This is a genomic window from Paracoccus wurundjeri, from assembly GCF_030678915.1.
Taxonomy (GTDB): Bacteria; Pseudomonadota; Alphaproteobacteria; order Rhodobacterales; family Rhodobacteraceae; genus Paracoccus; species Paracoccus onubensis_A.
In genome coordinates, this window is the sequence record NZ_JAUUTZ010000004.1 from 173015 (window position 1) to 228935 (window position 55921).

The following is a 55921-nucleotide window of genomic DNA, read 5'->3' on the forward strand; positions in this document are numbered from 1 at the left end:
GACCAACGGCACCGCGCGTATCCTGCTTCAGGCGCTGCTGGCGGCGAATGACATCTCTGAAGATCAGGTCGAAGTGCTGGTCATGGGGGCTGACATGTCGCCGTTATTGACCGGGCAGGCCGATGTCGTGACCGGCTGGAAGACGAATACCAGCGCCCTGTCGGTACTGGGCGAGGACCGGGTGGATATGACCTTATGGGATGCCGGGATCCAGCTTTATGCTAATCCCTACTACGTCACGGACAGTTCGCTTGAGCAGCATCCCGAGCAGGTGCGTGGCATGCTGCGGGCCATCGCCCGTGGCTGGGGCTGGGTTCATGACAATCCGGAAGCGGCGGTGGATATTCTTGTCGGGCGCTATCCCAATCTCGACCGCGAAAGCGAACTGGCGGCGGTCGGCGCGGTGATAGATTTCAGCTTCGGCGATGCGACGGTCGCCAGCGGGTGGGGGGCCATGACCCGCGAAAACTGGCAAGCGCAGATCGACATCTACGATCGCCTTGGGCAGTTCGAGAACGGCGCTCCTGCTGTGGACGACGTCATGACCCTGTCGGTGCTGGAGGATATTTCCCCGGCGCGGCCAACCTACGGGTGAAAGAAATGATGGAAACGAAAGAGTCATTGACCGGAGCCCCCGTGACCGTTCCTCATGGCGGGTCTGCCGCTACTTTGAAGGCTGCGTCGGTCTGTTTCGGCAGCTTCACCGCCATCGACAAGCTGGATCTTGAGATTGAGGCAGGTTCTTTCTACACGATCCTCGGTCCGTCCGGTTGCGGCAAATCCACCATGCTGCGGCTGGTATCCGATCTGATTCCCGCCGCCGCAGGCGAGGTGTCTATCTTCGGGAAGACAACAGAAGAAGCCCGGTTGGCCCGTGAATTCGCCTTTGTTTTTCAGGACGCGGCGCTGCTACCCTGGCGTTCTGCTTTGAAGAATGTTGAATTGCCGCTGGAAATCGGCCGCAAACGCAATATCGATATCCCGACGGGGCCCCGCAACCCGCGGGAATTGCTGGAACTCGTAGGCCTCAAAGGCCGCGAGAATGCATTGCCGCACGAACTGTCGGGCGGAATGCGGCAGCGTGTCGCCATTGCGCGGGCGCTGGTCTGCCAGCCGAAGCTGCTGCTGATGGATGAGCCCTTTGGCGCTTTGGATGAGATGACCCGGGACCGTCTGAATCTTCAGTTGCTGGACATCTGGCGCGAGACGGGCACCACGATCCTGTTCGTCACCCATTCGATTTCCGAGGCGGTGTTCCTTGGCCAGAAGGTCGTGATGTTGCGCGCGAATCCGGGCCGGCTGCGCCAGATCGTCGATATAGAACTGCCTGAGCCACGCGAAACCAAACTGCGCGATACACCGGAATTCACCCGTTACTGCGGATATCTGCGCGATTTGCTGGAGACCTGTTGATGGCTGTTGTCGAAACCGTATCCGTTCCTGATCCTGTTGCCGATGCCCGCGCGGCGGCGCGGCGGGAAAAAACCATGACCGCCGCCGTGCCGATCGCGACTGCCGCCGCGCTGATCCTGTTGTGGGAAGTCGGCGTAAGGGGGTTCGGTGTGCCGACCTATATCGCCCCGGCGCCATCGGCGGTGGCAGCGACCTTCGTGGACAAGTTTCCAGTGCTGATGCAGAATTTCTGGCCGACTTTCGTGGAAAGCGTGGCCGGTTTCGCTGTGGGTAATCTGGCCGCAATTCTGATCGCCGTCACTTTCGTGCATTCGCGGCATATGGAACGCGCTTTCTTTCCCATCGCCGTGTTTGTCAATACGATCCCGATCCTGGCGATTGCGCCTGTGCTTGTGCTGATCCTCGGGCCGGGCATAACCGCGAAAGTGGTGATCGCCGCGTTGATCTGTTTCTTCCCGACGCTGGTCAACATGGTGCGGGGCCTGCAATCGGTCAGTCCGCAAACGCTCGAACTGGCGCGGATCCTTTCGGCCTCGAAATCCGAGATTTTCTGGAAGATGCGCCTTCCATCCTCGCTGCCATTCCTGTTCTCGGCGTTGAAAATTTCGGCGACAACCTCGGTCATTGGCGCGATCGTCGGTGAATGGGTGGGCGCGGATCTGGGCTTGGGAGCATTGATCATCGACGCGACCTTCAATTTCAACTCGCCGCTGCTTTACGCGACCGTGTTCATGTCTTCCGGCCTGTCGGTGCTGATGTTCGCACTGGTGACATTGGCCGAGCGCCGGATCGTGCGCTGGTAGCCTAAGAGATTCATTTTCAGGAAAACGGCGCCCGGTGCCGATATCGCCGTGGCGCGACAGGAGGAGTTTGTCCAAATGACCGACCGTATCAAGGATTTCGTCATGTCCGGCGCGAGCCAGGTGCCGGTGGTTTCCGACACGGATGTTCTGGTGATCGGTGCGGGTCCGGCGGGATTATCCGCCGCCGTCTCGGCCGCCCGCAACGGAGTTCGGGTGACGCTGGTGGAACGCTATCACCATCTGGGCGGCATGGCGTCCGGGGGGATGGTGCTGGTGCTGGATGACATGGTGAATGACGGCAGCGAGATCGTCACCACCGGCATCGTCAGCGAATTCGTCGAGCGGATGCAGCGGCAGGATGCCGCGATCTTTCCGCCACCTGAAGACTGCCTGACCAATTGGGAGATGTGGCAGAAATGGTCCCGCTGGGGCTGCATCGATTTCCACAAACAGGGCATGCCGCAACCGATCATCCATGCAGTGGCCTTTGATCCCGATGCATGGAAGCGTGTCAGCCTCGATCTGGTGCAGGAGGCGGGGGTCGAGCTGCGCACGCATAGCTGGTTTTCCGAAGCTCTGGTCGAGGACAGCCGGGTGACGGGGGTAATCGTTCAGACCAAGCTAGGCAGGCAGGCGATCCGGGCGAAAATGCTGGTGGATGCTTCGGGCGATCTGGATGTGGCCTCGTCTGCCGGAGCATCCTTTGCGACCGGGCAGTTCATCGTCACAACGGTTTTCCGGCTGATGGATGTCGACACCGGGAAGGCCGAAGCCTTCGAATACGAAAACCCAGAAGAATACAAGAAACTCGACCGGCAGGCCCGGCGGATCATCGGCGGGGCCTGGGGGATGTGGTGGCTGAAGACGCCGCTGCCCGGTGTGGTCTGGTGCAACTGTCCGCATATGCCCGGTTTCGACGGTCTGTCGCCCGAACATATGGTCGAGGCCGAGTATGAAGGCCGCCGCCGCATGATGGCCTTGCTGGAATTTGCCCGTGAAAACCTGCCCGGTTTCGAGAACGCCAGAATGCTGGGCGCGGCCGAGCAGATGGGCATCCGGCAGACACGACTTTTGCAGGGCGAATATGTCGTCACCAAGGACGATGTGAAGAAACGCCGTCACTTCGCCGACAGCGTTTGTCGCGGCAGGGATTATTACACGCCGTATCGCGCGTTGCTTCCCAAGGGGATCGACAATCTGATCGTCGCGGGTCGGCATTATTCCGTGGAAAGCGAGGCGCAAAAGCAGTCCCGCGAAATTCCGCCCTGCATGGCTCAGGGCGAGGCGGCAGGCATCGCCGTCACCAAGGCGCTGGAGGCGGGATGCGCGCTGCGCGATGTCGATGTGACCGCAATCCAGAAGCAGATGCGCGCGCAGGGTGCTGATCCGGGGGACGTGCCCTCGGTCAATGCGCTGATTGACGAACGAGTGGACGCGTGAAGGAGGATAAGATGACAGAGCAGCAATTTCCGCTTGAGGGCATCCGTGTCCTTGATTTCACCCAAGTGATGATGGGACCATGCGCAACGCAGATGCTGGCCGATTTCGGTGCCGATGTCATCAAGATCGAACGACCCGGCGCGGGTGATCTGTCGCGCAACTTCTTTGGCGACACCTCGGAAGTGGCGATGAACAATGCCGTTTTTGCCTCGCTTAACCGTAACAAGAGATCGGTTGAGATCGACACCAAATCCGAGGCGGGCCGGCAGATGGTTTATGATCTTGTGACACAATCCGATGTCGTGGTGGATAACTTTCGTGCCGGGGTCATGAAGCGGCTGGGCTTCGACTACGATACCCTTCGCAAGATCAACCCGGCGATCATCTGTGCTTCGGGCACCGGATTCGGCGAGGTCGGGCCTTATGCGCATAAGGGCGGGCAGGATGTCCTGGCTCAGGCGATGACCGGGGTCATGGAAAAAACGCAGGACCCGGTGGTACCGAAATCGATCTATCCCACGACGCTTTGTGATTATACGGCGGGAATGCATCTGGTTCAGGGCATCCTGGCGGCATTGCTGGCGCGGGAGAAATCCGGGTTTGGCCAGAGGGTCGGCGTGTCGCTTTACGACTCGATGCTGGCCATGCAGATGCAGGAGGCGGCGCAATGGTCGAAGCATGGCGAGGTGCTGAACTGGGCCGCCATGCCCTTGACGGGAGTATTCGACACCTCCGACGGTGCGGTGGTTGTTGTCGGGGCGTTCAAGCAGAATCCCTTGCGCGATATCTGCACCGCGCTTGGAATAGAGGATCTGTCCCCCGAATATCCCGATCTGGCAGCGCAGCGCGCCCATAAACCATATCTCCAGGGGCGTTTCCGCGAGGCTTTCGCCACCAATACCACGGAATACTGGATGGAGAGGCTGGAGGCACAGGATCTACTTTCCGCACCTGTCCGTTCGCTTGGCGAGGCCCTGGACGATCCTCAGACCGAAGCGAACGGAATGCTTGTCGATCTTGATCATCCGATCCTTGGGCAGATCACGCTTGTCGGCTCTCCGGTACATCTGAGCGACGCGCCGGTGATCATCCGTCACACACCGCCGCGCCTTGGCGAACATACGGGGGAGGTCATCCGCGAATTCGGCCTGCGCGCAGTGGCACGGAGGGAAGCCGTATGACCGTCCTGTTCGCAGTTTCCGGGCATGTTGCGCGGGTGACGATCGACCGCCCCGAGCGCATGAATGCGGTAGATGTCGCGACCGAGACGGAACTGGAGCGTGTCTGGTGCGAGATCGAAACACGTGACGATATTCGTTGCGTGGTGATGACAGGCTCGGGTGACCGCGCCTTCAGTGCAGGGGCGGATCTGAAAGCCGGTGGTGAGTCCAGCGGCCTTGATTATTGGGCGGCGGCCAATCCCAATGGTTTCGGCGGTATCGCGCTAAGGCATACGCTGACCGTGCCGGTGATCGCCCGGGTGAACGGACTGGCCTTGGGCGGCGGATTCGAGATGGTTCTGGGTGCCGATATCGTCATCGCCTCGCAGACCGCAAAATTCGGTCTGCCCGAAGCCAAGGTCGGGCGGTTGCCGCTGGATGGCGGCATGGTCGCATTGCAGCGGCTGATCCCGCGCAATATTGCTGCGGGTCTTATGATGACCGGCAGGATGCTGGACGCCGCAGAGGCAGAACGCTACGGGCTGGTCAATGCGGTGGTTCCGCCAGAGGATCTGGATACTGAAACCGATGCATGGGTGACGGATATTCTCTCTTGTGCGCCGCTTTCGGTCGCCGCGATCAAGGACACGATCCGCGCCACTGCGCATCTCAGCCCTGTAGAAGCGCGCGATCTGCGCCGTCCTGCCCTGATTGCCGCCCTCAAATCCGAGGATTCCGACGAGGGTGTCCGCGCATTTCGGGAAAAACGCGTGCCGGTCTGGCGCGGCAGGTAAGCCGGAAAAAAGGTTATGGCGCTTGTGATCCAAAGTCAGTGCATCGACGTCAAGGATGGCATCTGCACCACTTCCTGCCCGGTCGATTGCATCTACGAGGGAGAGCGGATGTTTTACATCCATCCCACGGAATGCATCGAATGCGGCATGTGCGAAAGCATTTGTCCGGTCGATGCGATCCGTTATGACGACGAACTGGATGCCGAGAATGCCGTTTTCGCCAGGATCAACCGGGAGGTCTTTCTGAACGCCGAAGGCGAACTTGACGAGCCTGGAGGCTGGTTTCGCGGAACGAGTCCACGCGCCGATCATCCGGAACTGGCGGGTTATGCTTTCAGGGAATCGATATCGCATGAAGCGTGAGGGGGCGGGTTACAGTAACCAGAACCCGTCGCGGCTGAATCGGAAACGCAGGTTACTTGCGTCCCGCGATGGGGGGGGGGGGGCCCCCGGCACCCCCGAGGTATTTGGACAAAGAAGAAGGGGAGGCAGCGAAACCGGGCAGGTGCGACAGGCTCTAAGTCATCGCTTATCCTGCAATCGGATCCAGCCCCCTGACCAGCGGTCCCTGTTTCGTCTGGATCCGTGAGGATGATCGGATCATTTCTCCCTTGCCAGCACGGCCGCCAGATCCGGCGGAAAGAAATCCGGCCCTTTCAGGACTTTGCCGTCCTTGCGCAGAACCGGGCGGCCATCGGTGCCGAGTTTCGACATATTGGAGGCATGCACCTCCGCCATCGCCGCCGCTTTCAGCGGATGCAGGCCGAATTCGAGGAAGGTACCATCAAGGACATATTGGATGTCGCAAAGCGCGTCGAGTACTTCGACCATGTCGCGTGCCTCCACGGCCTGTCGCAGTTCGGCCACTTCCTCTTCGAGGATGGCGAGCCGCATCGGGGCGCGGGTTTCCGGGATCGATGGGGTTTCCACGACCGGCACGTCGAAAGCCTCGTGCCATTCCCTCACGATCGAAAGCGTGTCTGTTGCAGCCTTGTCCGCCATCAGAAATCCCAATCCTCATCCTCGGTCGCCATCGTTTTGCCGATCACGTAAGACGATCCGGAGCCCGAGAAGAAATCGTGGTTCTCGTCCGCATTGGGGCTGAGCGCGGCCATGATCGCCGGGTTCACACGGCATAGCTCATCGGGGAAGAGCGACTCGAAGCCCAGATTTTGCAGCGCCTTGTTGGCATTGTAGTGCAGAAAGGCCTTCACGTCCTCTGTCAGGCCAAGCGGGTCATAAAGCGTCTCGGTATAGCGGCACTCGATCTCGTAGAGATCGAAGATCAGTGCGAAAGCGAAATCCTTGATGTTCTGCCGTTCGGACTCGGCCAGCCGCTCCAATCCGCGCTGGAACTTGTAGCCGATATAATAACCATGCACCGCCTCGTCGCGGATGATGAGCCGGATGAGGTCGGCGGTGTTGGTCAGCCGCGCGCGGCTTGACCAGTGCATCGGCAGGTAGAAGCCGGAATAGAACAGGAAGCTTTCGAGGAAGACGCTCGCCACCTTCTTGCGCAGCGGATTCGCCGTCGCGCCGTATTCCTTCAGGATCAGGCGTGATTTTTCCTGAAGCTGCGCGTTTTCCTCGGACCAGCGGAAGGCTTCGTCTACCTCGGCGGTCGAGCACAAGGTCGAGAAGATCGAGGAATAGGATCGCGCATGGACGGCTTCCATGAAGGCGATATTAGTCAGTACCGCCTCTTCATGCGGGGTGATGGCGTCGGGCATGAGCGAGGGCGCGCCCACGCTGTTCTGGATCGTGTCCAGAAGGGTCAGCCCGGTGAAGACGCGGATCGTCAGCCGCTGCTCGTCCTCGGTCAGTTGCGACCAGCTTTGAATGTCGTTCGACAGCGGAACTTTCTCGGGTAGCCAGAAATTCACCGTCAGCCGGTTCCAGATTTCCAGATCCTTGTCGTCCTGCAGCCGGTTCCAGTTGATCGCAGGCGGGACGGGGCGGGTAGGGGGCAGGTCTTTCATGGCTTTTCTCACAGCGAACAGGACACGCAGCCCTGCACCTCGGTCCCTTCCAGGGCCATTTGGCGCAGGCGGATATAGTAGATGGTCTTGATGCCTTTCTTCCAGGCATGGATCTGGGCGCGATTGATATCGCGCGTCGTGGCTGTGTCCTTGAAGAACAGCGTCAGCGACAGACCCTGATCGACATGCTGGGTCGCCGCGGCATAGGTGTCGATGATCGCCTCGGCGCCGATTTCGTAGGCATCCCGATAATATTCGAGATTGTCATTAGTCATGTAGGGGGCCGGATAATAGACACGGCCGATCTTGCCTTCCTTACGGATTTCGATCTTCGACGTGATCGGATGGATCGAAGAGGTGGCGTTGTTGATATAAGAGATCGAGCCTGTCGGCGGCACCGCCTGAAGGTTGCGATTGTAAAGCCCGTGCTTCATCACCGATTCTTTCAGCGCGCCCCATTCCTTGCGGCTGGGCGCGGCGATGGCGAAGCGCTTGAACAGGGCCTTCACCGTATCGGTTTCGGGCAACCAGTCCTGTTCGACATATTTGTTGAAGAAGGAACCGTCGGCATATTTCGACGCCTCGAAGCCCGCAAAGCTTTTGCCGCGCTCTTTTGCCAGCGCGTTCGAGGCGCGCAGGCAGTGAAAGAGAATTGTGGCGAAATAGACATTGGTGAAGTCGATTCCCTCGGGCGAGCCGTAATGGATATGTTCGCGGGCAAGGAAACCGTGCAGGTTCATCTGGCCAAGCCCGATGGCATGGCTTTCGTCATTTCCGCGGCGGATCGAAGGCACCGAGTCGATGGCAGACATCTCGCTTACCGCGTTAAGCGCGAGCACCGCGGTTTCCACCGTCTCGCCCAGATCGCCACCATCCATTGCACGCGCGATATTGAGCGAGCCGAGATTGCAGGAAATATCGGTTCCCAGATGCTTGTAGCTGAGGTCGTCGTTGAATTCTGACGCCTCGTTCACCTGCAGGATTTCGGAACAAAGGTTCGACATGGTGATCCTGCCCGCCACCGGGTTGGCCTTGTTCACCGTGTCTTCGAACATGATATAGGGATAGCCGGATTCGAACTGGATTTCGGCGAGTGTCTGGAAGAACTGCCGCGCGTTGATCTTTTTCTTGCGGATCTTTGCGTTGGTCACCATCTCGCGGTATTTTTCGGTGACGGAAATTTCCGAGAAGGGCACGCCATAGACCTTTTCCACGTCATAGGGCGAGAAAAGATACATGTCCTCGTTCTTCTTTGCGAGTTCAAAGGTGATATCTGGGATCACCACGCCCAGAGAAAGCGTCTTGATCCGGATCTTCTCATCGGCATTCTCGCGCTTGGTATCGAGAAAGCGCAGGATGTCCGGATGATGCGCGTTCAGATAGACCGCCCCCGCCCCCTGCCGCGCGCCAAGCTGATTGGCATAGCTGAAGGAATCCTCTAGCAGCTTCATCACCGGGATGACCCCGGAGGACTGGTTCTCGATGCCTTTGATCGCGGCGCCATGTTCGCGGATATTGGTGAGCATCAGCGCGACGCCGCCCCCCCGCTTGGAGAGCTGGAGCGACGAGTTGATCGCCCGCCCGATGCTTTCCATATTATCCTCGATCCGAAGCAGGAAGCAGGAAATCAGCTCTCCCCGTTGCGCCTTGCCGGCATTAAGAAAGGTCGGCGTGGCAGGCTGAAAGCGGCCATTCAGCACTTCCTGCATCAGTCGCATGGCCAGTGTTTCGTCGCCACGCGCAAGGGTCAGGGCAACCATCACCACGCGATCCTCGAACCGTTCGAGATAGCGTTTCCCGTCACGGGTCTTCAGCGTGTAGCTGGTGTAATATTTGAACGCCCCCAGAAAGGTCGGGAAACGGAACTTCAGCTTGAAGGCCGCATCCCAGATCCGCGTGATGAAGGCGTCATCATATTGCGCCAGCGCCTGCGCCTCGTAATAACCCTCATCGACCAGATAACGCAGCTTTTCTTCCAGCGAGTGAAAGAACACGGTGTTCTGGTTCACATGCTGAAGGAAATATTGCCGCGCCGCCATGCGGTCGGCGTCGAAGCGGATGCGCCCCTTTTCGTCATAAAGGTTCAGCATCGCGTTCAGTGCATGATAGTCGAACCCCTGCCATTCGGCGGGCACCGCCTTGGCGGGTGCGGCATCGTTCAGATCGCGGTCGAGAAGTGCGTTTTCCAAAACCTGTCCAGTCCTTCGCTGACCCGGACGATATCGGTCTCTGTTCCGGCCAGTTCGAACCGGTAGAGAACGGGGACACAGCATTTCTGCGCCACCACATCGCCCGCCAGGGCAAATGTCGCCCCGAAATTGCGGTTGCCCGAGGCGATGACGCCGCGGAGATGATGCCTTGTGTCCGGATCGTTCAGGAACCGGATCACCTGTCTGTGGATCGCCCCCCGGCCCAGCCCGTCGGAATAGGTCGGCGTGATCAGGACGAAGGGCGTGCGCGGGGCGGGCATCGGCTCTTCCGGCGGGATCGGGATGCGGCTCGCCATCCGCCCCAGACGGGTGACAAAGCGGGCTGTGTTTCCTGATCGCGAAGAGAAGTAGACGATGCCGCCCATCCGACTATCAGCTGAGTGCGCTGATCTTGTCGGGGCGGAATCCGGCCCAGTGGTCATCGGCGGTCATCACGACAGGCGCCTGCCGATAGCCGAGTTCGGTGACCCGGGCCATCGCCTCGTCATCCTTGGTCAGATCGATCAGATCGAATGCAATGCCCCTGGCCGAAAGCGCGCGAGTCGTGGCGGTGCATTGTACACAGGCGGGTTTGGAATAAACGGTGATGCTCATCTGCTGTCCCTTTTTTCTGCCTTGTTATGATCGAGAGGCATAAGGGACGCGGACACATGCGGCGGACCGCATTGCACAACGTCTCCGGGCCCTCCGACCGGTTCGTTTCTGTCGTCCTGGCAGGTCTCCTGACTTGCGGTTCAGTCGCTTCGGCCCTCCTTCCCGGCGATCTTTGCCAGTGGAATAACGGGCCTGGGCTTACCGCTCACAGTTGCGGGGGCAGCGCCGGTTTCTCACCGGCTTCCCTTTTCACCCGAGATGAGTCGCGGGCACCAAGACATACCCTATGTAGACACTCGCAATGCTTTGCTGTCAATATGCGGTATCATCTTAATTATTTTCGAGTCGCGGTACTGAGGAAGTCCGCATGCTGTGAGAGCGAACAGGCATGGGTTATGCGTAAGAGTATCTTACATGAATAATTAAAATTACTCGTTTTTTGTTAGCTCATCTGCCGCTTACATCTGTAACAAGGAAAGCCAACAGGTGTGCTGTGAGCGACAGGTCAAAATTGCTGGAGGTATCCGTCTGGCGCGGGATGGGTGATGAGGGTGCCTATGAGACATTTCAGGTGCCCGCGCGGGATAACCAGACGGTCCTGGATGTGGTCAGCTGGATCCAGCAATCCGCCGATCCGTCGCTGACCTATCGCTATGCCTGCCGGGTGGGCATGTGCGGGTCATGTGCGATGATGGTGAACGGGGTGCCGCGCTGGACCTGCCGCACCCATGTCAAGCGGGTGCTGCGCGATGGCGCCTTGCAGATCGGGCCGCTGCGCAATCTGCCGGTGATCAAGGATCTGGCCGCTGACATGGATCCTTTTTTCGACAAATGGATCAGGGCGGGCGGCGTGCATCGCCCCTCGCGCAGCCGGGACGATCCGATCCAGCAGGTGCCCCCTGACGATCCGGGCCGTGTGGAGGCGAACAAGGGGATCGAGTGTATCAACTGTTCGGTCTGCTATGCCGCCTGCGATACGGTTGCCGGCAATCCCGACTATCTGGGTCCGGCGGCGCTGCAACGGGCATGGACGCTGTATAATGACGCGAAGGTCGAGGACCGGCAGGCGGTTCTGGACAGCGTGTCGGGCGCGGGCGGATGCCACAACTGCCACTCGCAGGGCAGTTGCACGCGCTTCTGCCCCAATGAACTGGATCCGCTAAGCGCGATTGCAGGGCTGAAACGCGCCAGCGCGCGGTCATTCTTCAGGCGCGGGGAATAGGGCAATGCTGAATATCGGACTGTATATGGCGCAACGGCTGAGCGCGATGGTCATGGCACCTCTGGTGCTGGGACATATCGCGGTGATGATCTATGCTGTGCAGGGCGGGCTTTCGACCGCCGAAATTCTCGACCGCACGCAGGGCAGCGTCTGGTGGTTCCTGTTCTACGGCAGTTTCGTCCTTGCGGTTGCGGCCCATGCGGCCATCGGGCTGCGGGTGATCCTGCATGAGATGACCGGGCTGCGCGGGCGGTGGCTGGAGGTCGTTACCTGCGGCATTGGGATGTTGCTGCTGATCATGGGGGGGCGTGCCGTTCTGGCCGTGACATTCGCATGATGCTGAAAGCGCACAGGAATCATCCGCTTTGGCTTGCATATATGCTGCATCGGCTGTCAGGGCTGGCGCTGGCGCTGTTCCTGCCGGTGCATTTCCATGTGCTGTCATTGGCGCTCACGCGGCCCGAAAGCCTTGACCGCTTTCTTGGCCTTGCCGATAATCCGGCGGTGAAACTGGCCGAGTTCGGGCTGGTCTTCCTGCTGGCGGTGCATTTCTTCGGCGGGCTGCGCCTTCTGGCACTGGAGTTTCTGCCGTGGTCGGCGCGGCAGAAAACACTGGCGGCGGCCTCGATTGCCGGGGCGTTCCTGATCTCGGGCACATTCCTTTTGCAGGCGGTGTGAATATGACGTCAATACGCGATATCGAACGCGAAGACACCGACATCCTGATCCTTGGGTCAGGCGGGGCGGGGTTGTTCGCCGCGCTGCACGCCCAGCAGACCGCGCCCGAGGGCACGCGGATCACGATGGCCGTCAAGGGGCTGATCGGCAAATGCGGCTGCACGCGGATGGTGCAGGGGGGCTATAACGTTGCGCTTGGCGGCGGTGACACGGTCGAGCGGCATTTCATGGATACCATACAGGGCGGCAAATGGCTGCCCAATCAGGACATGGCGTGGCGGTTATGTGAACAGGCCGTTATCCGTATCCGCGAGCTGGAAAATGAAATCGGCTGTTTCTTCGACCGCAATCCCGACGGGTCGCTGCATCAGAAGGCTTTTGCCGGTCAGACCGCTGACCGCACCGTTCACAAGGGCGATCTGACCGGTATCGAGATCATCAGCCGGCTGATGGAGCATGTTCTGGCCCGCCCGATCCGCAAGCTGCAAGAGCATCGCGCCATCGGGCTGATCCCGACGCGCGACGGCTCTGCTTTGGCCGCGGTGTTGTTTATCGACATGCGCACGGGCCGTTTCCGCCTCGTGCGGGCCAAATGCGTGATGATGGGCACGGGCGGCGGGCCGACCATGTATAAATATCACACGCCATCGGGTGACAAGACGATGGACGGTCTGGCGATGGCGCTGCGCATCGGGCTTCCCCTGCGCGACATGGAGATGGTGCAGTTCCACCCGACGGGCCTGTTGGCGGGCGATGACACCCGCATGACCGGCACCGTGCTGGAAGAGGGGCTGCGTGGCGCGGGCGGGCAATTGCTGAACGCGCGGGGCGATCGCTTCATGTTCGACTATGACCGGCAGGGCGAACGGGCGACGCGGGATGTGGTCAGCCGTGGCATCTATGCCGAGATGCGCAAGAACAACGATCCCGATCAGGTCGGCATGTTCATCTCGATGAGTCATCTGGGTCCCGAGAATGTGCGCCGCAAATTCGCCGGGATGGTGAAACGCTGCGCCGATTCCGGTTTCGATCTGGCGGGCGGCAAGGTCGAGGTGGTGCCGACCGCGCATTATTTCATGGGCGGCGTTGTCGTCGATCCCGACACGCGCACCGCGATCGAGGGATTGTATGTCGCCGGCGAAGATGCGGGCGGCGCGCATGGCTCGAACCGGCTGGGCGGCAATGGCGTGGCGAATTCGACCGTTTATGGCGGGATCGCGGGCGATGTCATGGGCATGGATATGCGCAGCATGGGCGCGTTGCGCGATCCTGACGAACAGGTGCTGGCGGCCGAGATCGAACGCGCCTGCCATCCGCTTCGGCGCAAGCCGGGCCATATCCAGAGCCTGCGCCACAAGCTGCAAGAGGCAATGTGGGAGGATGTGGGCGTCATGCGCACCGGCCCGGGTCTGCAACGTGGACAGCGGCGGGTCGCGGAAATTCGGGGCGAACTGATGGAAACCGGGGTGGATCCGTCGAATCTGGCCTTCAACCTGACATGGCATGACTGGCTGAACATGGCGTCCCTGACCGAGATTTCCGCCGTCATCGCGCGGGCGGGCGAATTGCGCGAGAATTCTCGCGGAGCGCATTACCGCGAGGATTTCCCCGAGCCGGGTGAGATGGAGACATCCTATTTCACCGTGGCCCGCCAGAAGGGCGATGAACTGGAGCTGGAACGCGAGGATGTGCGCTTCACCATCGTCCGGCCCGGCGAAACCATCCTGCCCGAAGGCGAGCCGGAAACGCTGGTTGCCGCGCAATAGCCGACCGAGGAGGAAGCGAACATGATTCCGATCAATGTTATTGAAGCCACCGCCGGAACCCTGATGGCCAAGGCCGCCATCGAGATCCCCGAGGATTACCTGAATGGGCTGAAGGCTGCCGCACGAACCGAGGACGGCGACCTGAGTTCCTTCGTGTTGCAGGCGATGCTGGAAAACTATGAGGCCGCGAAACAGGACCGGCGCGCGATGTGCGGTGATACCGGGACCCCGCGCTGGTATGTGAAGATGGGCAACGATACCCGGATCGAGGGCGGCCCCATCGCGCTGGAGGCCGCATTGCGCCGCGCGACCGCCGATGCCACGCGCTCAGTTCCGTTGCGGCCGAACCGGGTGCATCCTCTGTGGCGCACCGATCATGACAACAATGTCGGTATTGGCGCGCCCGAGATCGAATATGGCTATGAACCGGGCGGCGAATGGATCGACCTGATCACCGTTCACAAGGGCGGGCTGTTCGGGACCGATTACCGGATGCTGTTCCCCTCGGACGGGATCGAGGGGATCAAGCGTTTCTATCTGGACAGTCTGGTGGCCTTCGGCAAGCGGGGTCTGGCCTGCCAGCCTGCGATCATCGGCATCGGTCTGGGCGGCTGCAAGGACAGCTGCATGGTGCTGGGCAAACGTGCTGCATGTCTGCGCACCGTGGGCGACCGCAACAGCGATCCCCGCATCGCTACGCTGGAAGAGGAACTGAAAGAGCTTGGCAATTCCATCGGCATGGGCGCGATGGGTTTCGTTGGCAAGAACATGGTGATCGATGCCCATATCGAGGTCGGCTATTGTCACACCGGGGGCATGCAGATGTCGGTTCACGCATTCTGCCTGTCCTCGCGCCGGGCGGTGGCGCGGATCTTTCCCGATGGACGGGTCGAGCATCGCACCGATCCTGACTGGTTCACTCCCTATCAGCGGCGCGAAGGCGTCGACTGGAACATGGCGCTGGAGGCTGCCGGATGAAACTGCGTGAAGTGATCCTGTCCACCACCCCCACGCATGACGATATCGCCGCGTTGCGGCTGGGCGATGTCGTTTATCTGCAGGGGCTGATGTATACTGCGCGAGAGGGCGTTTATATGAGGGCGTTGGAAGGGCGGGCCAATATTCCGATGGAATTGCCTTCGCAAAGCGCGGCGAATTTTCATTGCTCGCCCGCGGCCTCGATCCGCGAGGACGGCACATTCGACATGGGCGCGGTGACCGCGACCGCCAGTTTCCGTTTCGCCAAATGGCTGCCCGAATGGATGGCCAGGACCGGAGCACGGCTGATCGTCGGCAAGGGCGGCATGTCCTCGAAGGATTACAAGGAATATTTCGTCCCGAATGGTGCGGTCTATCTGTCCACCGTCGGCTATGGCACCGGCGCGTTGCTGGGGCGCGGGGTCGAGAATGTCGAGGCCGTCCACTGGCACGAGGAACTGGGGTTGGCACAGGCGATGTGGGTGCTGAAATGCAATCGTATGGGGCCGTTCCTCGTCGCTTCGGATCTGGAGGGAAACTGCCTCTTCGAACGCGAGAACGCCAAGATCGCCGAGAATCTTGAGCGGGTTTACGAAGGCACGAGACCGGCCACGCTGAAGCGATTTGGCGAGACGGATGATCGCCGGGACGAGCTGATCGGCTGATCCCCGACCGTCAGAACAATTCGCGCAGCGCCAGCAGCAGGCCCGAGGCGAACATCAGCCCGATCAGCAGTCGCCGGAAGGCCAGATCGTCCAGCCGGTGGAACAGGGTGATGCCCAGTTGTGCGCCGATCATGGTGGCGGGCAGCGATAGCCCGATCAGCAGCAGCGTTTCGCGGGTATATTGCCCTTGCCATGCCAGAAACAGCATCGTCAGCGCGAGAACTGAAACATTATAGGGTTGCAGCACGGCGCGGGTGTCGCCTTTGGTCCAGGGCCGCATGGCACACCACATCGTCGGCAGCGCGCCCGACAGCGAGGCTGCCCCACCAAGGATGCCGCCCAGAAAGCCGATAGTGGAATCCGCGACCGGCGTCGGGCGGTCAAATCGGGGCAGAGACCGGCGCAACGTGAAGAACCCGCCATAGACGATCATGAAAGCGGCGATGGTCATCTTCAGCGTGAAAGTGCCGATCACCGACAGCAATGTGACCCCCAGCGGAACGCCGATGATCGCGGGAAGCAGAAACCGGGCCAGCCTGCGCGGATTGTCGCGGATATTGTTGCGCACGATCCAGACCCCCTGCAAACCGCTGGCCACCGACATCACCACCGCGATCGCGACGGCTTGCGGTGGCGGCATGATCTGCAACCAGACGCCAAGCGCCAGCAGCGCGGTGCCGAACCCCGCAAGCCCGTTGATGAAGCCCCCTGCAAGGGCGCCCGCCATCAGGGCAGCTACGAATCCTGCCGTCACGTCACGATGCTCCGGTAATCGTATCGGGAGAGAATTTGCCGATCGCGACCGCCCGCTGCATGGCACCGACCAGTTCTTCGATGGCGCGGCTTTTGCTTGTATCGCGGATATGGATCAGGCCAAGCTCGCGTATCGGCGGATCCGTCGCGGCCAGCGAGAACTGGCGCAGCGGCAGCGGGTTCAGCACCTGTACGCAGGGACGCGGAATGATCGATACGCCCAGATCCGCCATCACAAGGCTGGATATCGCATCGAGTCCGACCATCTCCATGCTGTCATGGACATGGATGTCATGGGCCTGCATCCAGCCCTCGATGATGGTGCCGACGACGGCATCGCGTGAAAAGCGGATGAAGGGATGAGTGCGCAGAATCTCGGCCGGGTCGTCGCTGTCGACGCGCTGAGATGTGATCAGCACCAGTTCCTCGCTGGCGATCTGATGCCAGACCAGATCGCGGGGCAGGATGGGCGGTTTCGACACCAGTGCCGCATCAAGGCTGTTCCGTTCGACCTGATGGATCAGATAGGTGGTCAGACCCGGAAACAGCGCCACATGCAGATCGCGATAACGCGCCTGAAGGATGGATGTCGCCAGCGGCACCAGCCCGGTCAGTGCCGTGGGCGCCGATCCCAGTGCAAAGCGGCCGCTGAGCCCGTCATTTCCGATCACAGAGGGCAGGATGTCGTCATAGGCACGCACCACCTCGCGCGCTTTGGCGACGATATCGCGGCCGACCGGGGTCAGTTCGGGTGTCCGGGTTGAGCGGTTGAAGATCGCCACCTGCCATTCCTCTTCCAGCGCGCGCATCTGCTGGCTGACAGCGGCATGGGTGACGAATACCGCATCCGCCGCCGCGCTGAAGGTGCCGCGATCTGCGATGGCGATCAGTGTCCGGAGCATTCTGATGGACATGGGTGCCGTCTTTCCTGTGCAGCTATGGGCCGGATGCCTCATCCCTTATCGTTACATCCCAAGAGAATCATTTACACGAGTTTCACGCTAATCCCGGGATTGTTCAGTTCTGCCTAAGCGAACCCCGCCGGACGGACCGGCGAGGCAGGGATGCCGCCGCTTGCCTGTCAGCTGCCATCCGTATCGTGGACGGTCTCGAAGAAGATATCGCGCCAGTCTTCGGTCGAGACCGTGATCAGGCCCGAACGCGACATGTATTCGACATAGGGCAGGATGCCCTCCGGCGTGGTGGTCCAGTTCACCCGCTCATCCGTGATCAGTTCGACGATTTCCTCGTGGCTGAGATTGGTTGCCTCGGCTTCGGCCCAGATTCGCGCGGCTTCGTTGGGGTTCTCATTGATGAAGGCGATGCTCTCCTCAAGCGCGCCCATCAGCGCGGCGGTCACCTGGGGATTATTCTCGATGAAGTCGTTCTTGGCCCAGATCAGGTTGAAGGTGTGCGGGCCGCCCAGCACCTCGAAGCTGTCCAGAACCTTATGCGCGCCTTCATCCTTCAGTTCCTGCTGCTGGAAGGGCGGAGCGCCGAAATGGGCGTTGATCTCGGACTGACCACCCATCATGGCAAGCTGCGCATCGGGATGGCCCATCGAGACGGTAAAGGCGTCCAGCGCACCGTGCTGACCCTCGCCCAGAAATTTTTCGGCCCCCATCTGCAGCGTGATTGCCTGAATCGAGGTCTTGACCGCAGGCAATGCGATCTTGTGAGAACTGTTGAAATCGGCCAGCGACTGCACCTCTGGATCGGTCGTCACCAGATAGAGCGGCATCGATTCCAGCGCCGCAATCCCCTTGATCTGCATGTTGTTCTGTGTGCGTGCCCAGATCGTCAGCAGTGGTCCGACACCGCCCGACGCGATGTCGAGATTATCCGACAACAGCGCCTCATTCATGCCCGAACCACCGGTAAAGCGCAGCCATTCGGTGCTTAGCTCAAGCCCGGCCTCCTGCGCGTGCTTTTCCAGCAAACCCTGTTCCTCGATCAGGGTCAGCGGCAGATAGCCGATGCCGAACTGCTTGGCGAGCCGCACGGTCGTTACCTCGGTCAGTGCGGGCATGGCGGTCATGACCAGACCCAGAGTCAGCGCGGTTAGTTTGAAATGTTTCATCTTATCCTCCCTGATGCCGGCCATGTGCCGGCTTGTGATGGCTGGCCCCCCGCGTTGTGGCAGGGGCCGGCTGTCCTGTCAGTGCTGCACGCCCCAGCGCTCGATCGTGAGCCGTTCGATGGTGCGGAAGATCAGGTTCTCGACGACAAGGCCGATGATGATGACGGTCAGCAACCCGGCAAAGACCTTGGGGATGTCCAGCATGTTCTTGTTTTCGAAGATCAGCCATCCAAGCCCCCCCGAACCCGAACTGACGCCGAAGACCAGTTCCGCCGCGATCAGCGTGCGCCATGCGAAGGCCCAGCCGATCTTGAGACCGGTCAATATGCTTGGAAAGGCGGCGGGGATCAGGATTTTGGCGATGAAGCGCGGTCCGCGCAGGCCATAGTTACGCCCGACCATTTTCATCGTCTGGCTGACATTGAGAAAGCCCGAATGGGTATTCAGCGCGATGGCCCATGTCACCGAGTGGACAAGCACGAAAATCAGGCTGGCATTGCCCAGACCGAACCAGATCAGCGCCAGTGGCAACAGCGCGATGGCCGGCAACGGGTTGAACATCGAGGTCATGGTTTCCAGAAAATCGGTGCCGATCCGCGACGCCATGGCCAGCGCCGTCAACGTTGCCGCCAATGCGATGCCAAGACCGTAACCCATCAACAGCACCTTGCCCGAGGACCAGGCGGCAGCGGGCAGCGAGCCATCCATCACCGCCCGGAAAAACGCCGCCATCGTCGCCGAGAAGGTGGGAAACAGCAGGTCGTTGTTCAGCGAGCGGCCATAGATTTCCCAAATCACCGCCAGAGCGATCAGGATCAACAATTTGCGTAGCCAGGCCTCGCGATAGAGGATTTCGAACAGGGACAGGCGTTGTTCGACGACGCTCAGATCGTCGCCGTCGATCTCGTCGTGAAAGATCTCGGGACGGGGCTCGTCCGGTTCGGGGCGGATAGAGCGCAATTGTGCAACCGCTTCAGACATGCTCGGCCTCCTCGGGTTCGTGGGCGAACAACATTTGATGGATATACTGTTCCAGTTCCGTGGCGCGGGCCGGGTCGGTAGTGCTGTTCAGTTCAGCCTTGACCCGGCCGGGATGGGGCGACAGCAGCAGGATGCGGTTGCCGATCTTGATTGCCTCGGCGATGGAATGGGTGACGAAAAGAACCGTGAAGCGGGTTTCGTCCCACAATTTCAGCAACTCGTCCTGCATCCTGCGCCGGGTCAGGGCGTCCAGGGCGGCAAAGGGCTCATCCATCAGCAGGATATCCGGTTCCATCGCCATGCCGCGGGCGATGGCAACACGCTGTTTCATCCCGCCCGACAGCATATGCGGATGGCTGTCGGCGAAGCTTTCCAGACCCACCTTGACGACATATTCCATTGCCTTTTCCTCGGCTTCGCGCTTGTTCATCCGCCCCGATGCCTGCAGTGCGAAGGTCACGTTCTGCTTGACGGTCTTCCATGGCAGAAGCTGGTCGAATTCCTGAAAGACCATCATCCGGTCAGGCCCGGGCTGGGTGATCCTGCGTCCCTTCAGGCGCATTTCGCCTTCGGTCGGGGTGATATAGCCGCCCACTGCCTTTTGCAGCGTGGACTTGCCGCAGCCCGACGGGCCAAGCAGGATGAAACGATCGCCCTGCATGACGTCGAAGCTGACCCTATAGGTCGCCGTGATCAGATGATGGGGCGTTTTGTATTGCAAGGTGACACCCTGCACGGTCAGCAACGGATCCTTGTGTTGCATGTCTCCTCCCTGGACTGGTCTGGCTTGAACCACGTCTCCCAACGCGGCCCGTCGATGCTGGCGGTGTTCCCCGACTGTGGCAGGGAAGTCAGAAGGTGAAAGCCGGCGGATTTGGGCGAAACCGAAAAAATCCCTCCCTGAATTCAGGTCTTGCCCGAACAGACTGCATCGTGCCCTGTGCTGAACCTTGTTCCGGCAGAATCAATGTATTTGAAATCTCCGCTGCCAAAAACGGATTAATTCTTATATGAACTGTAAGTTTTTTTTACACTACCTGTCAAAAGACACAGACCCGGATAAGTGAATGGGTCATGGCAACAGGACAAGCTTGGGCGAGGCGATACGATTGCCGAGAATATCGGCAAAAGCTGCCGGGCCGTCACCAAGGGTGCGCGTTTCGGTCCAGTTGCAGGGGCCAAGGCGGCCATCAAAGATCGCCTGCGCACAATCGTGGAAATCCTGCTGCGTATAGGTATAGGTGCCGATGAAAGTGATTTCCTGCAGGGTCATGCGCCGGATGTTCAGCCCGTCACTGGCCTGACCCAGACCGATATGCAGGATAACCCCGCCGGGACGGACCAGATCCGAGGCATTTTGCCGTGTTACGGCAAAGCCCACCGCGTCGATGACCAGATCCGGGGCGATATCTGCGGGCGGTTGTTCCAGAATCTTAAAGCTGTCGGTCCCGGCAAGTTTTTCCCGGCGTAACGGATTCGGTTCGATAATAGTGATGCTGTGGCAGCCAAGGGCGCGGGCGCACAGGGCCGCGCCGAAACCAATGGCTCCGCCACCAAGGATCAGAACCCGGTCCGCGCTGCCCTCAAGCGATTGCAAGCCTTGCTTGACCGCGTGCCAACCGCAGGCCAGCGGTTCTGTCAGACAGGCGACGGTTGCGGGCACATGGCCGGGCAGCGGCACAAGGTTGCGCTCGGGCGAACGGATCAGTTCCGCAAATCCACCCTCGCGTCCCGGCATCGAGATGATATGGCGATCAGGGCAAAGATTGTCGCGCCCTGACAGGCAGGCGGGGCAGGCGCCGCATGTCGCCAGCGGATTCACGGTCACGCGCTGGCCTTTGCGGGGGCCACTGGCGATGGTGCCGGCGACCTCGTGACCAAGGATCAGGGGCGGGGGGCGGCGTTCGTCATGGCCCAGAAAGGCATGTATGTCCGAGCCGCAGATGCCGACCGCCTCGACCCGCACCAGGACCTCATTCGCCTGCGGGACCGGGTCAGGCATGTCGGTTATCCTGAGCGTTTCGGCAGCGGTATATACCAGGGCTTTCATTTCGCGGTGAATCCTCCGTCAACCATCAGGATCTGCCCGGTCACATAGGCCGAGGCCTCTGAACATAGGAAAAGCAGCGGTCCGTCCATGTCCTGCGGCTCGCCATTGCGGCCGATACAGGTCTGCCCGGCATTGCGCGCGGCAAGGGTATCGTCGGCGAAGACAGCGGCGGTCAGTTCGGTGCGGAAGAAACCGGGGCCAAGGGCATTGGCGGTGATGCCGGAACCTGACCACGCCTCGGCCATAGCGCGGGTCATCTGGGCGACGCCGCCCTTGGACGCGCCATAGGCAATGCCCGCGGCGAAGGCGCGATAAGATTGCAGCGAGGCGAAATTGACGATCCGGCCCCAGCCGCGTTCACGCATCGCCGGGACCAGGGCCTGCGCCAGAAAGAAGGGTGTCGAAAGATTCAGTGTCAGGGTCAGATCCCAGCCCGGGCGGGTGACCTGATCGGCGGGCTGGCGCAGGTTCACGCCCGCTGCGTTGATCAGGATATCAGGCGCGCCAAAGGGTTGCGTAGCAGCGGCAGCAATATCGGCGATGGCGTCCGGATTGGCCAGATCGGCGGGTAGCGGATGAACATGCCCCTTGGCCCCCGCCGCCAGCGTTTCCAGTTCGCCCGCCCGGCGGGCAATGGCCACGACCCGCGCACCATTCCGGGCCAGCGTCAGGGCTGCATGGCGGCCAAGACCGCTGCTGGCGCCGGTGACGCAGGCAATGCGGCCTTTGACGGAAAACAGATCGGACGGCATCATTTGATCACGTCCAGATCGAAAGAGGTGCCGGGGAAATATTTTTTCAACCTGATATCGGCGGTGCGGGCATGGCCCTCCATCCCTTCAAGGCGAGAGATGCGGGCGGTGGCTTCGGCGATGGGGCGCGCGCCTTCGCGGGTTGCCCGCTGCCATGTCACCAGTTTCATGTATTTATGGACCGACAGCCCGCCCGTATAGCGCGCCGCGCCAGAGGTCGGAAGAACATGGTTCGGACCTGATGCCTTGTCGCCGAAGGCGACCGTCGTTTCCTCGCCCAGAAACAGCGAGCCATAGCATTGCAACCGGTTCAGCCACCAATCGGGATCGGCTGCCTGCACGGTCAGATGCTCGGGCGCGTAATCGTCGGATGCCGCGGCCATTTCCTCGCGGTCGGCACAAAGGATCACCTCGGCATAATCGCGCCAGGCGGCATCGGCATTCAGGCGGTTAACCTCGGGCAGATCGGCAATCAGCCGGGGGACAAGCGCCAGCACCTTGTTGGCCAGCGCCTGATCATCAGTCAGAAGCCAGACCGGCGAGTTATAGCCATGCTCGGCCTGTCCGACCAGATCGGCGGCGACCAGCATCGGATCGGCGCCTGCATCGGCCAGAATCAGGCTATCGGTCGGACCTGCGAACATGTCGATTCCGACGCGCCCGAACAGGATGCGCTTGGCCTCGGCCACGAACTGGTTGCCGGGACCGACAAGGATATCGGCGGGGGCGCTGCCGAACAGACCATAGGCCATGGCCGCGATACCCTGAACGCCGCCAAGCGACAGAATGCGATCCGCTCCGCAGAGATCGGCGGTAAAGATGATTGCGGGGTTGATGCCAACACCCGGACGAGGCGGAGAGCAGGCGGTAATGTTCTGGCAACCCGCAACCTTGGCGGTGGTGACGGTCATGATCGCCGAGGCCACATGGCTGTAGCGACCGCCCGGCACATAACAACCAACCGAGCGGCAAGGGATGGCGCGCTGGCCGGTTGTCAGTCCCGGTATCAGTTCGACCGAGAAATCCCGCAGCGAATCGCGCTGTGCCCTGGCGAAGCGTTGGACATTGTCATGGGCGAACCTGATATCGTCCTGCAGTAGCTGCGGAACCTGTGCGCTTGCGGCCTCGATTTCGTCCCGGGTCAGGACGATGTCGCCATCGTATTTGTCCAGTTCCAACGCATATTTGCGGGCTGCCTCGTCACCACCCTGCTCGATGTCATCAAGAATTTTCTGGACGATCCGACGCGTTTCACCGGCATCGGTGGCCGCGGTCTTCGGGGCTTTTTTCAGGTAGCGCAGGGCCATGTCATCCTCCGTTCTTCTTATGATCGGCCGCGGCTTTGGCGGGGTGAACAAGACCTGCCACGGAACGTTTTCCCTGCGACCGTTTCGTGATGTAAGCGCTTTCATGCGATTGTTGCAACCCCCCTCGTGATCGGTTCTGGTCAAATTCCGCGCAGGCTGCGAAACTGCCTGCCACGTTGCGGGATGGACGGGGGCGGGCTGTGAGCGACAGGGCGATGCATGCGACGGTGGACGATGTGGCGGCGCTTGCAGGGGTATCCACGGCGACCGTTTCGCGTTGTCTGAATGCCCCCGACCGGGTTTTGCCCGCCACTCGAAAAAAGGTCATGGAGGCGATTCGCACACTGAATTATTCGCCCAATTTCGGCGCGCGCGCCTTGGCGTCGCGGCGGACCGGAATCATCGGTGCGGTGGTGCCGACGCTGGAAAATGCAGTTTTTGCGCATGGTATCGACGCGTTCGAACATGCACTGCCGGAAGGGAAGTTTGCATTGCTGGTCGCGTCCTATGGCTATGATCCGCAACGCGAAAGGGAACAGATCGAGGCATTGGTCGCGCGCGGGGCGGACGGGCTGCTGCTGGTGGGTTTCGACCGTGATCCGGCGATTTACGAATGGCTGGCGATTCGCAAAGTTCCCTATGTGCTTGCCTGGGCCTGTGGTGATGCGCATCCCTATGCGGGATTCGACAATGTCGCGGGTATTGTCGCGATGGTGCGGCTGGTGCTGGATCTTGGCCATCGCAATATCTCGATGCTCTCGGGTCTGACCGCAGGGAATGACCGGGCCCGGAACCGGTTGGAGGGCGCCCGTGCGCTGCTGGCAGAGAAAGGCTTGTCGTTTCGGGGCGTGGCCGAAGTTCCCTATGGGCTGGAAAACGGCGCGAGAGCCTTTGCCGAACTGATGGCGGATCGGGCGGTCACGGCGGTCGTCTGCGGTAACGACGTTCTGGCGGCCGGGGCATTGCGGGCTGCTCATCGGATGGGGCTGCGGGTTCCCGAAGACGTCACCATTACCGGATTTGACGATATCGACATTGCCTCGATCACTTTTCCCGAACTGACGACGGTGCGGGTGCCGCATAAGCGGATGGGACAAGAGGCCGCCACATTGCTGCAGCACCTGATCGATAGAAAATCGGGGCAGAGCATTCTTTTGCCGACGAAAATCGTTGCGCGGGGAACCCATGCGCCACCTCCTTCATACAAGAACGTATAATCCGGCCGCATATTGTCGCATCTGGCGCAATCTCAAGCGGGTATCAAAATAATCTATTGATTTATATAAGTAATTTTTTGAAATCTGCCCGATTTCGGATTGACTTGCGCGTTGCGATGCTGGTCCGTGGAAAAAAGATTGACTGTCATTTCCATCTATGTAACCGCTTACATAGATGGGGAGGATCGGAATGTCACGGAAGACGGTGATCGGTAGCGCGACCATATTTGTGGTCATTGCTCTTTGGTTTCTGCTGACTTCGGTGACGCAGGTGATCTCACCGGGCAGGTTTCCGTCGCCATCGGATACATGGCTCGCTTTTGTCCAGATCACCGGCAGCGGCTATGCCAACGGCGTTTTGACCGAACATATTCTGCGGTCGGTCATGCTGGTGACGCTGGGCTTTCTGGTGGCGGTCTGCACCGGGGTGCCGCTGGGGTTGCTGATGGGCTGGAGCCGCAGGGCCGAGGCGCTGATCAACCCGGTTTTTCTGATCATTCGCCCGATCCCCCCACTGGCATGGATTCCGCTTGCCATTCTGTGGCTGGGGCTGGGCGATATGGCAAAGATCATGGTGATCTGGTTCGCGGCCTTCGTGCCTTCCGTGATCAACGCCTATGCCGGAATGCGCAGCCTTGACCGGACATTGATCGAGGCCGCGCAGATGCTGGGCACGCCCATGCTGACTTTCGTGCGCGAGATCCTGTTGCCAGGAGCAAGTCCGATGATCTTTACCGGGCTGCGATTGTCCTTGCAGGCATCCTGGACCACGCTGGTCGCCGCCGAACTGGTCGGTGCGATGACGGGGCTGGGACGGGTCCTGAACGCGGCGCAGCAGGATCTTTATCCCGGAATGATCCTTGTCGGAATGATCGCGGTGACCTTGTGCGGGTGGCTGATGACGGTTGCTCTTGGAATGGCAGAAAGACGCGCACTTGCCTGGAACACCGCTGCAAAGGCTTTGAACTGACATGATCCGCATTCTCAAGACCGACAACACTTTCCTGCTGGGATTTATCGGATTGTGCGGCTTCCTTGCGCTCTGGACATTGCTGAGCCTGTCGGGGCTGGTGCCACGACTGTTCCTGCCCTCGCCCGCCGAGGTCGCCGGACGCTTCATCCATCTGTTGTCCCACCGTTTCGCGGGTGGAACACTGCTTGATCATCTTTGGGCCAGCATGCTGCGGTTTGCGGGCGGTTTCGGCCTGGCGGTGCTTATCGGTGTCCCGCTGGGCCTGCTGATGGGCTGGTTCCGGTTGCTGGACGACATCGTGACACCGCTGTTCGACGCCGTCCGCTTCATCGCGCCGATCGCATGGGTGCCCTTTGCCGCGCTGTGGTTCGGCACCGGCATCGGCGGGCCGATCATGATCATCTTTGCCGGCGCGTTTCCGCCCTGTCTGATCAACGCCTATCGCGGCGCGAAATTTGTCGATCCCCGGCTGATCGAGGCCGCCCGCATGCTGGGCACGCCCGACCTGCGCATGATTTCCGAGGTACTGCTTCCTTCGGCGGTGCCGTCGATCATTGCGGGGTTGCGCATCTCGGCCGGGCTGGGCTGGCAATCGCTGGTCGGGGCCGAACTGATCGTGGCCTCTACGGGCATCGGCTACATGATGGTGCAGGGGCAGGGCAATGTTTCGACCACGACCGTCATGTCGGGAATGATCGGCATCGGCATCATCGGGCTGGTCATCGACATCGTTCTGCGCGGTGCCGAAACCGTAATCCTGCGTCGCCGTGGTCTTGCAACATAATCTGAAAGGAATGGACGAATGGGAGCGATCCGCTTTGACAATGTCGGCCGTGTCTACGGCGGCAAGCAGGGCAGCGTCGAGGCGCTGAAAGGCGTTCATCTGGATATCGCCGACAAGGAGTTCATGGCGGTGGTCGGCCCCTCGGGCTGCGGAAAGACCACCTGCCTGCGCTTTGTCGCGGGGTTCGATCAGCCGACATCCGGCACGGTCAGCGTCGATGACGTCAGGGTGACCAGCCCCGGCCCGGATCGCGCCGTGGTGTTTCAGCAATTCGCGCTGATGCCGTGGAAGACCGTGCGAGGCAATATCGAGCTGGGCCTGCGTAACAATGGCGTTGCACGGGCCGAGCGTGACGACCGGATCGGGCGCATTCTGGCGCTGATGAACCTGACCAGCTATGCCGATGCCTTTCCGCATCAGCTATCGGGCGGGATGCAGCAGCGGGTCTCGATCGCGCGGGCCTATGTGCTTGATCCCGATGTGCTGCTGATGGACGAACCTTTCGGCGCTCTGGATGCGCAGACCCGCGTCGTCATGCAAGAGGAATTGGTGCGCCTTGCGCGCCGCAACCCGCGCACGGTCATGTTTATTACCCATGCGGTGGAAGAGGCAGTGTATCTGGCGGATCGCGTGGCTGTCATGACACGTCAGCCGGGCCGGATAAAGGAGATCCTCGATATCCGCTCGGTCCGCGAGGCTGAACGCTGGGACGAGCATGAAAAGATCGAGGATGTGATGGATCTGGAAAGTTTCGTCCATCTCCGCACTCAGATCTGGCGCAGCCTGCGTCAGGAAAAGGCGATGGAAATCGCCTGAGGGATAAAACCAAACGAATGCCATTCCTGGGAGGAATAAATGAAAACCAGAATTTCGACGGGTCTTGCGCTGTGCGTCGCGGTGGCCGGGGGCATGGTGACGGCAGGGACGGTGAATGCGGAAACGATCCGCATCAGCTATCAGCCCTCGCTGTACTGGGCGCTGCCATTCTATATCGCGACCGAAAATGACTGGTGGGCCGGGGTCGGGTTGGAACCCGAATTCGTCACCTTCCCCGCGGGCGCACCGCAGATCGCCGCAGCACAGGCGCAGGATTGGGATGTCGGTGGCACCGGCTCGGTCCCTGCGATCCTTGGCGCGGCGCGGTACGGGCTGACGACCATCGGCCTGACCAATGACGAATCGCGGACCAATGCGATCATGGTTGCCAAGGACGAGATCGAGGCGGTCAAAGCCGATCCTTCGATGATCGACAGCCTGCTGCTGACCACCAACTCGACCGCCGATTACACCGCACGCGCCTGTCTTGAGAAATGGGGCATCGATCCGTCGGGCGTGGAATTCGTCAATCTGGCGCAGGCGCAGATCATCTCGGCCGTGATCAGTGGCAATGGCCGTTTTGCCGGTGTCTGGGCGCCAAATACCTATACGCTGCAGGAACGCGCCGGTTACGACTACCTGTGTTCGGGTGCGGATGCCGATGCGGTGGTGCCCGGCGCGCTGGTTGTGCGTTCGGATTATGCCGAGCAAAACCCCGAGGCGGTTCAGAAATTTCTTGCCGTCTATCTGAAAAGCATCCGCTGGATCAAGGCGAACCCGGAAGAGGCACAGGAACTGCTGGTCGATTTCTATTCCGAAGGCGGAGTCGAGATTTCGGATGAGGGAGCCAGCGCCGAATTCAAGCTGCGCCCGACTTTCACGCTGGAGGAACAGGTCGCGATGATGGCGCGCGACGGAGGCGCGTCTCAGGTCGACGGCTGGATGACGCAGATCGCCGAGTTCATGACCAGCGTCGGCACCATCCCGCAAGCGCCCGAGGCTGAAACTTATATCGAGCCCGCGTATATGCAGGCCGTGGCCGATAATCAGGAACTGGCTGATTTCGTCAATGCCGACTGACGCGCGGATCTGAATCCCTGACGATGGCGGCCTCAGCAGGCGGCCATCGTCAGATCGGAAAATTCGGTAAACCAGCCGGTGGGTTCGACACCGGCTGTAGTCGATGCCATAGCCATCATGGGCGGGTATGCGGGAGGCTGGCCATCTGACGCCGGGAGAAGGGAGCGATCCACCAGCGCTGCCGATCCTCAGCAGATTGTCCGGCTTATCGGCGAGGGCATAATTGGGGACACAATATTCCCGCGACTTAAGCGAAAAAATTAGTCACTCGAAAGGAAAAATCGCTATCAACCTAATGAAATGGCAGCCCGTAGGGGAATCGAACCCCTCTTTCCAGGTTGAAAACCTGGCGTCCTAACCGATAGACGAACGGGCCACCTTTGACGCTGCCAAGGCCCTTGGCTGCGTGGAGCGGTGTTTAGGCGAGCATACTGGCGGGTGCAAGGGGAAAAAACGGGCTGATTTGAAGATTTTTCATCCTCCGGTTTCAGTTTCAGGAATTGTAAGCAGAATTGGCTACAGGGGGCATGTCGCGGCGGACAGCGCGGCTTGCCTACCCAAGCCGGACCGGATCCTTTCGGATGACTAAATGCCGGACGGGCTTAGTGCCTGCTCTGCCAGACATCCCTGTACACAGCGGGGCCAAAGGATTCCCCGGATGATTCGGCATGTTGCATGTATAGCGTCTCCTGGCTCGGGCCGCGACATGTTCGCCGGTGGCTGGCTGAGGCGAAATGCGGCGGCTTCTTGCAGTGCCGCGCGCAGCCTTGTAAACCGCCAGTCAACGAAAGGGAAAGCCATGTCGATTACCGAAAACGAGGCCCGGAAGGTCGCCAAACTGGCACGGATCGCGGTCGAGGATGAGGCGCTGCCCGCGCTTGCACGCGAGTTGAGCGGTATTCTGGATTTCATGGAACAGCTGAAGGAAGTCGATGTCGAAGGCGTCGAGCCGATGACGGGTGTCATGCCTATGCGGCTCAAGCGGCGAGAGGATGTCGTGACGACCGGAGGAATGCCCGAGCGGATCCTGTCGAACGCGCCCGACGCGCGTGAAGGGTTCTTTGCCGTGCCGAAGGTGGTGGAATGAGCGATCTGAACAAACTGACCGTCTCGGAGGCCCGCGATGCATTGCACAAGGGTGATGTGACCTCGGTCGAACTGACCGATGCCTGTCTGAATGCGATAGAGGCGGCAGGGGCGCTGAACGCGTTCGTGCATGGCACGCCGGACAAGGCTCGTCAGATGGCGCGCGCTGCGGATGAACGGATCAAATCAGGCGATGCCATGCCGATGACCGGGATCCCGCTTGGGATCAAGGATGTATTCTGCGTGCAGGGCGTGGCATCTCAGGCGGCCAGCCGCATACTGGAAGGATTCGTCCCGGAATATGAATCCACAGTGACGCAGAACCTGTGGGATGCGGGCGCGGTCATGCTGGGCAAGCTGAACATGGATGAATTTGCCATGGGTTCAGCCAATGAGAATTCCTGTTACGGCAAGGCGATCAGCCCGTGGAAGATCGATGGTCACGAACTCACGCCCGGCGGGTCCTCGGGTGGATCTGCGGCTGCCGTGGCTGCGGATCTCTGCATTGCCGCGACCGGCACCGATACAGGCGGCTCGATTCGTCAGCCTGCAAGTTTTACCGGCATTGTCGGGTTGCGCCCGACCTATGGCCGGGTCAGCCGCTATGGCGTGATCGCCTATGCCTCCAGCCTCGATCAGGCCGGACCGATGACGAAATCGGTTCGCGACGCGGCGATCATGCTGGGCGCGATGGCCTCGGTCGATGAAAAGGATTCGACCTCCGCCGACATCCCGGTCCCCGATTTCGAAGCCGCTCTGACCGGCGATATCCGTGGCAAAAAGATCGGTATTCCCCGCGAATACCGCGTCGATGGCATGCCCGAAGAGATCGACGATTTGTGGCAGAAGGGCACGGATATGCTGCGCGATGCAGGCGCCGAGATCGTCGATATCAGCCTGCCGCATACGAAATACGCATTACCGACCTATTATATCATCGCGATGGCCGAGGCCTCTTCCAATCTCGCGCGTTATGACGGGGTGCGCTATGGCCGTCGGGCAGGTCTGGGGCAGGGCGACGGCATCACCGAAATGTACGAGAAAACCCGGGCCGAAGGTTTCGGCCCCGAAGTCCAGCGCCGGATCATGATCGGCACCTATGTGCTGTCGGCGGGGTTCTATGACGCCTATTACAATCATGCACGCAAGGTCCGGGCTCTGATCAAGCGCGATTTCGACAATGCCTATGCGGATGGAATCGATGCGATTCTTGCGCCGACGACGCCTTCGGCGGCCTTTGCTCTTGGGGCGATGGACAATGCCGATCCGGTGCAGATGTATCTGAACGATGTGTTCACCGTTACGCTGAATCTTGCAGGATTGCCCGGGATTTCCGTTCCTGTCGGGTTGGATCGTCAGGGATTGCCGCTTGGCCTGCAACTCATCGGAAGACCCTTTGAAGAGGGTGCATTGCTTAATCAGGCGCTGGTGCTGGAGCGCGCGGCGGGATTCGTGGCCAAGCCGGAATGCTGGTGGTAAGCTGCGGCGGACGGGAAAAGGGAAAGGTTCAAAATGCGCGGCTGTTTGATCATCATGGTGCTGGCGCTTGCCGGTTGTGCCGAAAATCAGGGCTGGAATCCGAATTACCAATATGGCGCGACGCCCTACGGCAAATACAAGACCACGCGGGAGGCGGCCCTGATGGCGGGCAATGAATCTCCGCAGGTTATTCCGGTCGCGCGGCCCTTCAAGGCTCCGACGGCTGCCGATATTGCAGGCCGGAAAAAGCCTGCTTCCGCTTCTGCGGCGGCTCCGGCGGCCAAACCTGCCCAGTGACGGCGGCCTATCCAAGCCGAAATCACGGTGATCGGCGCGGGCAGCGCCCCGAACTTATCGTGCTTCACTATACCGGTATGGCGAATGCGGCGGTGGCGCGCGCCCGGCTTTGCGATTCCCGGGCCGAGGTCAGTGCCCATTGGCTGATCGGCGAGGCTGGCATAGCCGAGGCGCTTGTTCCCGAAACCCGCAGGGCATGGCATGCCGGTGCGGGCGCATGGCAAGGCCGCGGGGATGTGAATTCCCGCAGCATCGGAATTGAGATCGCCAATCCCGGCGACCGGCCTTTCACCTCGCGGCAAATGGATGCCCTGACAGAGCTGCTGCGCGGGATCATGTCGCGCTGGCATATTGGCCCGGCATCGGTGATCGCCCATTCGGATCTGGCGCCGGGTCGCAAGATCGATCCCGGCCCCCGCTTCGACTGGCAGCGCCTTGCGCATGAGGGGCTGGCGCTCTGGCCTGACGACGGTCCCGATACGCCTTTGTCTGACAGCCTTGATGCGATCGGCTATCCCGCCTGCGATGAACCGCTTCGCCTTGCCGCCTTTCGCCTGCGTTTCCGCCCCTGGGCAGGCGGCCCCGAAACCATAGCCGATCGTCGCCGCGCTGCCGGGGCGGCGCGATCATATCAGGAACATGCCCAGCCATGCCCGCCGATTTCGACATGACTATGGCCCGCGCGGCCTGTCATTGCCAATCCGTTCGCCTGCATCTTCGGTTCACCAACGGCCTGCATACGGCCCGTCGCTGCGATTGCAGCATGTGCCGGATGCGCGGCGCGGTTGCGGTCAGCGTGCCGCTGGACGGTCTGACCATCTGCGAAGGACGGGACGCCCTGACCCTCTATCAGTTCGGCACTCATGTGGCGGAACATTATTTTTGCCGCCATTGCGGTATCTACACTCATCACCGCCGCCGTTCGAATCCGAATGAATACGGCGTCAATGCCGCCTGTATCGAAGGTGTCAGCCCTTTCGACTTTCCCGATGTCATGGTCGTTGACGGGCGCAACCATCCGCAAGACGGCGGAGGAGGAATCGCCGGTACTCTCTCTTACCGTCCAAAGCGATAACTCTTTTTCTTCATCCAAATATCCCGGGGAGTCGCGCGCAGGCGCGACGGGGCAGCGCCCCATTGACGGCTCGCCCCATCCGCGCCATATCGATATCGCGCGGAGGGCCGGATGACCGCGTGGCCTGTGCAGCAATGCGCGTGGCCGCGAGGAAAGTCCGGACTCCATTAGGCGACGGTGCCGGGTAACGCCCGGCGGGGGCAACCCCAGGGAAAGCGCCACAGAGAACAGACCGCCCTGCATCCGCAGGGTAAGGGTGAAACGGTGGGGTAAGAGCCCACCGGGGGGCTGGCAACAGACCCCGCATGGCAAGCCCCACCGGGAGCAATGCCGAATAGGGATCGCGCGCGGGGAAACCCGCAGGGCCGCCTTGCCCCAGCAGATCCGGGTAGGCAGCTTGATCCGGCCGGTAACGGCCGGGCCAGAGGAATGGTCATCCATCCGGGGGCGACTCCGGGGGACAGAATCCGGCTTACAGGCCCTCCGCGCAGATTCTCGCCATGATTCAAGGCAGATCGGATCTTATTCCCGGCGATTATTTCCGTTGACGCCGGAAAATCGCGCCGCGCGAAGGGGGACGGGAAGAGAAATGCCCGCCCCTCTTTCCTTCCGCTCCGGTTCCGCTCTAGTCTGCGCTGCGAATCCTGTTCCCGGATTCCCGTAAACGTTTCAATGAATGAGGACCGAATGAGCATCGAAAACAGACTGGCCGAATTGGGTATCACTTTGCCGGATGCGCCTGCTCCGGCGGCGAATTACGTTCCTTTTGCCCGGTCGGGCAATCTGGTTTTCGTTTCGGGGCAGATCAGTGCGGATGAAAACGGGCTGATTATCGGCAAATTGGGCGAGAACATGGAAACCGAAGCAGGTGCCGCTGCCGCACGCCGTTGCGGATTGGCACTGATCGCGCAGCTCAAGGCCGCGACGGGTTCCCTGGACAAGGTGAAACGGGTGGTCAAACTGTCCGGCTTCGTCAATTCGACCCCGGATTTCACCGAACAGCCCAAGGTCATCAATGGCTGCTCGGATCTGATGGTCGAGATATTCGGCGATGCGGGTCGCCATGCGCGTGCCGCCGTCTCCGCGCCGTCATTGCCCTTGGGAGTCGCGGTCGAGATCGAAGCCATATTCGAGGTAGAATGATGAGCCGGCTGCCGCCTGACTTTCTTCGCCTGCCGATTGCCCATCGCGGCTTGCATGGGCCGGGCGCTCCGGAAAATTCACTGGCGGCAGCCCGGGCGGCGATCGAAGCGGGTTACGGGATCGAATTGGATATCCAGCCCGCCGCCGACGGCACACCGATGGTGTTTCATGATTACGACCTTGTGCGCCTGACCGGGGATAAGGCTGCGATTGCGGTGCATTCTCCTGCTGATCTGGCCGAAAAGCGGCTGCTGGACAGCGATGAGGCGATTCCGACCCTGACGCAATTTCTGGAACTGGTTGCCGGGCGTGTGCCGCTGCTGATCGAGATCAAGGATCAGGATGGGCGGCTGGGCAGTGATATCGGCGAGTTGCACCGACGAGTGGCCGAGGAACTTGACAATTATCAAGGATTGGTCGCCGTGATGTCCTTCAATCCGCATACCGTTCGGGCGTTTCACGAGATGAGGCCCGACATTCCGGTCGGCATCACCTCTTGCGGTTATCCTGCCGAGGATTGGCCACTGCTTGACCACAAGACCCGCAGCCATCTTGCGGCGGTTGCCGATTTCGATCAGTCCGGTTCCTGCTTCATCTCGCATGACAAGAGCGATCTGGCCAATCCCCGCGTTGATGCGCTCAAGGCGCAGGGTATTCCCATCTTGTGCTGGACGGTGCAGTCCTCCTCCGAGGAAAATGCCGCCCGCCAGTTTGCGGACAATATCACCTTCGAGGATTATCAACCATCCATCGTGACGGAAATGCAGCTGGGGGAATGAGTTTTGCACCCGGATCTTCGGGGATATGTGCCTGGTTAATTGTTACGGATCATTCGCCGGACAAAAGGCAAGATGACCGATTGCGTAATCGCTCCGCTTGAACCGGTTTCGGTGCCAGGGGCAAACGGGTCGGGTCGTTTTCCGGTTCGCTGTGTTGATTGCGCAGGACAGAATTATACCGATCATGCCTCCGAGATGAGCAGCGATCCTGATCGTGCCCCGCCGTTTTTCTTTTCGATACCGGTGGATGCACTGCTGACTGATGACGATGATCTGCATTTCGTGGCCGAACTGGTTGTCGCCATATGCAAGGTGGGGCGTGATATCGGTGCGGATGCAGCTGGGAATCATATCCGGGGAGCTGAAGAAAAAGGGCAGAGGCGAATTGGGTCGGGTTAGACAGGCAATAAGCTTGCCAGCAGTGCCGGCCTTGGTCGTGAAGCAGAGGCACGCCCGCAGGCAACTGGATCAGTTCCTGTTCGCGGTAACTCAGAACTTCCTTTTCAACTCTCGAACAGCGTAATCGGCGAACATGCGGACCTTGGGGTCCTGAAGACGGCGATGAGGGGTCAGGCTGCCGAATTGCGCGGGTGGCGGCGGCGTATCGGCCAACACCTCGATCAGCCTGCCTGTCTTGATATCCTCGGCGACCTCGTATCGTGGGCGATTCGCGATGCCTTCGCCCGCAAGCGCCCATGAGGTCAGGACGTCACCGTCATCCGTGTCGAAATGTCCCGATACCATCATTTTCTTTGGCCCTTCATCTGTTTGCAACACCCAGAAATATTCCGGGCTGCGAGGATATCGCAGCAACAGGCAGTTGTGATCGGCCAGATCCTCCGGCTGCGCCGGTGTCCCGTGCCGGGAGAGATATTCGGGAGATGCAACCAGAACGCGCGGGCAATCCGCGATTTTGCGCCATTTCAACGCGGAATCGGCGGGCTCACCCAGAAAGAACGCCAGATCAATGGCATCTTCGACGATGTTCACATTGCGATCCGAAAGCCGCAGGCGGAACTCCACCCCCGGATTGTCGTGACAGAAGGGCGGAATCAGCGGCGCGATCAGCCTTCGGCCCAGCCCAAGCGGCGCGGTCAGCCGGATCACGCCCTGCGGTTTGCCCGAGAATGTGCTGACCATCGCTTCGGCCTCGTCGAGCGTGTCGATCACCCGGCGGGCGTGATCATAGAAGGCGCGACCGATCTCGGTCGGGGTCAGGCGGCGGGTGGTGCGGTTCAGCAGCCGCACGCCGAAACGATTTTCAAGATCCTTGATACGATTCGAGGCGACGGCAGGCGAAAGTCGCAAATCCCGTCCCCCTGCGGTGATCGAACCCAATTCGATCACCCGAACGAAGACCCGCAGACTTTCAAGATAGGACATGAGAATAGCTCGTTTTCAAGGAATCGTGTAAAGTCTTCCGCGTTGAAAGCGATTTCGCAAGGATTCTTTCCGGCTTAGGCTTTCGGACGGGTAAGAACTGTATGTTACGTTGATGGCCTTGGATCCTGTTGAGTGATCATACCCGCCAGTTATCTATGCCAGGGAGAGTGAAATGAAGCCCGAGCTAAGTTTTCTGCTGAACGATCAGGAGGTCAAACTGACCGAGGTCGGCGCTTCGGATACGCTGCTGGATTATTTGCGTGTGGCCCGCCGTCTGACCGGCACCAAGGAGGGCTGCGCCGAGGGCGATTGCGGCGCCTGCACCGTGCTGCTGGGACGCCTGACCGAAAGCGGGCTGATTTATGAGCCGATCAACGCCTGTATCCGTTTTCTGGCCTCGTGCCATGCCTGCCATATCGTCACGGTCGAGCATCTGCACGGACCGGATGGCGGGTTGCATCCGATCCAGAAGGCGATGGTGCAGCATCACGGCAGCCAATGCGGTTTCTGCACGCCGGGGATCGTCATGTCGCTTTACGGGTTGTGGATGAGCAATCCGCAGGCAGGGGCGACTGAGATCGAAGTGGCGTTGCAGGGAAATCTGTGCCGTTGCACCGGCTACGAGCCGATCGTGAAAGCGGCTTTGGCTGCGGGGGCAGAAGGCGGGCAGGCGCAGGATGCCCTGACGGTTGAACGTGAAACCGTCGCTGCGCGGTTGCACGAGATGCGTCGGGGGCGGGTCGAGCTGACCAAAGGTGGCGAGCGCGCGATCATTCCGGCTGATGTTGATGATCTTGCCGCGGTGCTGGAAGAAAATCCCAAGGCGATCATTGTCGCGGGTGCAACCGATGTCGGGCTGTGGGTGACGAAATTCCTGCGCGACATCTCTCCGGCGGTCTTTATCGGGCATTTGATGAAAGGAGTGACCGTTACGGATGGCGAGATCCGGCTTGGGGCGGGCGTGACCTATAGCGAGGCTGCTCCGCTGCTCCGTCGGCACATTCCTGCGGTGTACGACTACCTGTTGCGGATTGGCGGCTGGCAGGTGCGGAACATGGGCACGATCGGCGCGAATATCGCCAACGGTTCGCCCATCGGGGATACGCCGCCCCTGTTGATCGCACTGGGTGCGCGGATCGTCTTGCGCAAGGGCGCGACGCGGCGCGATGTGGCGCTTGAGGATTTCTTTATCGAATATGGCAAACAGGATCGCGCGCCGGGCGAGTTCGTGGAAGAGGTGATCATCCCGATCCAACCCGAAGCGAAAATCGCCGCTTACAAGATCTCGAAGCGCCGCGACAGCGACATCACCTCTGTTGCCGCAGGTTTTCAGGTCATGATTGAAAATGGTATGATAACCGATGCGCGGATTGCGTTTGGCGGCATGGCCGGCATTCCGAAACGTGCCGCACAGGCCGAGGCCGCATTGATAGGGCAGCCCTTTGCCGCGCCCGCATTCGAGGCGGCAGCAACAGCCGTGGCGCAGGATTTCGAACCGCTAAGCGATTGGCGTGCGAGCGCCGATTACCGCCGGGCAGTGGCAGGGAACCTGTTCCGCCGCTTCTGGCTGGAGCAATCCGAAACCGATCTGCCCGTGCGATTGAAATATGCGGTGGGGGAATAACCATGAAAGACGAGATCAGGGGTTTGGCCCATAGCGACACCATCCACGATTCCGCGATCAAGCATGTGACCGGCAGGGCGGAGTATACCGACGACCTGAACGAACCGGCGGGCTTGATCCATGCCTATCTGGGCCTGTCGCAATCCGCGCATGGCATGATCACCGGCGCGGATTTTTCCGAAACGCTCGCCTCGCCTGGCGTGATCGGGGTGCTGACGGTCAAGGATATTCCGGGCGTCAATGACATATCGCCGAACGGCAAGCATGACGAGCCGGTCTTCGCGGATGGGGAAGTGCATTTCTACGGTCAGCCCGTTTTTGCGGTGCTGGCCGAAACCCGCGATCAGGCGCGGCGGGCGGCGCATAAGGCGAAACTTGTTTACGAGGAACTGCCCTTCGCGCTGGATCCCATAGCCGCGCGCGATCAGGGCATGGGCTACGTGACCGAGCCGCTGACATTGAAGCGCGGCGATGCCGGGGCGGCGATGAGTGCCGCGCCGCGCCGGATCAAAGGGCGTTTCGGGATCGGCGGGCAGGATCACTTCTATCTGGAAGGCCAGATTGCAATGGCCGTGCCGGGCGAGGATGACGACGTCACGATCAACGTCTCGACCCAGCATCCCAGCGAGGTGCAGCATATGGTTGCCCATGTGCTGAATGTGCCCTCGCATTCGGTTGTGGTGAATGTGCGCCGGATGGGCGGAGGGTTCGGCGGCAAGGAAACGCAGATGAACCTGTTCGCCTGTGTCGCCGCTGTGGCTGCGAAGAAGTGGAACCGCGCGGTGAAAATCCGCCCGGATCGTGATGACGACATGACTGCCACCGGCAAACGTCACGACTTCGTGGTGGATTACGAGGTTGGCTTTGACGATGAAGGTCGGATTCTTGCCGTTGAGGGGGATTGGTATGCCCGCTGCGGATTTTCGTCCGATCTGTCCGGTCCGGTGACCGACCGGGCGCTGTTTCATGCCGATAATGCCTATTATTACCCCGATGTGCGGATCAGCAGTCATCCGATGCGCACCAATACCGTCAGCAATACCGCATTCCGGGGCTTTGGTGGCCCGCAAGGCGTGATCGTGGCCGAACGGATCATCGAGGAGATCGCTTATGCGCTTGGCCGCGATCCCTATGAGATCCGGCAGAAGAACCTGTATGAGAACGGCCAGTTGACGCCCTATCATCAGGAGGTCACCGACCAGATCCTGCCGCGTATCTTCGCTGAACTGGAAACTGACTGCGATTATCAGGCCCGCCGTCAGGCTGTTCTGGACTGGAACGCGAAAGGCGGCGTGATCCGTAAGGGGATTGCCCTGACTCCGGTGAAATTCGGTATCAGCTTTACCGCGACATGGTTCAATCAGGCCGGTTCTCTGATCCATATCTATTCCGACGGCTCGATTGCCCTGAACCACGGCGGGACCGAGATGGGGCAGGGGCTGAACACCAAGGTCGCGCAGATCGTGGCCGAGGCGTTCCAATGCGATATCTCGCGCATCAAGATCACCCGCACCACGACCGAGAAAGTGCCGAATACATCTGCAACGGCTGCTTCAAGCGGCACCGATCTGAACGGCATGGCGGCGCTTGACGCGGCCGAGCAGATCAAGGCGCGGCTGGTCGAATTCGTGGCCGAGCGCTGGCAGTCCCCGCGTGAAGATGTGCGCTTCGTGCCCGGCCATATCATGGCGGGCGACACGGCGATTCCCTTCGATGAGGTTATCAAGTCCGCCTATATGGCCCGCATCCATCTGTCGGCGGCGGGGTTCTACAAGACGCCCAAGATCCATTGGGACCGCGCGACGGGGCAGGGGCGACCCTTCTATTACTTCGCCTATGGCGCTGCGGTGTCCGAGGTGTCGGTCGACACGCTGACCGGTGAATACGTGATCGACCGCGCCGATGTGATCCACGATGTGGGCCGCAGTCTGAACCCGGCGATCGACAAGGGGCAGGTCGAGGGCGCATTCGTGCAGGGCACAGGCTGGCTGACCTGCGAGGAATTGTGGTGGGACGACAAGGGGCGGCTACGCACGCACGCGCCCTCGACCTACAAGATCCCGCTGGCCTCGGATCGTCCCCGTATCTTCAACGTGAAGCTTGCCGATTGGTCCGAGAATGCCGAGCGTACGATCAAGCGGTCCAAGGCCGTGGGAGAACCGCCCTTCATGCTGGGTATCAGCGTGTTCGAGGCGATCAACATGGCTGTCGCGTCGCTTGCGGACTATCGCGAGCCCGCCCGGCTCGACGCCCCCGCCACGCCGGAACGGGTGTTGTTGGCGGTGGAGCGGCTGCGCCGATGATCCGTGTCAGGATCATATCGGCTCGCGGCTCGACCCCGCGTGAAGCAGGCGCCGAGATGTTCGTCGGTCCTGACAGCGTGGATGGCACAATCGGCGGCGGCCAGCTGGAATATATGGCCATCGACCGCGCCCGGCAGATGCTGAAGACGGGCGAGGGCGAAGCCGAGATGGATATTCCTCTGGGCCCCGAAATCGGGCAATGCTGCGGGGGACGGGTGCATCTTGGCCTTGATCGCAAGGGGCCGGAGCCGCAGGAATACCCAGACGTCCTGATTTTCGGCGCGGGTCATGTCGGGCGGGCGCTTGCGCTTGCGCTGCATCCGCTGCCGGTCAACGCGGTTCTGATCGACCAGCGCCCGGAAGAGCTGTCGCTGGCGGCCAGCGGGCTGGATACCCGTCTCACCCCGCTGCCCGAATCCGAAATCCGTCACGCCCGCCCCGGCAGTTTCATCGTCATCGTGACCCATGACCACGCGCTGGATTTCCTGCTGGCAGCAGAGGCGCTTGCCCGAAACGATCTTGCCTATACCGGCATGATCGGCAGCGCCACGAAACGCGCGCAGTTCGACCGTTTTGCCCACAAACGGGGCATTGATCCTGCGCCGCTGATCTCACCTATCGGAGCCGGATTCTCATCCGACAAACGCCCGGCGGTGATCGCCGCCTTTACCGCCGCCGAGCTGATGGCCCGGCTGAACACAACAGCTTCCATGTCCAGGCACTCATGCAACATCTGATTCGTGGCCGCGTACTCGGCTTTCACGCCGATCCCGCCCAAACTGAAGATAACCACCGCTATCTCGAAGACGGCGCCATTCTGATTGAGGATGGCCGCATTGTCGCGGTGGATGATTATGCCGCGCTTGCCCGACCCGATCTGGCCGTGACGGATCACCGCCCGCATCTGATCATGCCGGGTTTCATCGACCCGCATATCCATTTCCCGCAGGTGCAGGTGATCGCAAGCTGGGGCGCGCAGCTTCTGGATTGGCTGAACAGCTATACCTTCCCGGAAGAGGCACGTTTCAGCGATCGTGGTCACGCCACCCGTATGGCCGGTCTGTTCCTTGATCAGCTTGTGGCGCATGGTACGACCTCTGCCGTTGCCTTCTGCTCGGTCCATCCCGAAAGCGCCGAAGCGCTGTTCGAGGCGGCGGAGGCGCGCAATATGGCGATGGTGGCCGGCAAGGTGATGATGGATCGCAATGCGCCGGACGGGGTTCTTGATACACCACAGCAAGGCTATGATGACAGCAAGCGGTTACTGGAAAAATGGCACGGTCGCGGCAGGCTCCGTTATGCGATCACGCCCCGCTTTGCCATTACCTCGACGCCGGAACAGATGGAGATGGCCGGCAGCTTGGTCCGCGAATACCCGGAATGTCACGTCCAGACCCATCTCAGCGAAAATCTTGAAGAAATCGAATTTACGCTAAATTTATACCCCAAGGCACGGGATTATCTGGATATTTATGAGCGCTACGAGTTGCTTTCGGACAGGCTTTTGCTTGGTCATTGCATCCATCTGCGCGAACGCGAAATCGCCCGGATGGCGGAAACGGGCAGTCGTGCGGTGTTCTGTCCGACCTCGAATCTTTTCCTTGGCTCGGGGTTGTTCGATGAGGGCGGGCTAAGCGCGGCGGGTATCGTCAGCGGAATCGCCACGGATGTCGGTGGCGGAAGCAGCTATTCCATGCTGCAAACGCTGAACGAGGGCTACAAGATCCTGCAACTGAACGGGCAGAAACTGCATCCGCTGAAGGCGTTTCACTGGGCCACTCGCGGAAATGCCGTCGCATTGGGGATGCAGGACCGGATCGGAACATTGGCTCCGGGATCGGATGCGGATCTGGTCGTGCTGAACGTTCATGCTACCGGCGCGATGTCCTTGCGGGCCGAGCGGGCAGAAACGCTGGCTGAAGAATTGTTCATTTTGCAGATCATGGGCGATGATCGCGCGGTTCAACAGGTATATATCGCCGGAGCGCCCGCGAAAGACGTAACGGGCATTTAGTGCCTGTCGCATCTGCCCGGATTGGTTCTCTCTTCTTCTCCTTCTTCTTTGCGATAAATACCTCAGGGGCGCGCCGGCAGGTGCGCCACTGGTTCGAGAACCAGCCGGCGACGGGCAGCGCCCCCGGCCATCGCGGGAGGCAAATAACCGGCGTTTCTGATGCAGTACGGCAGGCTCTTGGGCCTTATTCCACGAGATGTTCAATAAATCGCTGGAAGAGCTCGCTTTGGCTGGAAATGCCAAGGCGGCGATATATGTTGGACCGGTGAATCTTGACCGTGCCTTCCGTAATGCCAAGATGCTCGGCGATTGACAGGCTGCTGTGTCCGCGCAGGATCAACTGAGTCACCGAATGCTGGGCTGGGGTAAGCGCATCCCCGAAAACCTGCTGAAAGACCAGATCGGCATCTCGCCGAGCCGCCGGGGCGTCCGCCTCCGAATTCTGGATGAACGGCCAGTGCTGCCTTATGCTGGCGGCAATGATCGGTGTCAGTCTTGCGAGGGACTCGAATTCGGCATCATCGAATAGCTCGCCACCGCGATTGCGCATCAGTGAATAATTGGCTGCCGTTCCATTGGCGAGGGGAACGATGAAGCCCACTTCCTCGACCAGCGTTCCGGCCTGATCCGAAATACAGGGATGAACCTCGCGCGACCATGCGAATTGCGCGTCATAAAACCGGTCCGGCGCCAGATCGCGCATGCGCCACAGGCCCTCGGTCACGCCCGAGACGCAGGCGGTATAGAAAGGATCCAGAAGATAGGCTCCGCGAAGATAGGAGCGCAGGGCACGACGGTCGACGGTCTCGGAATAGCCGTCATGTATGACGATGGGTCTATGATCGGAACTGAAGACGAATGCGCAGCTCATATCGAATTCCGCCACGCATTCTATCAATGAATCAAGGGCTTGCCCATAATGTACACTTCCAGTGGTCGCGATCGTCTGCGCCACCGCATCGGAAAATCGTTGCGAGATCATCGGCCCGCCTCCGGGCATATAACTTTCGACATATGGCCATTCATGTGCTGTCGCCTAGGCTTTCTCTTACCCGGCCTTGGGAGGGACCGGCCCAGGGTTCCATGGACACGCATTGTGGCCGGGCGTGCAAGTTCTGGTCAAGGGAGGCTGATGTGACAGGAAGATTGGCGGGCAAGGTGGCATTGATTACCGGTGGCGCAGGCGGTTGCGGATTGGCCGCGTCAGAGCTTTTCGCGGCGGAAGGCGCGAAGGTCGGTATTGTCGATCTGCCGCGAAGCAAGGGAGATGACGTTGCCCGGCGTTTGCGCGAGGCAGGTCATGACGTGATTTTCGCCCCTGCGGATGTTTCGGACGCAGAGCAGGTGGAGAATTGCGTCAAGGCAGTAACGGACGCGTTCGGGCCGATCACGGTGCTGATGAATCATGCCGGAATTCTGGCAGCCGTGCCATTCCTCGAAACAAGCGAGGAAGAATGGGACAGGATCATGGCTGTGAATGTGAAAAGCATGTTCCTTGTCAGCAAGGCGGTGCTGCCCGGCATGATCGAGGCGGGGGGCGGCAGCGTGATCTGCACCTCTTCTATTTCAGCGGTGGTCGGCACGCCTATGGAAGTGCTTTACTGCACCAGTAAAGGCGCGTGCCACATGTTCGCGCGCGCTCTTGCCGTAGAGTTCCGGGATCGCAATATCCGATCGAACGCGGTCTGCCCCGGTTTCATCGCGACCGCTCATGGCCTGCGCGAGATCGAGTTGCTGACCAAAAACGGCGTCGATGTATCCGAGGAGGCCATCGCCGCCGCTCAGGGCAGGCTTTGCCGTCCCGATGAGGTCGCGAAAGCTGCTCTGTTCCTGGCCAGCGATGATGCGAGCTTCGTGAACGGGGCGCATCTGTTCGCCGACAATGCCTACACTGCCATCTGATCCGGAAGCAAAGGGGGAAGATATGAACACGTCTTCACATGGGATGACCATCAACGATTTTGGCCTGGAACACGCCCATTGGCGCAACTGGGTCGGTAACCAGTCCTGTGTCCGCGCCGCACGAGGAGCGCCGCAAAGCGAAGATGAGCTATGCGCCATGATCGCCGATGCGACAGCGAAAGGGCTTAATGTCCGGGTTGCCGGCTCGGGTCACAGTTTCACTCCGGTTGCCCTGACCAACGGGCTTCACCTGACGCTGGCCAATATGAAAGGCGTCAAAAGCATCGATCATGAGAAACGCAGGGTGACCGCCTCTGCCGGGACGACGTTCAATGATCTCGTCAAGGTGCTGAAGGCGGAGGGCCTGTCGATGATCAATCAGGGTGATATCGATAGTCAGGCGATCGCAGGGGCCCTGACCACCGGTACGCATGGCACCGGCGCGGCCCTGCCGGTTCTGGCGGATTCCATCGTCGGCATGCGCTTGATCCAGCCCGATGGGTCCGTCCAGATCGTCGATGAAAGCACGCCCGAGCTTCTTCTTGCCAGCCGTGTTTCGCTGGGAACATTGGGGGCGATTTCGGAGATGACGCTGCAACTGACCGACAGTTACCGGCTGCACGAAAAGATTTGGCGCGAGGATTTCGACTCCGCGATGGAGAGGCATGACGAGCTTGCCGAGACGCATCGTCATTTCAGCTTCTTCTGGTGCCCTTATGAGGAAAGCCGGCATTGTTATTGCCTGCCCGACACCTCTGCCACCTCGAAGACGGGGCGCAGTACGGATGTCTGCGAAATGAAGGTCATCGACATCACTGACGCGGAACCATTCGAGACCGAATTCGAGAAGGTCGCCTATAGCTCTGACGTCTATCCGATCGAATATATCGCGAATTTCCACGAGCTCGAATATGCCGTACCGCGTGAACACGGAAAGGATGCCGTGCGTGCGGTTCGCAAGCTGATGCTGGAAGAGTTCCCCGATGCGATCTATCCCATCGAATACCGCTTCACCGCCGGTGACGAGGCGTGGCTTAGCCCCTTCTACCGGCAGGACAGCGTGACCGTCTCGGTTTCGGGCGAGCCGGGCAAGGACTACTGGGACTATCTGCGTGCGGTCGACCGGATCCTGCGGAGCTACGGGTCGCGTCCGCATTGGGGCAAGATGCACTTCCTGACCGGCGAGGATGTCACCTCGATCTATCCGCGCGCCGACGATTTCCGCGAGTTGCGGCGCAAGCTGGACCCGGAAGGGTTCTATCTCAACGACCATCTGGCCCAGCTTTTCCGCTGAGCTTTCGGTGGAAGCGGACTACAAGAATCCGCCCGCCTTTCACCTCGACAGGGAGTTCGCCAATGGCCCATATCGGCACATTCGTTATCTACATCATCATGATTTCGGCGATTATCGGAGCGGTTGCCTCGATCATCGACAGCGAAAGCCCGCTGGGGAAAGAGTTCAATGCGGGTCTTCACGCCATCGGCTATATCTTCATCCCCGTGGCCGGGATCATGGCATCGATCCCTTATCTTTCGGCTTTCGTCACGGCGGTGATCAGTCCGGCCTTTCAGGCAATCAATGCCGATCCGGCCATGGCGGCGACCTCGATCATCGCCGTGGATATGGGCGGTTATCAACTGGCCAAAGAGCTTGCGCTTTCGAACGAGGGCTGGATCATGGCTTCCCTCACCGGATTCATGGCCGGCGCCACGATCATCTTCACCATCCCCGTGGGGCTCGCCATGCTGGACAAGGAGGATCATGAATACATGGCCGTCGGCATCATGTGCGGCGTGTTGTCGATCCCTATAGGCGTGCTGGTCTCTTGCCTGGTGCTGGGCGTGATGGAGGTTGCAATCCGGCCCGAGATCGCAGCCACCGGCGCGGCGACCTATCAGCTGGCGATGGGCATGCTGGGCGTTTTGCGCAACATCGCACCGCTGATCCTGTTCTGCGTGGTCCTTGCGGTGGGGTTGCGGCTGTTTCCGGCATTCATGATCCGGTTGTTCCTAGGGTTCGGGCGGATCATGAACGCGGCCATCACGCTGGTTCTGGTTTTTTCGATCGTAGAATATTTCACCGGGTTCTTTACCTGGGTCTTCGGTCACTGGGGTTTCGCTCCGATCATCGCTGATGAAGAGGACCAGTTCCGTGCGCTTGAAATCGCAGGCTATATCGGGATCATGCTGTGTGGTGCGTTCCCCATGGTCTGGATGCTGAATCATTTCCTGCAAAAACCGATGCAATGGGTGGGAGCCCGGCTGGGCCTGTCATCGGCAGGCACGGCCGGTCTGCTGGCCGCCTCGGCCAATGTGCTGGCGATGTTCAGGCTGATCAAGGACATGCCACCGCGCGACAAGGTACTGGTGATCTCTTTCGCAGTCTGCGGTGCCTTCATGTTCGGGGACCATCTGGCCTTCTCGGCGAATTTCCAGCCGACAATCATTCTGCCATTGCTGCTTGGGAAACTGGCGGGCGGTGTGGCAGGGTTTGCGCTTGCGGTCTGGGTATTGGCGACCCGGTCCAGGCAGCCGTTGGCGTCAAGCGGCTGAAATCGCTTCGGTCGCACCAAGCCCGGGGCTGCGAAAGCGTTTGAACGCCTGCAGCCGGCGGGCCTGGACCAAAAAACGGTGAAACAGGATCCCGCATTCCTGCGTATTTCCTTTCCACGAATCCTCGCCATAATATCGACAATTGTAGTCATCTCGTTCACCGGCCAGCCGATCTCGGTTATATCTGTCAGCAAGGCGCAATGCGGTGATCGGGTCATCGCTGCGCCATGTTCAGGGTAATTGGGACATTGGCCGATGACGGATCATGTTTTGAGAAAAATCACCCCGGTTTTGCTGGCAGGGGGGGCTGGTACGCGGCTCTGGCCGGTCTCCCGCAGGACATTCCCCAAGCAGTTCTCATCACTTACGGGCGATGAAACGCTTTTTCAGGCAACGATACGCCGGTTTGTCGGGCCGGACTATACCCGGCCTCTGGTCATGGCAAACGAGGATTTTCGTTTCATCGTGTCCGGACAGCTTGAACAAATGGGCGTTTCGGGGGCGACAATCGTCGTGGAACCGGTTGGCAGGAACACCGCGCCGGCGATATTGGCCGCTGCGCAAATGGTTGCCGCCGGGAATCCTCGTGGTCTGGTTCTGGTCGCACCCTCGGATCACATGATTTCCGATGCCGTCGCGTTTTCGGAAACCGTGATGAAGGCGGCGGAAATTGCGGAAACCGGCCGGATCGTCGTTTTCGGTGTCCGGCCCGACCGACCGGCTTCCGCCTATGGCTATCTCGAACTGGCCGAGGAAGAGGGCGATTTTCAGATGGTGCGCCGTTTTGTCGAAAAGCCGGCAACCGATCACGCTGCGGATATGCTTGCCCGCGGCAATTGCCTTTGGAATGCGGGAATATTCCTGTTTCAGGCGCAGACCATGATTGACGAGTTCCGAAACCATACGCCGGAATTTCTTGCGCCGGTTCAGGCATCTCTCGATCTGGCCCGACGCGACACCAATTTCCTGCGGCTCGCTGATGCGCCCTGGCGGGAACTGCCGGATAGATCGTTAGATTACGCGATCATGGAGAAATCCGGGAATATTGCGGTTAGCCCACTGACTTGCCCATGGGCCGATCTCGGCGGATGGGATTCCGTCTGGCAGGAGACGGTGGCGGCCTGCCCGAACGGGAATGCAGTTGTTGCAGATGGCGGCTCGACCGCGATCGATTGCCAGAATGTGTTGTTGCGTTCGGAGGGCGACGATCTGCAGGTGGTCGGTATCGGATTGCGGGATACGATCGTTGTGGCCACCAGCGATGCGGTTCTGGTGGCGGATTTGAAGCGGGCGCAGGATGTACGCCTGGCCGTTGACGCGCTTGCCGCGAAACGGCGCAAACAGGCCGTCGCATTCCCGCGGGATTACCGCCCCTGGGGGTGGTATGAGACGCTGGCGCGCGCCGATCGGTTTCAGGTCAAACGTATCATGGTCGAACCGGGTGCGTCGCTTTCGCTGCAAAAGCACATGCACCGGTCAGAGCATTGGGTGGTCGTTTCCGGAACCGCACTGGTGACGATCGATGACGACCAGCGACTGGTAAGCGAAAACGAGTCTGTTTACGTGCCACTGGGCGCGGTTCACCGGATGACGAATCCGGGCAAGGTACCGGTCATCCTGATCGAGGTGCAGACCGGTGTTTATCTGGAAGAAGACGATATCATCCGCTATCACGATCAATATGCGCGGCCGGTTCATCCGCGAATGCCCGTGGATGGGGGCGGGGCAGAAATCCTGCCGTCGGCTGCACAAGCAGACGTGAATAGCGCAGCGCACCATGTGTCTTAATCCGTCAATGTTGTGTCGCAAATTGTCCTTATGGCCCGGCTGCAGAGGTTAGATTGGTAAAACAGGCAGTACGACTCAGCGGTTGTAGAGCCTGTGTCAACCAAGTCGCGCATGATGCGCATGTCACAAGCCAGGTACGTGATGATCACAGCACCCTCTACCGCAGAACTGATCGCGGCCCGAAAGCCCGGCTTCTCGCTGCCGCGCGATCTTTACTGTAGCCAACAGGCATATCAGGACGATCTGGAGCAAATCTGGTATCGCGAATGGCTGTTCGCGCTGCCTTCCTGCGAGATTCCCGCCACCGGCAATTTCGTTACGTTGAATGTCGGGCAATATCCCGTGATTGTGGTAAGAGGCGCGGATGGTCGCATTCGTGCCTTTCACAATGTCTGTCGACATCGTGGGCAGCGGCTATGTCCCCGGACCAATGGCACCAATCCGAAGCTGGTTTGCCCTTATCATCAGTGGACCTATGATCTGGACGGCAAACTTCTTTACGCGCGCGATATGGGTGAAGGGTTCGATCCGGCGAAATTCGGGCTGAAATCGATTCACTGCGTCGATCTGGGCGGAATGGTCTTCATCTGTCTTGCGCAGATCCCACCCGCCATCAATGAGCTCGCCCAGAATCTGATGGCCTATCTCGCCCCCAGCGGGCTTGCGGATTCCAAGGTTGCGTTCAGTTCGACCATCATCGAGAAGGGCAACTGGAAGCTGGTGATGGAGAATAACCGCGAATGCTATCATTGCGGCGGCTCGCATCCTTCGCTTTGCCGGACCTATTCGGAAGATCCCGAAATGACGGTGATGGAGGGGCCGCATTCCGCCAGCGATGTCATTCTCGAACATTGGGATCGTTGCGATGCCGCCCGGCTGCCCGCCCGTTTCGTGAGCGCGCCGGATCTGCAATGGCGCATGGCGCGGGTGCCGCTGATGGATCATCAGGAAAGCTTCACCATGTCGGGCAAGGCCGCCGTCGCGCGGCGGATGGGGACGATTCCGTGGAACGATGCCGGGTCGCTGATGTTCTATCACTTCCCGACCAGCTGGAACCATCTTCTGCCCGATCATGCCATTCTCTTCAGAATCCTGCCGATCAGCCCGACCGAAACCGAAGTCACGACCAAATGGCTGGTTCACAAGGATGCCGAGGAAGGGAAGGATTACGACCTGACCAAGCTGACCGAAGTCTGGCTGGCGACAAATGACGAGGATCGTCAGGTGGTCGAAGAAAATCAGGCTGGCATCCTGAGCCCCGCCTATGAGCCCGGCCCTTATTCTCCGCGGCAGGAAATGGGGGTTCTGCATCTGATCGATTGGTATTGCGGAGTGATGAGCAGCCGGTTGGCGCTACAGGCGGCGGCGGAGTAAGTGATGGTCAAGCAGCGTATAAACTGGTCGGCCGAGCCGTGGGACGATTCCGAGCTTCTGGAATTTACCCAGATGGTACCGGAAACGGCGGATACCGCGACATTCACCTTTCGCGCGCCGTCCGGTGCCTGGTTCGATTACGAGCCGGGGCAGTTCATCACGCTGGACCTGCCCGTGCCGGGCGGGAATGTGCAGCGGACCTATACGCTTTCTTCTTCGCCTTCGCGACCGATGTATGTCTCGATCACCGCGAAGGCGCAGCCCAATTCGATCGCGACGCGGTGGATGATGGATAATCTGAAGCCGGGAATGCAGATCAAGGCTTACGGTCCCGCCGGGATTTTCAGCCTTCAGCGGCATCCGGGTGAGAAATATCTTTTCATTTCTGCCGGTTCCGGAATTACGCCGATGATGTCGATGACGACTTGGCTGTGGGATTCGGGGAAGAAACCCGATGTCGCTTTTCTTCATGCGGCCCGGCGTCCATCCGATGTGATCTTCAAAGAGCAGTTGCATCACATGGCGAACCGGGAATCCGGTCTGCAGTTGCATATCACCGTCGAAGAGCATGACGAGTTTCAGTCATGGCACGGTTATCGGGGCAGGATCAGCCAATTGATGCTGGGTCTCATGGCGCCCGATTACCTGGAGCGAGAGGTGTTCTGCTGCGGTCCCGAGCCTTTCATGCAGGCGGTGCGGGATATCCTTATCTCGCTTGGCTTCGACATGGATCATTATCATCAGGAAAGCTTTGGCGCGCCGGTCGAAACCGAAGCCGAGGCCCCGGATCTGGATGATGTCGTGCCAGACGAGGAAGCCAGATCAGAACTGGTATTTGCGGCATCCGGGATCAGTGCGCGCTGCAACGAAACCGATACCGTTCTGGCCATTGCCAAGGCAAGCGGGCTGAATATTCCCTCGGGCTGTACATTCGGCCTGTGTGGCACCTGCAAGACCCGCAAGCTCGAAGGCGAGGTACATATGGTTCATAACGGCGGCATCTCGGACGAGGATATCGAGGCGGGGTATATCCTGGCCTGCTGTTCGAACCCGATCGGGAAAGTCGTTGTGGATATCTGACAGAGCACGGGGGATTGTTTCCCCCGGCCCCTTCATCTCCGATCAGTAGCGATAGCTACCCATCAGGCAACCGCATCCTTCGGTGTATAGTTGAGGATCGGCGTCAGCCAGCGTTCGGTTTCCCTGAGCGACATGCCTTTGCGGGCGGCGTAGTCGCGAACCTGATCCTCTTCGACCTTGGCGACACCGAAATAATAAGCCTCGGGATGTCCGATATAGAACCCCGAAACGGACGATCCGGGCCACATCGCCATGCTTTCGGTCAGCTCGACGCCCGTCGCGTTGGTTGCGTCAAGCAGGCTGAACAGAGTCAGCTTTTCGGTGTGATCGGGCTGGGCCGGATAGCCGGGGGCAGGGCGGATACCGTCATAACGCTCGGCAATCAGGTCGGCATTGCCAAGGTTTTCATCCGGCGAATAACCCCATAATTCGCGGCGCACACGTTCATGCAGCATCTCGGCCATGGCTTCGGCGAAACGGTCGGCCAGCGCCTTGACCATGATCGAGGAATAATCGTCATTCGCACGCTCGAACCGGGCGGCGATCTCGGATTCTTCGGGTCCTGCGGTGACCACGAAGCCGCCGACATAATCGGGTCCGCTGCCCTCTGGTGCCACGAAATCCGACAATGCCACATTCGGGCGGGTGCCGCGTTTCCACACCTGCTGCCGCAGGGTGTGCAGCATTGTCAGCGTCTCTGTCCGGTCTTCGCCGGTATAAAGACGGATATCGTCGCCTACGGAATTGGCAGGCCAGAAACCGACCACGGCGCGGGGACGGAACCAGTTGCCCTCGATGATACGGGCAAGCATTTCCTGCGCCTCGGCGAACAGGGCACGGGCGGCCTCGCCCTGTTTCTCGTCATCGAGGATACGGGGGTAGACGCCTTTCATTTCCCATGTCTGGAAGAACGGCGTCCAGTCGATATAGCGGGCGATATCCTGCAAATTCCAGTCATCGATGATACGTGTGCCGGTGAAAGACGGGGCATGCGCGGAAAAACCGGTCCAGTCCAGTTTAAGGGCGTTTGCCCGCGCATCGGCCAGCGGCAGGCGTTTCTTGGCTGCTTCCGAGCGCTCATGGCGTTCGGCCACATCCAGATATTCGGCGCGGATATTCTTGATATAAGCTTCCTGTTGTGAAGGGCTCAACAGCGATGACACGACCCCCACGGCCCGGCTGGCATCGGTGACATAGATTGCCGTATTTTTCTGATATTGGGGGGAAATCTTGACCGCAGTATGGGTCTTTGATGTCGTCGCCCCACCGATCAGCAGCGGGATGTTGAAGCCTTCACGCTCCATCTCGGAGGCGACATGCACCATCTCGTCCAGAGACGGGGTGATCAGGCCGGAAAGGCCGATCGCGTCGACATTCTGTTCGCGCGCGACCTCAAGGATTTTCTGCGAGGGAACCATCACGCCAAGGTCAATCACCTCGTAATTGTTGCAGGCCAGGACGACGCCGACGATATTCTTGCCGATATCGTGGACATCGCCCTTGACCGTGGCCATCAGCACCTTACCCGCAGTTTCGCGGTCACTGCCGCCATTCAGGCGCTTTTCCTCTTCCATATAGGGCAGCAATATGGCGACGGCCTGTTTCATCACGCGGGCGGATTTGACCACCTGCGGCAGGAACATCTTGCCTGCGCCGAACAGATCGCCGACGACATTCATGCCCGCCATCAGCGGCCCTTCGATCACGTCAAGCGGTCGGGCGGCCTGTTGCCGCGCCTCTTCGGTGTCGGCCTCGACATATTCGGTGATGCCGTTGACAAGCGCATGTTCAAGCCGCTTCTCGACCGTAAATTCACGCCATGACAGGTCTTTTTCACGTTTTGGGCCGCCAGCCTCGCCACGGTATTTTTCGGCAATCTCCAAAAGCCGCTCGGTGGCGTCGTCGCGACGGTTCAGAACGACATCCTCGCAAGCCTCGCGCAGTTCGGCGTCGATCTGGTCGTAGACCGCAAGCTGTCCGGCATTGACGATGCCCATATCCATCCCGGCCTGAATGGCGTGATACAGGAAAACGGCATGCATTGCCTCGCGCACAGGCTCATTGCCGCGAAAACTGAAGGACAGGTTCGAGACGCCGCCCGACACATGGGCATGCGGCAGGTTCTGGCGGATCCAGCGGGTCGCCTCGATGAAATCCACGCCGTAATTGTTATGTTCTTCGATCCCGGTCGCAATGGCGAAGATATTCGGGTCGAATATGATATCTTCGGGCGGGAATCCGATTTCCTCGGTCAGAATCTTATAGGCGCGGGCGCAAATCTCGGTCTTGCGCTTGAAGGTGTCGGCCTGTCCGGTTTCGTCGAAGGCCATGACGACCACCGCGGCGCCATAGGCCAGACACAAGCCCGCGTGATGCCGGAACTGGTCCTCGCCTTCCTTGAGGCTGATCGAGTTTACGACGGATTTGCCCTGCACGCATTGCAGCCCGGCCTCGATCACCTCCCATTTCGAACTGTCCAGCATGATCGGGACCCGGGCGATATCGGGTTCGGCCGCAAGGAGATTCAGGAACTCGACCATCACGGCTTTCGAATCGATCAAGCCCTCATCCATGTTGATATCGATGATCTGGGCGCCATTTTCGACCTGATCGCGGGCGACTTCCAGCGCGGTGGCGTAATCGCGTTCTTTGATCAGCTTGCGAAAACGGGCCGATCCGGTGACATTCGTGCGTTCCCCGACATTCACGAAGGGAATGTCAGAGGTCAGGACAAAGGGTTCCAGCCCGGAAAGGCGCAGAAGGCGTTCAGGCATATTCAGGCACCTTTCGGGGGCTGTGTTCGGCCACGGCTTCGGCGATGGCGCGGATATGTTCAGGGGTCGTGCCACAGCAGCCGCCGACCACATTCACCAGCCCTTCGCGGGCGAACTCGGCGACCTGCTGGGCGGTATCCTCGGGGCCTTCGTCATATTGACCGAAGGCATTGGGCAGGCCGGCATTGGGATAGGCGCAGACCAGCGTATCCGCCACGCCGGCAATCTCGCTCAGATGCGGGCGCATGGCTTCGGCGCCAAGAGCGCAGTTCAGGCCAACCGTCCAGGGCCGGGCGTGGCTGACCGAATGCCAGAAGGCCGTAGGCGTCTGGCCCGACAATGTGCGGCCCGAAGCATCGGTGATCGTGCCCGAGATCATCAGCGGCAATTGCCTGCCATGCGCCTGCATCGCCTGCCCGCAGGCGAAAATCGCCGCCTTGGCGTTCAGCGTGTCGAAAATGGTTTCGATCAGCAGGATATCCACCCCGCCTTCGATCAGGGCGGTAGCCTGTTCAAGATATGCCACGCGGAGGCCGTCAAAGCTGATGGCGCGGAAGCCGGGATCGTTCACGTCCGGGCTGATGGATGCCGTGCGGTTGGTCGGGCCAAGGGCTCCGGCGACATAGCGCGGCCTGCCGTCTTCCGCAGTCGCGCGGTCCATGGCGCGGCGTGCGGCCTGCGCACCGGCAACATTCAGGTCATGTACCGCCGCCTGCAACCCGTAATCCGCTTGCGCGATCGTGGTCGAGGAAAACGTGTTCGTTTCCACGATTTCTGCCCCGGCCATGGCAAATTTGTAATGGATCTCCTCGATCACCTTGGGTTGGGTGAGGCTGAGCAGATCGTTATTGCCCTTTTGCGGATGCTCGGTCCTGTGGCGCAGAGATTGACCCGAGGAGGTGCCGGTAAAATCACCCTCGTCCAGTCCCAGCGTCTGGATCTGCGTGCCCATGGCCCCGTCCAGAATCAGGATTCGCTCATGGGCGGCGCGGTTCAGCGCCTCGAATACGGGGGAAAGGGTCAGTTTGCCGCTCATTGCTCTTATCCTTGCTCAGGCCAGCAGTAACATAGGCAGTGTGTGACCCGCCCGCAAATTCATAATTTTCTACAAGATCATGAGGAGGATTGATAATTCATTGGGATTATCTGTTCAGTGACGAAAACAATCGCTGATGCTCGGCAATCGCATAGCGATCGGTCATGCCCGCGACGTAATCCAGAACGATACGGGCGCGTTCGGTCTTGTTGCCGGCCTGCTCGGCGGCCTGCCGCCAGCCTTCCGGAAGCTGCGCAGGATCGTTCAGGAACAGTGGAAACATATCGTTGAGAATAGCGGTGACCTGATGGCGTTCATCCACGACCGAGGGCGCGCGATACATCCGCTGAAACAGAAAGGCCTTGATTGCCTTGATATTCTGATACAGCGGTTTCGAGAACCGGATGATCGGTCCGTCCATGTCGCGGATTTCCTGCGCCGACCGGGGTTGCAGCCCGGTCAGCCGGTTTTGGGCCACGGCAATCACATCCTCGACCATCACGCCGAAGACCCGGCGCAGGGCCTCGTGCCGTCGCCGCATGCGATCCAGTCCGGGATGTAGCCGGTCCACCTCGGCAAAAGCCGGACCGATGACGGGTAGCTCGGCCAGTTCCTCTTCAGCGAACAGACCGGCGCGCAGCCCGTCATGCAGGTCGTGATGGTTATAGGCCACATCATCGGCGACCGCCGCGACCTGCGCCTCGGCGCTTGCATTCGTGTGCAGTTCCAGATCCCATGCGGTATTCACCTCGGCCAGCGCGTAGGGTAGCGGACCGGTCACCGGGCCGTTATGCTTGGCGATGCCTTCCAATGTCTCCCATGTCAGGTTGAGCCCGTCGAAATCGGCGTAATGCCGTTCCAGCATGGTGACGATCCGCAATGCCTGCGCATTATGGTCAAAGCCGCCATACGGCTGCATCAGCGCGGCCAGCGCATCCTCGCCCGTATGACCGAAGGGCGGGTGTCCCAGATCATGCGCAAGGGCGACGGCTTCGGCCAGATCGGTGTTCAGTTCCAGCGCCCCGGCTATGGTTCGCGCAACCTGCGCGACTTCGATTGTATGGGTCAGCCGGGTCCGGTAATAATCGCCGCGATATTCCTCGCCGTCATGCTCGACAAAGACCTGCGTCTTGTGCTTCAGCCGCCGGAAAGCCGAGGAATGGATGATCCGGTCCCGGTCCCGTTGCCATGGCGAGCGGAAGGTCGATAATTGTTCGGACCACAGCCGGCCTCGGCTGTCTTCGGGTTGGCAGGCATAGGGTACAGTCATGGACCATCCTTGCAGGGTGTTCGACGCAAGCCTATATTCCCATTAAGCAGACGAAAACGGGAACGCCCCATGAACGTGCCTCCGAAAGTGACCGAACGGGCCTTTGCCCAACTGGCCGAGATCAATGCCGATACCGATCCCCGCCCGCTTCGTGTGGCGGTTGCGGGGGGCGGCTGTTCAGGATTCCAGTACGATATCCGGCTGGATGACGCCGAAGACGACGATCTGATTCTGGAAGGTGGTGGCCAGAAGGTTGTGGTCGACCCGGTGTCGCTGCCCTATCTGACCGGCGCGGTGATAGATTTCACCGATGAACTGATCGGAGCGCGTTTCACGATCGAGAATCCGAATGCCACCTCTAGCTGCGGCTGCGGTACGTCTTTCTCGATTTGAACTATTAGCCTTAACCGCTTCTTCTTCACGGAAATATCCTCGGGGTAGGCCGATCCGTCCGGATCGGACGGGT

At 60.1% G+C, this 55921-nt stretch carries 55 protein-coding genes, 1 tRNA gene, 1 other RNA gene and 1 riboswitch (1 of these 58 only partly in view); of the genes, 38 read left to right on the forward strand and 19 right to left on the reverse strand.

Translation table 11 applies throughout. From position 1 onward, the window contains the following. The 7 genes from Q0601_RS06110 to Q0601_RS06140 form a co-directional block, all read left to right on the forward strand. On the forward strand, nt 1-595 hold the 3' portion of the coding sequence (locus Q0601_RS06110; RefSeq protein WP_305288210.1) for an ABC transporter substrate-binding protein. It extends 449 nt beyond the left edge of the window; 595 of the gene's 1044 nt are visible here — the last part of the coding sequence; its start codon lies beyond the left edge, outside the window; it ends in the stop codon at nt 593-595. Nucleotides 596-621: 26 nt separating this feature from the next. Beyond that, nucleotides 622-1413, forward strand: coding sequence for an ABC transporter ATP-binding protein (locus Q0601_RS06115; RefSeq protein ID WP_305288213.1), 792 nt, complete (start codon nt 622-624; stop codon nt 1411-1413). Further along, nucleotides 1413-2216 carry an ABC transporter permease gene (locus Q0601_RS06120; protein WP_305288215.1) on the forward strand — a complete coding sequence of 268 codons (804 nt, stop codon included), beginning with the start codon at nt 1413-1415 and terminating at the stop codon, nt 2214-2216. The genes Q0601_RS06115 and Q0601_RS06120 overlap by 1 nt, the downstream gene beginning before the upstream one ends. 75 nt (nt 2217-2291) lie before the next feature. Continuing rightward, entirely contained in the window at nt 2292-3656 is a 1365-nt protein-coding gene (locus Q0601_RS06125) for an FAD-dependent oxidoreductase (protein WP_305288216.1), read from the forward strand. An 11-nt stretch (nt 3657-3667) separates the two neighbouring features. Next, entirely contained in the window at nt 3668-4837 is a 1170-nt protein-coding gene (locus Q0601_RS06130) for a CaiB/BaiF CoA transferase family protein (RefSeq protein ID WP_305288218.1), read from the forward strand. Beyond that, nucleotides 4834-5610: an enoyl-CoA hydratase-related protein gene (locus Q0601_RS06135; RefSeq protein WP_305288220.1), complete on the forward strand. Its 777-nt coding sequence runs from the start codon at nt 4834-4836 to the stop codon at nt 5608-5610. Before Q0601_RS06130 ends, Q0601_RS06135 begins: the two co-directional genes overlap by 4 nt. A 15-nt stretch (nt 5611-5625) precedes the next feature. Further along, the gene (locus tag Q0601_RS06140) at nt 5626-5973 is read left to right on the forward strand and encodes a 4Fe-4S dicluster domain-containing protein (protein ID WP_305288222.1); all 348 of its coding nucleotides are present in this window, start codon (nt 5626-5628) and stop codon (nt 5971-5973) included. Nucleotides 5974-6210: 237 nt separating this feature from the next. On the opposite strand, the gene Q0601_RS06145 is transcribed toward Q0601_RS06140, so the two are convergent. The 5 genes from Q0601_RS06145 to nrdH form a co-directional block, all read right to left on the reverse strand. Continuing rightward, on the reverse strand, nt 6211-6612 hold the full coding sequence (locus Q0601_RS06145) for a nucleoside triphosphate pyrophosphohydrolase family protein (protein WP_305288224.1): 402 nt from the start codon (nt 6610-6612) through the stop codon (nt 6211-6213). Beyond that, nucleotides 6612-7589, reverse strand: coding sequence for a class 1b ribonucleoside-diphosphate reductase subunit beta (gene nrdF, locus Q0601_RS06150; protein ID WP_305288226.1), 978 nt, complete (start codon nt 7587-7589; stop codon nt 6612-6614). The genes Q0601_RS06145 and nrdF overlap by 1 nt, the downstream gene beginning before the upstream one ends. 8 nt (nt 7590-7597) lie before the next feature. Further along, nucleotides 7598-9679, reverse strand: a complete 2082-nt coding sequence (gene nrdE, locus Q0601_RS06155) for a class 1b ribonucleoside-diphosphate reductase subunit alpha (protein ID WP_370656094.1) — start codon at nt 9677-9679, stop codon at nt 7598-7600. Between the two features lie 68 nt (nt 9680-9747). Next, a complete protein-coding gene (gene nrdI / locus Q0601_RS06160) occupies nt 9748-10164 on the reverse strand; it encodes a class Ib ribonucleoside-diphosphate reductase assembly flavoprotein NrdI (RefSeq protein ID WP_305288230.1) in 417 nt (138 codons plus the stop codon). 7 nt (nt 10165-10171) lie between these two features. Beyond that, nucleotides 10172-10393, reverse strand: a complete 222-nt coding sequence (nrdH, locus tag Q0601_RS06165) for a glutaredoxin-like protein NrdH (protein ID WP_305288232.1) — start codon at nt 10391-10393, stop codon at nt 10172-10174. A gap of 101 nt (nt 10394-10494) precedes the next feature. Continuing rightward, a riboswitch (cobalamin riboswitch) is annotated at nt 10495-10685 on the reverse strand. 246 nt (nt 10686-10931) lie between these two features. On the opposite strand from nrdH, the gene Q0601_RS06170 reads away from it, so the two are divergent. The 6 genes from Q0601_RS06170 to Q0601_RS06195 are packed head-to-tail and all read left to right on the forward strand — an operon-like array spanning nt 10932 to nt 15702. Further along, nucleotides 10932-11615: a succinate dehydrogenase/fumarate reductase iron-sulfur subunit gene (locus Q0601_RS06170; protein ID WP_370656095.1), complete on the forward strand. Its 684-nt coding sequence runs from the start codon at nt 10932-10934 to the stop codon at nt 11613-11615. A 4-nt stretch (nt 11616-11619) separates the two neighbouring features. Continuing rightward, nucleotides 11620-11952, forward strand: a complete 333-nt coding sequence (locus Q0601_RS06175) for a succinate dehydrogenase (protein ID WP_305288236.1) — start codon at nt 11620-11622, stop codon at nt 11950-11952. After that, entirely contained in the window at nt 11949-12293 is a 345-nt protein-coding gene (gene sdhC, locus Q0601_RS06180; protein ID WP_305288238.1) for a succinate dehydrogenase, cytochrome b556 subunit, read from the forward strand. The genes Q0601_RS06175 and sdhC overlap by 4 nt, the downstream gene beginning before the upstream one ends. Before the next feature lie 2 nt (nt 12294-12295). Further along, a complete protein-coding gene (locus tag Q0601_RS06185; protein WP_305288240.1) occupies nt 12296-14059 on the forward strand; it encodes an L-aspartate oxidase in 1764 nt (587 codons plus the stop codon). Nucleotides 14060-14080: 21 nt separating this feature from the next. Continuing rightward, nucleotides 14081-15037 (forward strand): fumarate hydratase, encoded by a 957-nt coding sequence (locus Q0601_RS06190; RefSeq protein WP_305288242.1) that lies wholly within the window; start codon nt 14081-14083, stop codon nt 15035-15037. Then, nucleotides 15034-15702, forward strand: a complete 669-nt coding sequence (locus Q0601_RS06195; RefSeq protein WP_305288244.1) for a fumarate hydratase C-terminal domain-containing protein — start codon at nt 15034-15036, stop codon at nt 15700-15702. Before Q0601_RS06190 ends, Q0601_RS06195 begins: the two co-directional genes overlap by 4 nt. A gap of 10 nt (nt 15703-15712) precedes the next feature. On the opposite strand, the gene Q0601_RS06200 is transcribed toward Q0601_RS06195, so the two are convergent. The 8 genes from Q0601_RS06200 to hisD all read right to left on the reverse strand — a co-directional run bounded on the left by Q0601_RS06200 (nt 15713) and on the right by hisD (nt 23625). Then, nucleotides 15713-16456: a sulfite exporter TauE/SafE family protein gene (locus Q0601_RS06200; protein WP_305288246.1), complete on the reverse strand. Its 744-nt coding sequence runs from the start codon at nt 16454-16456 to the stop codon at nt 15713-15715. 1 nt (nt 16457) lies between these two features. Further along, nucleotides 16458-17369 (reverse strand): LysR family transcriptional regulator, encoded by a 912-nt coding sequence (locus Q0601_RS06205; RefSeq protein ID WP_305288248.1) that lies wholly within the window; start codon nt 17367-17369, stop codon nt 16458-16460. A gap of 167 nt (nt 17370-17536) precedes the next feature. Next, nucleotides 17537-18535 carry an ABC transporter substrate-binding protein gene (locus Q0601_RS06210; RefSeq protein WP_305288250.1) on the reverse strand — a complete coding sequence of 333 codons (999 nt, stop codon included), beginning with the start codon at nt 18533-18535 and terminating at the stop codon, nt 17537-17539. Nucleotides 18536-18613: 78 nt separating this feature from the next. Beyond that, on the reverse strand, nt 18614-19516 hold the full coding sequence (locus Q0601_RS06215; protein WP_305288252.1) for an ABC transporter permease: 903 nt from the start codon (nt 19514-19516) through the stop codon (nt 18614-18616). After that, nucleotides 19509-20279 carry an ABC transporter ATP-binding protein gene (locus tag Q0601_RS06220; protein WP_305288254.1) on the reverse strand — a complete coding sequence of 257 codons (771 nt, stop codon included), beginning with the start codon at nt 20277-20279 and terminating at the stop codon, nt 19509-19511. The genes Q0601_RS06215 and Q0601_RS06220 overlap by 8 nt, the downstream gene beginning before the upstream one ends. A 309-nt stretch (nt 20280-20588) precedes the next feature. Then, nucleotides 20589-21566: a zinc-dependent alcohol dehydrogenase gene (locus tag Q0601_RS06225; protein WP_305288256.1), complete on the reverse strand. Its 978-nt coding sequence runs from the start codon at nt 21564-21566 to the stop codon at nt 20589-20591. Next, nucleotides 21563-22321, reverse strand: coding sequence for an SDR family NAD(P)-dependent oxidoreductase (locus Q0601_RS06230; protein WP_305288259.1), 759 nt, complete (start codon nt 22319-22321; stop codon nt 21563-21565). Before Q0601_RS06230 ends, Q0601_RS06225 begins: the two co-directional genes overlap by 4 nt. Next, complete coding sequence (gene hisD / locus Q0601_RS06235) at nt 22318-23625, reverse strand: histidinol dehydrogenase (RefSeq protein ID WP_305288261.1); 1308 nt, start codon at nt 23623-23625, stop codon at nt 22318-22320. Before hisD ends, Q0601_RS06230 begins: the two co-directional genes overlap by 4 nt. Before the next feature lie 200 nt (nt 23626-23825). Between hisD and Q0601_RS06240 the strand changes: the two genes are divergently transcribed. From Q0601_RS06240 to Q0601_RS06260, 5 genes are all read left to right on the forward strand, one after another. Further along, nucleotides 23826-24842, forward strand: coding sequence for a LacI family DNA-binding transcriptional regulator (locus tag Q0601_RS06240; RefSeq protein WP_305288263.1), 1017 nt, complete (start codon nt 23826-23828; stop codon nt 24840-24842). Nucleotides 24843-25032: 190 nt separating this feature from the next. Beyond that, complete coding sequence (locus tag Q0601_RS06245) at nt 25033-25812, forward strand: ABC transporter permease (RefSeq protein ID WP_305288265.1); 780 nt, start codon at nt 25033-25035, stop codon at nt 25810-25812. 1 nt (nt 25813) lies between these two features. Next, the gene (locus tag Q0601_RS06250; protein ID WP_305288267.1) at nt 25814-26599 is read left to right on the forward strand and encodes an ABC transporter permease; all 786 of its coding nucleotides are present in this window, start codon (nt 25814-25816) and stop codon (nt 26597-26599) included. A gap of 18 nt (nt 26600-26617) precedes the next feature. Beyond that, complete coding sequence (locus Q0601_RS06255; protein ID WP_305288269.1) at nt 26618-27415, forward strand: ABC transporter ATP-binding protein; 798 nt, start codon at nt 26618-26620, stop codon at nt 27413-27415. Between the two features lie 39 nt (nt 27416-27454). Further along, nucleotides 27455-28495 carry an ABC transporter substrate-binding protein gene (locus Q0601_RS06260; protein WP_305288271.1) on the forward strand — a complete coding sequence of 347 codons (1041 nt, stop codon included), beginning with the start codon at nt 27455-27457 and terminating at the stop codon, nt 28493-28495. Between the two features lie 301 nt (nt 28496-28796). On the opposite strand, the gene Q0601_RS06265 is transcribed toward Q0601_RS06260, so the two are convergent. Continuing rightward, nucleotides 28797-28871: transfer RNA gene (locus Q0601_RS06265), tRNA-Glu, on the reverse strand. A gap of 423 nt (nt 28872-29294) precedes the next feature. On the opposite strand from Q0601_RS06265, the gene gatC reads away from it, so the two are divergent. The 9 genes from gatC (at nt 29295) to Q0601_RS24870 (ending at nt 34753) form a co-directional block, all read left to right on the forward strand. Next, complete coding sequence (gatC, locus tag Q0601_RS06270) at nt 29295-29582, forward strand: Asp-tRNA(Asn)/Glu-tRNA(Gln) amidotransferase subunit GatC (protein ID WP_119749698.1); 288 nt, start codon at nt 29295-29297, stop codon at nt 29580-29582. Next, on the forward strand, nt 29579-31060 hold the full coding sequence (gene gatA / locus Q0601_RS06275; RefSeq protein WP_305288275.1) for an Asp-tRNA(Asn)/Glu-tRNA(Gln) amidotransferase subunit GatA: 1482 nt from the start codon (nt 29579-29581) through the stop codon (nt 31058-31060). Before gatC ends, gatA begins: the two co-directional genes overlap by 4 nt. 33 nt (nt 31061-31093) lie before the next feature. Further along, nucleotides 31094-31357, forward strand: a complete 264-nt coding sequence (locus Q0601_RS06280; RefSeq protein ID WP_305288277.1) for a hypothetical protein — start codon at nt 31094-31096, stop codon at nt 31355-31357. After that, nucleotides 31354-32028: an N-acetylmuramoyl-L-alanine amidase gene (locus Q0601_RS06285; protein WP_305288279.1), complete on the forward strand. Its 675-nt coding sequence runs from the start codon at nt 31354-31356 to the stop codon at nt 32026-32028. Before Q0601_RS06280 ends, Q0601_RS06285 begins: the two co-directional genes overlap by 4 nt. After that, nucleotides 32007-32432, forward strand: a complete 426-nt coding sequence (locus Q0601_RS06290; RefSeq protein WP_305288282.1) for a GFA family protein — start codon at nt 32007-32009, stop codon at nt 32430-32432. The genes Q0601_RS06285 and Q0601_RS06290 overlap by 22 nt, the downstream gene beginning before the upstream one ends. Before the next feature lie 99 nt (nt 32433-32531). Further along, nucleotides 32532-32923, forward strand: an RNA gene (gene rnpB, locus Q0601_RS06295) — RNase P RNA component class A. A 196-nt stretch (nt 32924-33119) separates the two neighbouring features. Then, complete coding sequence (locus Q0601_RS06300) at nt 33120-33575, forward strand: RidA family protein (protein ID WP_305288284.1); 456 nt, start codon at nt 33120-33122, stop codon at nt 33573-33575. Next, nucleotides 33575-34354, forward strand: coding sequence for a glycerophosphodiester phosphodiesterase family protein (locus tag Q0601_RS06305; RefSeq protein WP_305288286.1), 780 nt, complete (start codon nt 33575-33577; stop codon nt 34352-34354). The genes Q0601_RS06300 and Q0601_RS06305 overlap by 1 nt, the downstream gene beginning before the upstream one ends. A 72-nt stretch (nt 34355-34426) precedes the next feature. Beyond that, entirely contained in the window at nt 34427-34753 is a 327-nt protein-coding gene (locus Q0601_RS24870; RefSeq protein WP_441847972.1) for a fumarylacetoacetate hydrolase family protein, read from the forward strand. Between the two features lie 90 nt (nt 34754-34843). Here the strand turns inward: Q0601_RS24870 and Q0601_RS06310 are convergent, their stop codons facing one another. Then, a complete protein-coding gene (locus tag Q0601_RS06310; protein WP_305288288.1) occupies nt 34844-35737 on the reverse strand; it encodes a LysR family transcriptional regulator in 894 nt (297 codons plus the stop codon). Between the two features lie 172 nt (nt 35738-35909). Here Q0601_RS06310 and xdhA point away from each other — a divergent pair, with 172 nt between their 5' ends. From xdhA to guaD, 4 genes are read left to right on the forward strand one after another with little or no spacing between them, the layout of a single operon-like run. Beyond that, on the forward strand, nt 35910-37361 hold the full coding sequence (xdhA, locus tag Q0601_RS06315; protein WP_305288289.1) for a xanthine dehydrogenase small subunit: 1452 nt from the start codon (nt 35910-35912) through the stop codon (nt 37359-37361). A gap of 2 nt (nt 37362-37363) precedes the next feature. Continuing rightward, the gene (gene xdhB, locus Q0601_RS06320) at nt 37364-39664 is read left to right on the forward strand and encodes a xanthine dehydrogenase molybdopterin binding subunit (protein WP_305288291.1); all 2301 of its coding nucleotides are present in this window, start codon (nt 37364-37366) and stop codon (nt 39662-39664) included. Then, entirely contained in the window at nt 39661-40401 is a 741-nt protein-coding gene (gene xdhC, locus Q0601_RS06325; protein WP_305288293.1) for a xanthine dehydrogenase accessory protein XdhC, read from the forward strand. Before xdhB ends, xdhC begins: the two co-directional genes overlap by 4 nt. After that, nucleotides 40389-41678 (forward strand): guanine deaminase, encoded by a 1290-nt coding sequence (gene guaD, locus Q0601_RS06330; protein WP_305288295.1) that lies wholly within the window; start codon nt 40389-40391, stop codon nt 41676-41678. The genes xdhC and guaD overlap by 13 nt, the downstream gene beginning before the upstream one ends. A 184-nt stretch (nt 41679-41862) precedes the next feature. Here the strand turns inward: guaD and Q0601_RS06335 are convergent, their stop codons facing one another. Beyond that, nucleotides 41863-42660: a helix-turn-helix transcriptional regulator gene (locus Q0601_RS06335; protein ID WP_305288297.1), complete on the reverse strand. Its 798-nt coding sequence runs from the start codon at nt 42658-42660 to the stop codon at nt 41863-41865. 152 nt (nt 42661-42812) lie between these two features. Between Q0601_RS06335 and Q0601_RS06340 the strand changes: the two genes are divergently transcribed. The 6 genes from Q0601_RS06340 (at nt 42813) to Q0601_RS06365 (ending at nt 50375) form a co-directional block, all read left to right on the forward strand. After that, the gene (locus Q0601_RS06340) at nt 42813-43580 is read left to right on the forward strand and encodes an SDR family NAD(P)-dependent oxidoreductase (RefSeq protein WP_305288299.1); all 768 of its coding nucleotides are present in this window, start codon (nt 42813-42815) and stop codon (nt 43578-43580) included. A gap of 22 nt (nt 43581-43602) precedes the next feature. Continuing rightward, the gene (locus Q0601_RS06345) at nt 43603-44874 is read left to right on the forward strand and encodes a D-arabinono-1,4-lactone oxidase (RefSeq protein ID WP_305288301.1); all 1272 of its coding nucleotides are present in this window, start codon (nt 43603-43605) and stop codon (nt 44872-44874) included. 62 nt (nt 44875-44936) lie between these two features. Continuing rightward, a complete protein-coding gene (eutH, locus tag Q0601_RS06350; protein WP_305288303.1) occupies nt 44937-46133 on the forward strand; it encodes an ethanolamine utilization protein EutH in 1197 nt (398 codons plus the stop codon). A gap of 255 nt (nt 46134-46388) precedes the next feature. Next, a complete protein-coding gene (locus tag Q0601_RS06355) occupies nt 46389-47921 on the forward strand; it encodes a mannose-1-phosphate guanylyltransferase/mannose-6-phosphate isomerase (RefSeq protein ID WP_305288305.1) in 1533 nt (510 codons plus the stop codon). A gap of 141 nt (nt 47922-48062) precedes the next feature. Further along, on the forward strand, nt 48063-49295 hold the full coding sequence (locus tag Q0601_RS06360) for an aromatic ring-hydroxylating oxygenase subunit alpha (protein WP_370656096.1): 1233 nt from the start codon (nt 48063-48065) through the stop codon (nt 49293-49295). 3 nt (nt 49296-49298) lie between these two features. Beyond that, complete coding sequence (locus Q0601_RS06365; protein ID WP_305288309.1) at nt 49299-50375, forward strand: FAD-binding oxidoreductase; 1077 nt, start codon at nt 49299-49301, stop codon at nt 50373-50375. A gap of 62 nt (nt 50376-50437) precedes the next feature. Here Q0601_RS06365 and metH read toward each other — a convergent pair whose 3' ends face one another. From metH to Q0601_RS06380, 3 genes are all read right to left on the reverse strand, one after another. Continuing rightward, entirely contained in the window at nt 50438-53149 is a 2712-nt protein-coding gene (gene metH, locus Q0601_RS06370; RefSeq protein WP_305288311.1) for a methionine synthase, read from the reverse strand. Next, complete coding sequence (locus tag Q0601_RS06375) at nt 53142-54185, reverse strand: homocysteine S-methyltransferase family protein (protein WP_305288313.1); 1044 nt, start codon at nt 54183-54185, stop codon at nt 53142-53144. Before Q0601_RS06375 ends, metH begins: the two co-directional genes overlap by 8 nt. A 106-nt stretch (nt 54186-54291) precedes the next feature. After that, nucleotides 54292-55455, reverse strand: a complete 1164-nt coding sequence (locus Q0601_RS06380) for a deoxyguanosinetriphosphate triphosphohydrolase (RefSeq protein WP_305288315.1) — start codon at nt 55453-55455, stop codon at nt 54292-54294. Nucleotides 55456-55524: 69 nt separating this feature from the next. Between Q0601_RS06380 and Q0601_RS06385 the strand changes: the two genes are divergently transcribed. Next, nucleotides 55525-55848, forward strand: coding sequence for a HesB/IscA family protein (locus Q0601_RS06385; RefSeq protein ID WP_119751855.1), 324 nt, complete (start codon nt 55525-55527; stop codon nt 55846-55848). Nucleotides 55849-55921 lie beyond the last annotated feature (73 nt).

Bases quoted from the DNA above. Each gene is read 5' to 3' on its own strand.
- Q0601_RS06120 (WP_305288215.1), top strand. From the start codon at position 1,413: ATGGCTGTTGTCGAAACCGTATCCGTTCCTGATCCTGTTGCCGATGCC.
- Q0601_RS06125 (WP_305288216.1), top strand. From the start codon at position 2,292: ATGACCGACCGTATCAAGGATTTCGTCATGTCCGGCGCGAGCCAGGTG.
- Q0601_RS06130 (WP_305288218.1), top strand. From the start codon at position 3,668: ATGACAGAGCAGCAATTTCCGCTTGAGGGCATCCGTGTCCTTGATTTC.
- Q0601_RS06135 (WP_305288220.1), top strand. From the start codon at position 4,834: ATGACCGTCCTGTTCGCAGTTTCCGGGCATGTTGCGCGGGTGACGATC.
- Q0601_RS06140 (WP_305288222.1), top strand. From the start codon at position 5,626: ATGGCGCTTGTGATCCAAAGTCAGTGCATCGACGTCAAGGATGGCATC.
- Q0601_RS06145 (WP_305288224.1), bottom strand. From the start codon at position 6,612: ATGGCGGACAAGGCTGCAACAGACACGCTTTCGATCGTGAGGGAATGG.
- nrdF (WP_305288226.1), bottom strand. From the start codon at position 7,589: ATGAAAGACCTGCCCCCTACCCGCCCCGTCCCGCCTGCGATCAACTGG.
- nrdE (WP_370656094.1), bottom strand. From the start codon at position 9,679: ATGCTGAACCTTTATGACGAAAAGGGGCGCATCCGCTTCGACGCCGAC.
- nrdI (WP_305288230.1), bottom strand. From the start codon at position 10,164: ATGGGCGGCATCGTCTACTTCTCTTCGCGATCAGGAAACACAGCCCGC.
- nrdH (WP_305288232.1), bottom strand. From the start codon at position 10,393: ATGAGCATCACCGTTTATTCCAAACCCGCCTGTGTACAATGCACCGCC.
- Q0601_RS06170 (WP_370656095.1), top strand. From the start codon at position 10,932: ATGGGTGATGAGGGTGCCTATGAGACATTTCAGGTGCCCGCGCGGGAT.
- Q0601_RS06175 (WP_305288236.1), top strand. From the start codon at position 11,620: ATGCTGAATATCGGACTGTATATGGCGCAACGGCTGAGCGCGATGGTC.
- sdhC (WP_305288238.1), top strand. From the start codon at position 11,949: ATGATGCTGAAAGCGCACAGGAATCATCCGCTTTGGCTTGCATATATG.
- Q0601_RS06185 (WP_305288240.1), top strand. From the start codon at position 12,296: ATGACGTCAATACGCGATATCGAACGCGAAGACACCGACATCCTGATC.
- Q0601_RS06190 (WP_305288242.1), top strand. From the start codon at position 14,081: ATGATTCCGATCAATGTTATTGAAGCCACCGCCGGAACCCTGATGGCC.
- Q0601_RS06195 (WP_305288244.1), top strand. From the start codon at position 15,034: ATGAAACTGCGTGAAGTGATCCTGTCCACCACCCCCACGCATGACGAT.
- Q0601_RS06205 (WP_305288248.1), bottom strand. From the start codon at position 17,369: ATGTCCATCAGAATGCTCCGGACACTGATCGCCATCGCAGATCGCGGC.
- Q0601_RS06210 (WP_305288250.1), bottom strand. From the start codon at position 18,535: ATGAAACATTTCAAACTAACCGCGCTGACTCTGGGTCTGGTCATGACC.
- Q0601_RS06215 (WP_305288252.1), bottom strand. From the start codon at position 19,516: ATGTCTGAAGCGGTTGCACAATTGCGCTCTATCCGCCCCGAACCGGAC.
- Q0601_RS06220 (WP_305288254.1), bottom strand. From the start codon at position 20,279: ATGCAACACAAGGATCCGTTGCTGACCGTGCAGGGTGTCACCTTGCAA.
- Q0601_RS06225 (WP_305288256.1), bottom strand. From the start codon at position 21,566: ATGAAAGCCCTGGTATATACCGCTGCCGAAACGCTCAGGATAACCGAC.
- Q0601_RS06230 (WP_305288259.1), bottom strand. From the start codon at position 22,321: ATGATGCCGTCCGATCTGTTTTCCGTCAAAGGCCGCATTGCCTGCGTC.
- hisD (WP_305288261.1), bottom strand. From the start codon at position 23,625: ATGGCCCTGCGCTACCTGAAAAAAGCCCCGAAGACCGCGGCCACCGAT.
- Q0601_RS06245 (WP_305288265.1), top strand. From the start codon at position 25,033: ATGTCACGGAAGACGGTGATCGGTAGCGCGACCATATTTGTGGTCATT.
- Q0601_RS06250 (WP_305288267.1), top strand. From the start codon at position 25,814: ATGATCCGCATTCTCAAGACCGACAACACTTTCCTGCTGGGATTTATC.
- Q0601_RS06255 (WP_305288269.1), top strand. From the start codon at position 26,618: ATGGGAGCGATCCGCTTTGACAATGTCGGCCGTGTCTACGGCGGCAAG.
- Q0601_RS06260 (WP_305288271.1), top strand. From the start codon at position 27,455: ATGAAAACCAGAATTTCGACGGGTCTTGCGCTGTGCGTCGCGGTGGCC.
- gatC (WP_119749698.1), top strand. From the start codon at position 29,295: ATGTCGATTACCGAAAACGAGGCCCGGAAGGTCGCCAAACTGGCACGG.
- gatA (WP_305288275.1), top strand. From the start codon at position 29,579: ATGAGCGATCTGAACAAACTGACCGTCTCGGAGGCCCGCGATGCATTG.
- Q0601_RS06280 (WP_305288277.1), top strand. From the start codon at position 31,094: ATGCGCGGCTGTTTGATCATCATGGTGCTGGCGCTTGCCGGTTGTGCC.
- Q0601_RS06290 (WP_305288282.1), top strand. From the start codon at position 32,007: ATGCCCGCCGATTTCGACATGACTATGGCCCGCGCGGCCTGTCATTGC.
- Q0601_RS06300 (WP_305288284.1), top strand. From the start codon at position 33,120: ATGAGCATCGAAAACAGACTGGCCGAATTGGGTATCACTTTGCCGGAT.
- Q0601_RS06305 (WP_305288286.1), top strand. From the start codon at position 33,575: ATGAGCCGGCTGCCGCCTGACTTTCTTCGCCTGCCGATTGCCCATCGC.
- Q0601_RS24870 (WP_441847972.1), top strand. From the start codon at position 34,427: ATGACCGATTGCGTAATCGCTCCGCTTGAACCGGTTTCGGTGCCAGGG.
- Q0601_RS06310 (WP_305288288.1), bottom strand. From the start codon at position 35,737: ATGTCCTATCTTGAAAGTCTGCGGGTCTTCGTTCGGGTGATCGAATTG.
- xdhA (WP_305288289.1), top strand. From the start codon at position 35,910: ATGAAGCCCGAGCTAAGTTTTCTGCTGAACGATCAGGAGGTCAAACTG.
- xdhB (WP_305288291.1), top strand. From the start codon at position 37,364: ATGAAAGACGAGATCAGGGGTTTGGCCCATAGCGACACCATCCACGAT.
- xdhC (WP_305288293.1), top strand. From the start codon at position 39,661: ATGATCCGTGTCAGGATCATATCGGCTCGCGGCTCGACCCCGCGTGAA.
- guaD (WP_305288295.1), top strand. From the start codon at position 40,389: ATGCAACATCTGATTCGTGGCCGCGTACTCGGCTTTCACGCCGATCCC.
- Q0601_RS06335 (WP_305288297.1), bottom strand. From the start codon at position 42,660: ATGATCTCGCAACGATTTTCCGATGCGGTGGCGCAGACGATCGCGACC.
- Q0601_RS06345 (WP_305288301.1), top strand. From the start codon at position 43,603: ATGAACACGTCTTCACATGGGATGACCATCAACGATTTTGGCCTGGAA.
- eutH (WP_305288303.1), top strand. From the start codon at position 44,937: ATGGCCCATATCGGCACATTCGTTATCTACATCATCATGATTTCGGCG.
- Q0601_RS06355 (WP_305288305.1), top strand. From the start codon at position 46,389: ATGACGGATCATGTTTTGAGAAAAATCACCCCGGTTTTGCTGGCAGGG.
- Q0601_RS06360 (WP_370656096.1), top strand. From the start codon at position 48,063: ATGATCACAGCACCCTCTACCGCAGAACTGATCGCGGCCCGAAAGCCC.
- Q0601_RS06365 (WP_305288309.1), top strand. From the start codon at position 49,299: ATGGTCAAGCAGCGTATAAACTGGTCGGCCGAGCCGTGGGACGATTCC.
- metH (WP_305288311.1), bottom strand. From the start codon at position 53,149: ATGCCTGAACGCCTTCTGCGCCTTTCCGGGCTGGAACCCTTTGTCCTG.
- Q0601_RS06375 (WP_305288313.1), bottom strand. From the start codon at position 54,185: ATGAGCGGCAAACTGACCCTTTCCCCCGTATTCGAGGCGCTGAACCGC.
- Q0601_RS06380 (WP_305288315.1), bottom strand. From the start codon at position 55,455: ATGACTGTACCCTATGCCTGCCAACCCGAAGACAGCCGAGGCCGGCTG.
- Q0601_RS06385 (WP_119751855.1), top strand. From the start codon at position 55,525: ATGAACGTGCCTCCGAAAGTGACCGAACGGGCCTTTGCCCAACTGGCC.